The 56,906-nt window shown below is 63.4% G+C and carries 54 protein-coding genes, 1 tRNA gene and 1 pseudogene (1 of these 56 running past the window's edge); 43 read left to right on the forward strand and 13 right to left on the reverse strand.

Going from position 1 to position 56,906, the window contains the following annotated elements:
- Nucleotides 1-236: pseudogene (locus RMP09_RS04155) on the forward strand (3-hydroxybutyrate dehydrogenase); the annotation flags it as partial.
- 65 nt (nucleotides 237-301) lie between these two features.
- On the opposite strand, the gene RMP09_RS04160 reads toward RMP09_RS04155, so the two are convergent.
- Together RMP09_RS04160 and RMP09_RS04165 are read right to left on the reverse strand one after the other, a co-directional pair.
- Complete coding sequence (locus RMP09_RS04160; protein WP_409559685.1) at nucleotides 302-994, reverse strand: SIMPL domain-containing protein; 693 nt, start codon at nucleotides 992-994, stop codon at nucleotides 302-304.
- A 75-nt stretch (nucleotides 995-1,069) separates the two neighbouring features.
- On the reverse strand, nucleotides 1,070-1,354 hold the full coding sequence (locus RMP09_RS04165) for a hypothetical protein (protein WP_310564742.1): 285 nt from the start codon (nucleotides 1,352-1,354) through the stop codon (nucleotides 1,070-1,072).
- A 170-nt stretch (nucleotides 1,355-1,524) separates the two neighbouring features.
- Here RMP09_RS04165 and ompR point away from each other — a divergent pair, with 170 nt between their 5' ends.
- Together ompR and RMP09_RS04175 are read left to right on the forward strand one after the other, a co-directional pair.
- Nucleotides 1,525-2,256 carry a two-component system response regulator OmpR gene (ompR, locus tag RMP09_RS04170; protein ID WP_310564743.1) on the forward strand — a complete coding sequence of 244 codons (732 nt, stop codon included), beginning with the start codon at nucleotides 1,525-1,527 and terminating at the stop codon, nucleotides 2,254-2,256.
- Nucleotides 2,256-3,659 (forward strand): ATP-binding protein, encoded by a 1,404-nt coding sequence (locus RMP09_RS04175; protein ID WP_310564744.1) that lies wholly within the window; start codon nucleotides 2,256-2,258, stop codon nucleotides 3,657-3,659. Before ompR ends, RMP09_RS04175 begins: the two co-directional genes overlap by 1 nt.
- A gap of 174 nt (nucleotides 3,660-3,833) precedes the next feature.
- Here RMP09_RS04175 and ispF read toward each other — a convergent pair whose 3' ends face one another.
- Together ispF and ispD are read right to left on the reverse strand one after the other, a co-directional pair.
- Complete coding sequence (ispF, locus tag RMP09_RS04180; RefSeq protein ID WP_310564745.1) at nucleotides 3,834-4,331, reverse strand: 2-C-methyl-D-erythritol 2,4-cyclodiphosphate synthase; 498 nt, start codon at nucleotides 4,329-4,331, stop codon at nucleotides 3,834-3,836.
- Complete coding sequence (gene ispD, locus RMP09_RS04185; protein WP_310564746.1) at nucleotides 4,328-5,050, reverse strand: 2-C-methyl-D-erythritol 4-phosphate cytidylyltransferase; 723 nt, start codon at nucleotides 5,048-5,050, stop codon at nucleotides 4,328-4,330. Before ispD ends, ispF begins: the two co-directional genes overlap by 4 nt.
- 107 nt (nucleotides 5,051-5,157) lie before the next feature.
- Here ispD and mfd point away from each other — a divergent pair, with 107 nt between their 5' ends.
- From mfd to RMP09_RS04205, 4 genes are all read left to right on the forward strand, one after another.
- Nucleotides 5,158-8,649, forward strand: coding sequence for a transcription-repair coupling factor (mfd, locus tag RMP09_RS04190; RefSeq protein ID WP_310564841.1), 3,492 nt, complete (start codon nucleotides 5,158-5,160; stop codon nucleotides 8,647-8,649).
- Nucleotides 8,650-8,769: 120 nt separating this feature from the next.
- Complete coding sequence (locus RMP09_RS04195) at nucleotides 8,770-9,273, forward strand: DUF4405 domain-containing protein (RefSeq protein WP_310564747.1); 504 nt, start codon at nucleotides 8,770-8,772, stop codon at nucleotides 9,271-9,273.
- Nucleotides 9,274-9,309: 36 nt separating this feature from the next.
- A complete protein-coding gene (serB, locus tag RMP09_RS04200; RefSeq protein ID WP_310564748.1) occupies nucleotides 9,310-10,041 on the forward strand; it encodes a phosphoserine phosphatase SerB in 732 nt (243 codons plus the stop codon).
- Nucleotides 10,038-10,607, forward strand: coding sequence for a redoxin domain-containing protein (locus tag RMP09_RS04205; RefSeq protein ID WP_310564749.1), 570 nt, complete (start codon nucleotides 10,038-10,040; stop codon nucleotides 10,605-10,607). The genes serB and RMP09_RS04205 overlap by 4 nt, the downstream gene beginning before the upstream one ends.
- A gap of 17 nt (nucleotides 10,608-10,624) precedes the next feature.
- On the opposite strand, the gene RMP09_RS04210 is transcribed toward RMP09_RS04205, so the two are convergent.
- Complete coding sequence (locus RMP09_RS04210) at nucleotides 10,625-10,987, reverse strand: hypothetical protein (RefSeq protein WP_310564750.1); 363 nt, start codon at nucleotides 10,985-10,987, stop codon at nucleotides 10,625-10,627.
- A gap of 189 nt (nucleotides 10,988-11,176) precedes the next feature.
- On the opposite strand from RMP09_RS04210, the gene RMP09_RS04215 reads away from it, so the two are divergent.
- The 3 genes from RMP09_RS04215 to RMP09_RS04225 are packed head-to-tail and all read left to right on the forward strand — an operon-like array spanning nucleotide 11,177 to nucleotide 12,637.
- Nucleotides 11,177-11,641 (forward strand): DUF3106 domain-containing protein, encoded by a 465-nt coding sequence (locus RMP09_RS04215; RefSeq protein ID WP_310564751.1) that lies wholly within the window; start codon nucleotides 11,177-11,179, stop codon nucleotides 11,639-11,641.
- A gap of 10 nt (nucleotides 11,642-11,651) precedes the next feature.
- Complete coding sequence (locus RMP09_RS04220) at nucleotides 11,652-12,299, forward strand: RNA polymerase sigma factor (RefSeq protein ID WP_310564752.1); 648 nt, start codon at nucleotides 11,652-11,654, stop codon at nucleotides 12,297-12,299.
- A complete protein-coding gene (locus RMP09_RS04225; protein ID WP_310564753.1) occupies nucleotides 12,296-12,637 on the forward strand; it encodes a hypothetical protein in 342 nt (113 codons plus the stop codon). Before RMP09_RS04220 ends, RMP09_RS04225 begins: the two co-directional genes overlap by 4 nt.
- A gap of 23 nt (nucleotides 12,638-12,660) precedes the next feature.
- On the opposite strand, the gene RMP09_RS04230 is transcribed toward RMP09_RS04225, so the two are convergent.
- Nucleotides 12,661-13,020 (reverse strand): translation initiation factor Sui1, encoded by a 360-nt coding sequence (locus tag RMP09_RS04230; RefSeq protein ID WP_310564754.1) that lies wholly within the window; start codon nucleotides 13,018-13,020, stop codon nucleotides 12,661-12,663.
- Nucleotides 13,021-13,077: 57 nt separating this feature from the next.
- Here RMP09_RS04230 and RMP09_RS04235 point away from each other — a divergent pair, with 57 nt between their 5' ends.
- Nucleotides 13,078-14,343 (forward strand): DEAD/DEAH box helicase, encoded by a 1,266-nt coding sequence (locus tag RMP09_RS04235; protein WP_310564755.1) that lies wholly within the window; start codon nucleotides 13,078-13,080, stop codon nucleotides 14,341-14,343.
- 744 nt (nucleotides 14,344-15,087) lie between these two features.
- Nucleotides 15,088-15,702 (forward strand): PEP-CTERM sorting domain-containing protein, encoded by a 615-nt coding sequence (locus RMP09_RS04240; RefSeq protein ID WP_310564756.1) that lies wholly within the window; start codon nucleotides 15,088-15,090, stop codon nucleotides 15,700-15,702.
- Nucleotides 15,703-16,291: 589 nt separating this feature from the next.
- On the opposite strand, the gene RMP09_RS04245 is transcribed toward RMP09_RS04240, so the two are convergent.
- Nucleotides 16,292-16,460 (reverse strand) — tRNA-Val (locus tag RMP09_RS04245).
- Here RMP09_RS04245 and RMP09_RS04250 point away from each other — a divergent pair.
- Nucleotides 16,451-17,611, forward strand: a complete 1,161-nt coding sequence (locus RMP09_RS04250; protein WP_310564757.1) for a tyrosine-type recombinase/integrase — start codon at nucleotides 16,451-16,453, stop codon at nucleotides 17,609-17,611. The two genes, RMP09_RS04245 and RMP09_RS04250, sit on opposite strands and share 10 nt — an antisense overlap.
- A 222-nt stretch (nucleotides 17,612-17,833) precedes the next feature.
- Here RMP09_RS04250 and RMP09_RS04255 read toward each other — a convergent pair whose 3' ends face one another.
- Nucleotides 17,834-19,327, reverse strand: a complete 1,494-nt coding sequence (locus tag RMP09_RS04255) for an IS5 family transposase (protein WP_310564758.1) — start codon at nucleotides 19,325-19,327, stop codon at nucleotides 17,834-17,836.
- Nucleotides 19,328-19,602: 275 nt separating this feature from the next.
- On the opposite strand from RMP09_RS04255, the gene RMP09_RS04260 reads away from it, so the two are divergent.
- Complete coding sequence (locus RMP09_RS04260) at nucleotides 19,603-20,421, forward strand: hypothetical protein (protein WP_310564759.1); 819 nt, start codon at nucleotides 19,603-19,605, stop codon at nucleotides 20,419-20,421.
- A 38-nt stretch (nucleotides 20,422-20,459) separates the two neighbouring features.
- Here RMP09_RS04260 and RMP09_RS04265 read toward each other — a convergent pair whose 3' ends face one another.
- Nucleotides 20,460-20,741: a hypothetical protein gene (locus tag RMP09_RS04265; protein WP_310564760.1), complete on the reverse strand. Its 282-nt coding sequence runs from the start codon at nucleotides 20,739-20,741 to the stop codon at nucleotides 20,460-20,462.
- Nucleotides 20,742-21,704, reverse strand: a complete 963-nt coding sequence (locus RMP09_RS04270; RefSeq protein WP_310564761.1) for an IS5 family transposase — start codon at nucleotides 21,702-21,704, stop codon at nucleotides 20,742-20,744.
- 322 nt (nucleotides 21,705-22,026) lie between these two features.
- On the opposite strand from RMP09_RS04270, the gene RMP09_RS04275 reads away from it, so the two are divergent.
- Nucleotides 22,027-22,644 (forward strand): response regulator, encoded by a 618-nt coding sequence (locus RMP09_RS04275; protein WP_310564762.1) that lies wholly within the window; start codon nucleotides 22,027-22,029, stop codon nucleotides 22,642-22,644.
- 190 nt (nucleotides 22,645-22,834) lie between these two features.
- On the opposite strand, the gene minE is transcribed toward RMP09_RS04275, so the two are convergent.
- Genes minE through minC form a run of 3 tightly spaced genes read right to left on the reverse strand, consistent with a single transcriptional unit; the run spans nucleotide 22,835 to nucleotide 24,754 of the window.
- A complete protein-coding gene (gene minE, locus RMP09_RS04280) occupies nucleotides 22,835-23,104 on the reverse strand; it encodes a cell division topological specificity factor MinE (RefSeq protein WP_310564842.1) in 270 nt (89 codons plus the stop codon).
- A 2-nt stretch (nucleotides 23,105-23,106) separates the two neighbouring features.
- On the reverse strand, nucleotides 23,107-23,925 hold the full coding sequence (gene minD / locus RMP09_RS04285; protein WP_310564763.1) for a septum site-determining protein MinD: 819 nt from the start codon (nucleotides 23,923-23,925) through the stop codon (nucleotides 23,107-23,109).
- A gap of 55 nt (nucleotides 23,926-23,980) precedes the next feature.
- Nucleotides 23,981-24,754, reverse strand: coding sequence for a septum site-determining protein MinC (gene minC, locus RMP09_RS04290; RefSeq protein ID WP_310564764.1), 774 nt, complete (start codon nucleotides 24,752-24,754; stop codon nucleotides 23,981-23,983).
- Nucleotides 24,755-25,608: 854 nt separating this feature from the next.
- Between minC and RMP09_RS04295 the strand changes: the two genes are divergently transcribed.
- The 28 genes from RMP09_RS04295 to RMP09_RS04430 all read left to right on the forward strand — a co-directional run.
- Nucleotides 25,609-27,750 (forward strand): ATP-binding protein, encoded by a 2,142-nt coding sequence (locus RMP09_RS04295; protein WP_310564765.1) that lies wholly within the window; start codon nucleotides 25,609-25,611, stop codon nucleotides 27,748-27,750.
- A gap of 267 nt (nucleotides 27,751-28,017) precedes the next feature.
- Entirely contained in the window at nucleotides 28,018-28,899 is an 882-nt protein-coding gene (locus RMP09_RS04300) for a hypothetical protein (RefSeq protein ID WP_310564766.1), read from the forward strand.
- 201 nt (nucleotides 28,900-29,100) lie between these two features.
- The gene (locus tag RMP09_RS04305) at nucleotides 29,101-29,463 is read left to right on the forward strand and encodes a hypothetical protein (RefSeq protein ID WP_310564767.1); all 363 of its coding nucleotides are present in this window, start codon (nucleotides 29,101-29,103) and stop codon (nucleotides 29,461-29,463) included.
- A 31-nt stretch (nucleotides 29,464-29,494) separates the two neighbouring features.
- Nucleotides 29,495-31,177: a CsgG/HfaB family protein gene (locus RMP09_RS04310; RefSeq protein ID WP_310564768.1), complete on the forward strand. Its 1,683-nt coding sequence runs from the start codon at nucleotides 29,495-29,497 to the stop codon at nucleotides 31,175-31,177.
- Nucleotides 31,178-31,291: 114 nt separating this feature from the next.
- Nucleotides 31,292-32,362 (forward strand): hypothetical protein, encoded by a 1,071-nt coding sequence (locus tag RMP09_RS04315; RefSeq protein ID WP_310564769.1) that lies wholly within the window; start codon nucleotides 31,292-31,294, stop codon nucleotides 32,360-32,362.
- A gap of 166 nt (nucleotides 32,363-32,528) precedes the next feature.
- Nucleotides 32,529-34,364, forward strand: coding sequence for a M10 family metallopeptidase C-terminal domain-containing protein (locus tag RMP09_RS04320; protein ID WP_310564770.1), 1,836 nt, complete (start codon nucleotides 32,529-32,531; stop codon nucleotides 34,362-34,364).
- A gap of 43 nt (nucleotides 34,365-34,407) precedes the next feature.
- Nucleotides 34,408-34,728: a hypothetical protein gene (locus RMP09_RS04325; RefSeq protein WP_310564771.1), complete on the forward strand. Its 321-nt coding sequence runs from the start codon at nucleotides 34,408-34,410 to the stop codon at nucleotides 34,726-34,728.
- Between the two features lie 45 nt (nucleotides 34,729-34,773).
- Nucleotides 34,774-35,685 (forward strand): ExeA family protein, encoded by a 912-nt coding sequence (locus tag RMP09_RS04330; protein WP_310564772.1) that lies wholly within the window; start codon nucleotides 34,774-34,776, stop codon nucleotides 35,683-35,685.
- 542 nt (nucleotides 35,686-36,227) lie between these two features.
- Nucleotides 36,228-36,977 (forward strand): tetratricopeptide repeat protein, encoded by a 750-nt coding sequence (locus tag RMP09_RS04335; protein ID WP_310564773.1) that lies wholly within the window; start codon nucleotides 36,228-36,230, stop codon nucleotides 36,975-36,977.
- A 32-nt stretch (nucleotides 36,978-37,009) separates the two neighbouring features.
- Nucleotides 37,010-37,819: a glycosyltransferase gene (locus RMP09_RS04340; RefSeq protein ID WP_310564774.1), complete on the forward strand. Its 810-nt coding sequence runs from the start codon at nucleotides 37,010-37,012 to the stop codon at nucleotides 37,817-37,819.
- Nucleotides 37,820-38,494: a class I SAM-dependent methyltransferase gene (locus RMP09_RS04345; RefSeq protein WP_310564775.1), complete on the forward strand. Its 675-nt coding sequence runs from the start codon at nucleotides 37,820-37,822 to the stop codon at nucleotides 38,492-38,494.
- A gap of 40 nt (nucleotides 38,495-38,534) precedes the next feature.
- Complete coding sequence (locus RMP09_RS04350) at nucleotides 38,535-40,676, forward strand: tetratricopeptide repeat protein (protein WP_310564776.1); 2,142 nt, start codon at nucleotides 38,535-38,537, stop codon at nucleotides 40,674-40,676.
- 357 nt (nucleotides 40,677-41,033) lie between these two features.
- Entirely contained in the window at nucleotides 41,034-41,786 is a 753-nt protein-coding gene (locus RMP09_RS04355; RefSeq protein ID WP_310564777.1) for an undecaprenyl diphosphate synthase family protein, read from the forward strand.
- Between the two features lie 10 nt (nucleotides 41,787-41,796).
- Nucleotides 41,797-42,813 carry a glycosyltransferase gene (locus RMP09_RS04360; protein WP_310564778.1) on the forward strand — a complete coding sequence of 339 codons (1,017 nt, stop codon included), beginning with the start codon at nucleotides 41,797-41,799 and terminating at the stop codon, nucleotides 42,811-42,813.
- Nucleotides 42,810-43,733 (forward strand): hypothetical protein, encoded by a 924-nt coding sequence (locus RMP09_RS04365; RefSeq protein ID WP_310564779.1) that lies wholly within the window; start codon nucleotides 42,810-42,812, stop codon nucleotides 43,731-43,733. The genes RMP09_RS04360 and RMP09_RS04365 overlap by 4 nt, the downstream gene beginning before the upstream one ends.
- A gap of 12 nt (nucleotides 43,734-43,745) precedes the next feature.
- On the forward strand, nucleotides 43,746-44,249 hold the full coding sequence (locus tag RMP09_RS04370) for an integration host factor subunit alpha (RefSeq protein WP_310564780.1): 504 nt from the start codon (nucleotides 43,746-43,748) through the stop codon (nucleotides 44,247-44,249).
- A gap of 142 nt (nucleotides 44,250-44,391) precedes the next feature.
- Nucleotides 44,392-45,402 carry an NAD-dependent epimerase/dehydratase family protein gene (locus RMP09_RS04375; RefSeq protein WP_310564781.1) on the forward strand — a complete coding sequence of 337 codons (1,011 nt, stop codon included), beginning with the start codon at nucleotides 44,392-44,394 and terminating at the stop codon, nucleotides 45,400-45,402.
- 127 nt (nucleotides 45,403-45,529) lie between these two features.
- Nucleotides 45,530-46,552, forward strand: a complete 1,023-nt coding sequence (locus tag RMP09_RS04380) for an NAD-dependent epimerase/dehydratase family protein (RefSeq protein WP_310564782.1) — start codon at nucleotides 45,530-45,532, stop codon at nucleotides 46,550-46,552.
- Nucleotides 46,553-46,607: 55 nt separating this feature from the next.
- Complete coding sequence (locus RMP09_RS04385) at nucleotides 46,608-47,201, forward strand: TIGR00645 family protein (RefSeq protein WP_310564783.1); 594 nt, start codon at nucleotides 46,608-46,610, stop codon at nucleotides 47,199-47,201.
- A gap of 160 nt (nucleotides 47,202-47,361) precedes the next feature.
- Nucleotides 47,362-49,275 (forward strand): polysaccharide biosynthesis tyrosine autokinase, encoded by a 1,914-nt coding sequence (locus RMP09_RS04390; protein WP_310564784.1) that lies wholly within the window; start codon nucleotides 47,362-47,364, stop codon nucleotides 49,273-49,275.
- Between the two features lie 168 nt (nucleotides 49,276-49,443).
- Nucleotides 49,444-50,274, forward strand: a complete 831-nt coding sequence (locus RMP09_RS04395; protein WP_310564785.1) for a tetratricopeptide repeat protein — start codon at nucleotides 49,444-49,446, stop codon at nucleotides 50,272-50,274.
- A gap of 200 nt (nucleotides 50,275-50,474) precedes the next feature.
- Nucleotides 50,475-50,834, forward strand: a complete 360-nt coding sequence (locus RMP09_RS04400) for a hypothetical protein (RefSeq protein WP_310564786.1) — start codon at nucleotides 50,475-50,477, stop codon at nucleotides 50,832-50,834.
- A gap of 15 nt (nucleotides 50,835-50,849) precedes the next feature.
- Nucleotides 50,850-51,086: a hypothetical protein gene (locus tag RMP09_RS04405; protein WP_310564787.1), complete on the forward strand. Its 237-nt coding sequence runs from the start codon at nucleotides 50,850-50,852 to the stop codon at nucleotides 51,084-51,086.
- A gap of 497 nt (nucleotides 51,087-51,583) precedes the next feature.
- Entirely contained in the window at nucleotides 51,584-52,183 is a 600-nt protein-coding gene (locus RMP09_RS04410; RefSeq protein WP_310564788.1) for a transcriptional activator RfaH, read from the forward strand.
- A 161-nt stretch (nucleotides 52,184-52,344) separates the two neighbouring features.
- Nucleotides 52,345-53,415, forward strand: a complete 1,071-nt coding sequence (locus RMP09_RS04415; RefSeq protein ID WP_310564789.1) for a polysaccharide biosynthesis/export family protein — start codon at nucleotides 52,345-52,347, stop codon at nucleotides 53,413-53,415.
- The gene (locus RMP09_RS04420; protein ID WP_310564790.1) at nucleotides 53,412-53,849 is read left to right on the forward strand and encodes a low molecular weight protein-tyrosine-phosphatase; all 438 of its coding nucleotides are present in this window, start codon (nucleotides 53,412-53,414) and stop codon (nucleotides 53,847-53,849) included. The genes RMP09_RS04415 and RMP09_RS04420 overlap by 4 nt, the downstream gene beginning before the upstream one ends.
- Nucleotides 53,850-53,907: 58 nt before the next feature.
- Nucleotides 53,908-56,169 carry a polysaccharide biosynthesis tyrosine autokinase gene (locus tag RMP09_RS04425; RefSeq protein WP_310564791.1) on the forward strand — a complete coding sequence of 754 codons (2,262 nt, stop codon included), beginning with the start codon at nucleotides 53,908-53,910 and terminating at the stop codon, nucleotides 56,167-56,169.
- 35 nt (nucleotides 56,170-56,204) lie between these two features.
- Nucleotides 56,205-56,906: the 5' portion of a glycosyltransferase gene (locus tag RMP09_RS04430; protein ID WP_310564792.1), read on the forward strand. Its footprint extends 411 nt past the window's final position; only the first 702 of its 1,113 coding nucleotides appear in the window; it begins with the start codon at nucleotides 56,205-56,207; its stop codon lies beyond the right edge, outside the window.

Consider the following 56,906-nt stretch of genomic DNA (forward strand, 5'->3'; position numbering starts at 1 on the left):
TCTGCCCAGGCTGGGTGCTGACGCCGCTGGTGCAAAAACAGGTGGACGCCAAGGCGGCGGCCATGAGCCTGTCGAACGAAGACGCCAAGAAGCTGCTGCTGGGTGAAAAAGAGCCTTCGATGCAGTTCACCACCCCCGAAGAACTGGGCGAGCTGGCGGTCTTTTTCTGTTCACCTGCGGGCAACAACGTGCGCGGCGTGGCCTGGAACATGGACGGCGGCTGGACTGCCCAATAAACGGCCGTTCCTAGCAAACGAAAGGCCCGCATCGCGGGCCTTTCGTTTTGGAGCGTGCCCCCTGATCAGCGCAACTGGATCGCGCCCGACACGGTCACGTTGACCGTGCTCTTGCCCGGCTCCACCGCCACCGGCGCATCGGCCATGGCGGCTTTGGCCTGCATGGCCATGGCGCGCGGATACGGTTGTCCACCGCCCTGATCGGCCGAGCTGATGGAGAGCTCGCGCAGCGTGTAAGCGGTGAATCCGAAGCCCTTGGCCACATCGTTGGCGCGGGCCTTGAAACGCTCGATGGCCAGGGCCTGCACATCGGATTCCAGCTTCTGCTGCGCCTCGCGGGACAGCGAGAAGCCCACATGCCCCAGGGTCAGGGACTGGATCTTGCCGGCCGTGGTGCTGATGCGCGCGAAATCGCGTCCTTCGATCACCAGTTCGGTCGTACCCTGCCAGCCGGTGATCTTGCCGTTGCTGCCATAGCGCGGATACAGACTGAACTGGCCGGTGCGCACATCCATCTGCTGCGGCTGGGCGGCCGGTTTGGCCTGCGCCAGCGCGGCGTCCAGCGCCGTCTTGAGCTGGGCCTGCACAGCGGCGGCGTCGGCGCCTTCCTTGGTGGTGTTCAGGCTCATCCTGAGCCAGTCTTGCGGCACTTCCAGAAAACCGCTGGCGGAGATGTTGACGATGTTGGCGGGTTCTGGGGTCATGGGCGCGACCTGGGCCAGCGCAACGCCGCTGATGCCAGCGGTGCCCAGGGCCATGAGGAGAGAAAGACGGGAGAAGAAACGGCGCGATGCGATCGGGTGGGAAGCGGGAAGGATCTTGATCGACATGGGTTATTTTTTGGTCGTTTCGTAAACAGACGGGTTGCGCAGTTGCTCGCGCATACGTTGGCGCTCCTGCGAGCTCAGACGGAAGGGCTTGTTGTCCGCGTCGTCAAAAGGTTGACGCAAGCTGTCGCGCAAGGAGGCGGTGCTCCGCGCTTCGGCGTTTTCGGCCGCGATGGGCAGCACGCTCACCGGCGCGTCTTCTGGCAGCGGGTGTGCGCGCTTTCCCTGCGCCAAGCCCAACGTGGGCAGCGCAACGAGCAAGAGGCAACCGGCGGACAGGTACGGCTTCATGGTGATGAGAAGTATGACGCGGACCCGCATTGTGTGTGTTGCCCCGAGGTAACCGCCGCGCGAGCTGGGGCAACATTTGTAACACCGTGTCAGGACAACAAAAAACCAGTCGTGACAAGCACTTGGCGCTGCCACAATCGAGTTTGTTACATTTTCGGAGAGTTGCTGCCATGCCACAAATCAATGCCCGCCCCAACAAGATTCTGGTCGTGGACGACGACGTGCGGATCCGCGATCTGCTGCGCCGCTACCTGATGCAGGAAGGCTTCGAGGTGATGCTGGCCGAAGACGGCAAGGCGCTGAACCGGGTGCTGCAGCGCGAGTCGGTGGACCTGATCGTGCTGGACCTGATGATGCCGGGCGAGGATGGCCTGTCGATCTGCCGCCGCCTGCGCGCCAACGGCGACCGCACGCCCATCATCATGCTGACCGCCAAGAGCGAGGATGTGGACCGCATCGTCGGCCTGGAAGTCGGTGCCGACGACTACCTGGGCAAGCCCTTCAACCCGCGAGAGCTGCTGGCCCGCATCCACGCCGTGCTGCGCCGCCGCCCGCCCACCGAGGTGCCCGGTGCGCCATCGCAGGACGCGGAGACCGTCACCTTCGGCCCGTTCGAGTTCGACCTGAGCCTGCGCACCCTGCGCAAGGACGGCCAAGACCTGCCACTGACCACGGGCGAATTCGCCATGCTCAAGGCCCTGGTGCGCCACCCGCGCCAGCCGCTGTCGCGCGAGAAGCTGGCCCAGCTGGCCCGCGGGCGCGAATTCGAACCGTTTGACCGCAGCCTGGACGTGCAGGTCTCGCGCCTGCGCAAGCTGATCGAAGAGGACGCCGCGTCGCCGCGCTACCTGCAAACGGTGTGGGGCGTGGGCTATGTCTTCGTGCCGGACGGCAACAGCTGATGAACGAGGAGTCGCGCGTCCCGTTTGAGACCCAGCCCACCGGGCTGGAAACGGTGCCGGCCCCGCTCGACGCGCGCCCACCGCGGGAGGTGAGCCTGTTCTGGCGCACCTTCTTCCTGCTGGCCATGCTGCTGGTGGGTTGCATCGTGGCGTGGCTGCAGACCTTTCGGGCGCTGGAGTTCGAGCCGCGGGTGCTGCAAAGCGCGCAGCAGCTCGCCTCCCTGGTCAACCTCAGCCGCGCGGCCCTGGTGCACTCGGACTCCATCGCACGGGTCTCGCTGGTCAAGACCCTGGCCGACGAAGAGAGCGTGCGCATCGCGCCGCGCGAGCCCACCGACCAGTACCGCCTGTACGACACCGATTCGCTCAGCCGCAGCGTGAGCGAACGCCTGTACGCCCGCCTGGGCCCCGGCACCGTGGTCGCCCGTGAGGTCAACAACACCCCCGGTCTGTGGATCGGGTTTTCCATCGACGGCGACCCCTACTGGCTGTTGACCGATCCCTCGCGCCTGGGCCTGGTGGCGGGCACCACCTGGCTGATCTGGCTGGGCACGGCGCTGGTGCTGTCGCTGACCGGGGCGGCGCTGATCGCGCGCCTGATCAACCGGCCGCTGAAAAACCTGTCGTTCGCGGCCAGCCGCCTGCGCGAAGGCGACTTCAACGCCAGCCAGCTGAGCGAGGCGGTGGCCACCAGCGAGATCCGCGAGGTGAACATCGGCTTCAACCGCATGGCGCAGCGCCTGTCCAAGATCGAGCAGGACCGGGCCCTGATGCTGGCCGGCATTTCGCACGACCTGCGCACGCCGCTGGCGCGGCTGCGGCTGGAAACCGAGATGAGCGTGAGCGACCCGCAGGCGCGCGAACACATGGCGGCCGATATCGAGCAGGTCAACGCCATCATCGACAAATTCCTCGACTACGCACGCCCGGACCACCTGGAGCCTGAGCGGGTGAGCCTGAACCAGGTGATCGACGCGGCCACCTTCCCGGCCAGCCTCGACCCCAACACCAGCGTCACCACCAGCATCCCGCCCGAGACCATCCTCATGGGCGATGCGACCGAGCTGCAGCGCGTGTTCGCCAACCTGGTGGAGAACGCCCAGCGCTACGGGCGCGACCCGGTCACGGGCGTCGTGCGCATCGACATCGCGGCCAAAGCCAAGGACGAATGGGTGCTGATCAAGCTGCGCGACCACGGCACGGGCGTGAGCCCCGAGATGCTCAGCCAGCTCACACAACCCTTCTTCCGCGGTGACGCATCGCGCTCGTCGGCCACCGGCACAGGACTGGGGCTGGCCATTGTCGAGCGCGCGGTCTCGCGCATGGGTGGCCGCTTCGCGCTGGCCAACAGCAGCACCGGCGGCCTGTCCGCGCACATCAAGCTGCCGCGGGCCAAGGCCTGAGAGGCTGAGAGGAAATCGGTCATGCCCGCCTTGGCGCCCCAAAACCCCGCCTGCGGCGTTGCAAATGCGCGCCGTAGCCCGAGCTACGGCTGTGCTTTGCGCCTTGCCGGCCGTGCTTCGGGACGCCCTTTCGGGCACGCCCCATTCCCTCCCAGCCTCTGAGCCCGGGCAGGTTCAGGCGCGCCGCACCAGCAACGCGGCGGCGCGCGCCTCGATCGACAGGCCCTGCCCGACCGGACCCAGCTTCTCGGCCGTCTTGGCCTTCACGTTCACCTGGTCCGGCGCCAGGCCCAGGCTGCGGGCGATGGACGCCACCATGGCCGGGATGTGCGGCGCCAGCTTGGGCGCCTGGGCGATCACGGTGCTGTCCACGTTGCCGATCTCGTAACCGGCCTCGCGCACGCGGCGCGCGACTTCCGCCAGCAGCACGCTGGAGTCCGCCCCTTTGAAGCGGGCATCGGTGTCGGGGAAGTGCCGGCCGATGTCGCCCAGCGCCGCGGCGCCGAGCAGCGCGTCGGTGATGGCGTGCAGCAGCACGTCGGCGTCCGAATGGCCCAGCAGGCCCATGCTGTGCGGCACGGTGACCCCGCCAATGATCAGCGGGCGGCCAGGCACCAGGGCGTGCACGTCCCAGCCCTCACCGATGCGAAAGGGAATGGTCGGGTGCGTCATGAACGGGCTTTCAGAATGGCTTCGGCCAGCGCGAAGTCTTCGGGGTAGGTGACTTTGAAGTTCTGCGCGCTGCCCGGCACCAGGCGCGGCGCCTGCCCGGCCAGTTCCATGGCGCTGGCTTCGTCGGTGATGCCGTCAAATCCGGTGGCGGCGCGAGCGGCCAGCGCCGCCTGCAGCGCCCCGATGCGGAACATCTGCGGCGTCTGGGCCAGCCATTTGTCGCTTCGGTCCACCGTCGCCGACACACGGCCACCGGTCTCGGCCTTGAGCGTGTCGGGCAGCTTGAGCGCCAGCAGGCCGCCGACCGCATCGTCCAGACAGGCGTCGATCAGCGCATCGATCTGCGCAGGCGCGACCAGACAGCGCGCGGCATCGTGCACCAGCACCCAGTCTTGCGCGCTGGCACCGCGGTCCAGCAGGGCCTGCAGCCCGTTGAACACGCTCTGTGCCCGCGTGGCGCCGCCGCAATGCGCCAGCCGGGTTTGCGGGTCGTCCACACTCAGGAAGCGGTCGCCCGGCGACACCACCACCAGCACCTGTTCGACGCGCGCCACAGCATGGAAGGCCGCCAGCGTGTGCAGCACCAGCGGCACGCCCAGCAAGGGCTCGTACTGTTTGGGGCCGGCCGTGCCGGCGCGCGAGCCGGTGCCGGCGCAGGGCAGCAGCGCAAACAGGCGCGCCGGCGGGTTCTGGGGGGATGGGGTCTGGGCGTCGGGCATAAGCAAGCGCGCATTCTAGAATCCGACCGCATGCACCCCCCTGCCGAACCGGTTGGGGGGTGTTCGTCATGGCCCCCGCCATCCCCAACGCCGAACGCACCGCGCCCATGGACCTGCCCAAGCTCAAACCCGGCCACCGCTTCCACCTGCCCCGCCCCGCCGGTGCGGCCGATTCGCTGCTGCTCGCGCAGCTGGCGGCGCGGGAAAAGGCTGCTGGCCGGCCCACGGCCATCGTCACCGCCGACGCCACCGACGCGCAGCGCCTGATGGACGAGATGGCGTTCTTCGCGCCCGAACTGCGCTGCGCCCTGTTCCCCGACTGGGAAACCCTGCCCTACGACAGCTTCTCGCCGCACCAGGACCTGATCAGCGAACGGCTGGCCACGCTGTGGCGCATCCAGCAGCACGACAAGGACACCGGCGCCGACGTGGTGCTGGTGCCCGCCACGACCGCGCTGTACCGGCTGGCGCCGCCGTCCTTCCTGGCGGGCTACACCTTCCAGTTCAAGGTCAAGCAGAAGCTTGACGAGGCCAAACTCAAAGGACAGCTGACGCTGGCGGGCTACAACCACGTCACCCAGGTGGTGAGCCCGGGCGAATACGCGGTGCGCGGCGGCCTGATCGACCTCTTCCCCATGGGTTCGCAAGTGCCCTACCGCGTCGACCTGTTCGACGACGAGATCGACTCGATCCGCACCTTCGACCCCGACAGCCAGCGCAGCCTCTACCCGGTGCCCGAAATTCGCTTGCTGCCCGGCCGCGAGTTCCCGATGGACGAGGCAGCGCGCGCGCGCTTTCGCAGCCGCTGGCGCGAACTGCTCGAAGGCGACCCGACCAAGAGCCGTATCTACAAAGACATCGGCAACGGCGTCGCCACGGCAGGCATCGAGTACTACCTGCCGCTGTTCTTTGAAGAGACCGCCACCGTCTTCGACTACCTCGGCGAACAGGCCACCGTCGTGCTGCACGGCGACCTGGAACCGGCCTTCCAGCGTTTCTGGCAGGACACGCAGGACCGCTACCGCCTGGTCAAGGGCGATCCGGACCGCCCCGCCCTGCCGCCCGAGAGCCTGTTCCTGTCGATGGAGCAGTTCTACGCCCAGGCCAACAGCCACTCCCAGCTCGCCATCCGGCCCGCCGTGGAGGACATCGCCGATAACGCCTTCGCCCAGAAGCTGGGCGACCTGTCGGTGGTGCGCGGCGCCGAAGACCCGCTGGCGCGGCTGCAGGGCCACATCCGCAACACCGCGCACCGCGTGCTGCTGCTGGCCGAAAGCGATGGCCGGCGCGAGAGCCTGCTGGACTTCCTGCGCGCCAGCGGCCTGAACCCGCCAGCCTTTGATTCGCTGGCCGAGTTCCAGACCAGCGACGAGCCGGTCGGCATCGCCACTTCGGTGCTGACGGTCGGCTTCAGTTCGCTGGAACATGGCATCGACTTCGTCACCGAGACCGAACTCTTCGCCGCCGGCCCGACCACGCGGCGCAAGAAGAAGCAGGAACAGGTCAGCGACGTCGACGCGCTGATCAAGGACCTGAGCGAGCTCAACGTGGGCGACCCGGTGGTGCACAGCGCACACGGCATCGGCCGTTACCGCGGGCTCGTGAACCTGGACATGGGCGACAAGAACCCCGACGGCACGCCCGCGCTGCAGGAATTTCTGCACCTGGAATACGCCGACAAGGCCGTGTTGTATGTGCCTGTGAGCCAGCTCAGCCTGATCGGCCGCTACACCGGGGTCAGCGCCGACGAAGCGCCGATGCACAAGCTGGGCAGCGGCCAGTGGGAAAAGGCCAAGCGCCGCGCGGCCGAGCAGGTGCGCGACGCCGCCGCCGAGCTGCTGAACATCTACGCCCGCCGCGCCGCGCGCCAGGGCCACGCCTTCCGCTTCAGCGCGCAGGACTACGAAATCTTCGCCAACGACTTCGGCTTCGACGAAACCGCCGACCAGAAGGCCGCGATCCACGCCGTGATCCAGGACATGATCAGCCCGCAGCCGATGGACCGCCTGGTCTGTGGCGACGTCGGCTTCGGCAAGACCGAGGTCGCGCTGCGAGCCGCCTTCGTCGCCATCACCGGCGGCAAACAGGTCGCCTTTCTCGCGCCCACCACGCTGCTGGCCGAGCAGCACTACCAGACCCTGGTGGACCGCTTCGCCAAATGGCCGGTGAAGGTGGCGGAGATGAGCCGCTTCCGTTCGCAGAAAGAAATCACCGCCGCGATGAAAGGCATCAACGACGGCAGCGTCGACATCGTGGTTGGCACGCACAAGCTGCTGAGCGAGAAGACGAAGTTCAAGGACCTCGGCCTGCTCATCATCGACGAGGAACACCGCTTCGGCGTGCGCCACAAGGAGGCGATGAAGCAGCTGCGCGCCGAGGTGGACGTGCTGACGCTGACGGCCACGCCGATCCCGCGCACCCTGGGCATGGCGCTCGAAGGCCTGCGCGACCTGAGCGTGATCGCGACCGCGCCGCAGCGCCGCCTAGCGATCAAGACCTTTGTGCGCAACGAGGGCAACGGCGTGATCCGCGAAGCCGTGCTGCGCGAATTGAAGCGCGGCGGCCAGGTCTACTTCCTGCACAACGAGGTCGAGACGATCGAGAACCGACGCCAGAAGCTGGAAGAAATCCTGCCCGAGGCGCGCATCGCGATTGCCCACGGCCAGATGCCCGAGCGCGACCTCGAACGCGTGATGCGCGACTTCGTGGCCCAGCGCTACAACCTGCTGCTGTGCTCGACCATCATCGAGACCGGCATCGACGTGCCCACGGCCAACACCATCGTGATGAGCCGGGCCGACAAGTTCGGCCTGGCGCAGCTGCACCAGCTGCGCGGCCGTGTCGGCCGCAGCCACCACCAGGCCTACGCCTACCTGCTGGTGCCCGAAATCGAGGGCCTGACCAAGCAGGCCGCCCAGCGGCTGGACGCGATCCAGCAGATGGAGGAACTGGGATCGGGCTTCTACCTCGCGATGCACGACCTGGAAATCCGCGGTGCCGGCGAGGTGCTGGGCGAAAACCAGAGCGGCAACATGCTGGAAGTCGGCTTCCAGCTCTACAACGAGATGCTGAGCGAGGCCGTGAAGGCGCTCAAGGCCGGGCGCGAACCCGACCTTCTCTCGCCCCTGTCGGTCACCACCGACATCAACCTGCACGCCCCCGCCCTGCTGCCCAACGACTACTGCGGCGACGTGCACCTGCGGCTGTCGTTCTACAAGAAGCTGGCCACGGCCAAGACCACCGACCAGGTCGACGGACTGCTCGAAGAAATCGTGGACCGCTTCGGCAAGCTGCCCGCCCAGACCCAGACCCTGATCGACGTGCACCGCCTGCGTGTGCTCTCGGCGCCCTACGGCGTGGTCAAGGTCGATGCGGCACCCGGTGTCATCAACATCACCTTCCGGCCCAACCCGCCGATTGAGCCGATGCGCATCATCGAGCTGATCCAGAAGAACAAGCACATCAAGCTGGCCGGCAACGAGAAGCTGCGCATCGAACGCGCGCTGCCCGAGGTGAAAGACCGGGTGCAGCTGGTGCGCGACGTGTTGCGCGCGCTCGGCCAGCCGCTCAAGGCTGCGGAGCCGGCCGGCGCCGCCTGATCCCCATCCCATCCTGATCGGTACCGGCCGGGGTTTACCCGGCGTTCACACAGCGGTCGGGGTTTCTTCATGGCGCCGCGGGAAACTTGTTGCATCGCAACAAGAACCGGAGGACGCACTGTGAACCTCAACCCCCACCGCCCCTGGATCACCCCGCTGGTGATCGGCGCCTTTTTCCTGTCGGCCGTCACCGGCGTGCTGATGTTCTTCCACCTCGACAGCGGGCTGAACAAGACCGCACACGAGTGGCTGAGCTGGGCCATGGTGATCGGCGTCACGCTGCACGTGCTGCTGAACATGCCGGCCTTCAAACGCTACTTCACGCAAACCCCCGGCAAGCTGGTCATGGGCGTGTTTGCCGCGGTGCTGTTGCTGAGCTTCATTCCCGCGGGCGGCGCAGGTGGCGAACCCGGCTTTGCGCCCCCGGTCCGCGCCCTGGCCCGGGCGCCCATCGCCGTGCTGGCCCAGGTCGCCGGCACCAGCCCCGACGACCTCAAGGCCCAGTTGCAGGCCCAGGGCCTGACCGTCACCAGCGACCAGCAGTCGGTGGCCGACCTGGTGGGCGGCGACCTGCGCAAGCAGATCGGCACCCTCTCCAAAGTGCTGCCTGCGACCCAGCCCTGAGCGGGGACGCTGTCCGGCTCCCGCGATAATTCCGGGATGACCGCACCCACCGACTTCGCCCCCGGCCTGACCATCCAAGGCTTCACAGCTCCGCTCAACCTGAAGGACTTCAAGCTCATCGCGTTCGACATGGATTCCACGCTCATCAGCATCGAGTGTGTGGACGAAATCGCCGACGCGGTGGGCCGCAAGACCGAGGTGGCGGCCATCACCGAAGCCGCCATGCGCGGCGAGATCACCGACTACAAGGACAGCCTGCGCCAGCGCGTGACCCTGCTCAGGGGCGTGACCGTGGCCGACATGGAACGCGTCTACACCGAGCGCCTGCGCATCAACCCCGGCGCGGCAGAGCTGGTGCGCGCCTGCAAGGCCGCCGGCCTGAAGGTGCTGCTGGTCTCGGGCGGTTTCACCTTCTTCGCCCACCGCGTGCGCGACACGCTGGGCATCGACTTCGTGCGCGCCAACGTGCTGGAAGTGGAAAGCGGCCCCAACTGCGGCCAGTTGACCGGCCGCATGGTCGACCAGCCCTGGGGCGACATCTGCGACGGCGCGGAAAAGCGCCGCACCCTGCTGGAAGTGGCCTCGCTGCTGGACATCGAACCGGGCCAGTGCATCGCCATGGGCGACGGCGCCAACGACCTGCCCATGATGGGGGTGGCCGGCCTGTCGGTGGCCTACCACGCCAAGCCCGCCGTGCGCGCGCAGGCCATGGTGGCCATCAACGAAGGCGGGCTGGACCGCCTGCTCGACGTCTTCAAGGCCGCATGAACGAGCGCCTGCGCCGCTGGGCCGCCGGCCTGCGGCGCGACTGGCGACGCCACCTGGGCACGGTGGCGCTGTTCGCCGCCGTGCTGCTGGCCGTGCAAGGGTGGCAGACGCGGCACGTGGCCGGCGGCCCCTTGCCCGCAGCGGCGCTGGACGCGTCCCTGCCCGTGCGGGACGCCACCGGCACCCTGCGCCAGAGCAGCCTGCGCGCCGAACTGGCCCGGCTGCAGCAGGCCCACCCGGGTCAGAACGTGGGCCTGTACGTGTGGGCCGACTGGTGCCCGATCTGCCAGACGATCCAGGGCACGGTGGACGGTCTGAGCGCTGACCACCCCATCCTCACCGTGGCCATGCAGTCGGGCCCGCCCGACCAGGTGGCCCGCTACCTGCAGGCGCGCAGCCTGGCCTGGCACACGCTGGTGGACCCGCGTGCACAGCTGAGCCGGGCGCTGGGCTTTGGCGCGGTGCCGGCGTTCGCCGTCATCACGCCGCAGGGCGACCTGCGCTGGCCCACCGTGGGCCTGACCAGCGGCTGGGGCCTGCGCCTGCGGCTGTGGCTGGCGCGCTGATCAGCGCTCCGACCGCCTCAGCCGCCGCGCTGCTGGGCGTCGTGCTTCTGGCGGTAGATCTTGTGACTGGCGTGGTCCTGCGCCTTTTCCATGCGCAGCGCTTCCTTCGCGGTCACCTGGCCGTCGGCTTCGGTGTGGCGTTCCAGGCGGTTGATGTGGCGTTGCTGCTTCTCCAGCCTCGCCTGCTCGCGCACCGTGAGCTGGCCCGACGCCGCGCCCTGCGTGATGCGGTCGGACTGGCGGTCCTGCCGATGGTCCACGCGCTGTTGCTGGCGGTCGGCCAGGCGGGGGGTGCCTTGCGCCAGCGCGGTGCCGGCGAACAGGCCGAGGCCGGCGGCGGTGAAGGTGACAGCGGAGAGGGTCTTGATCCAGGAGGTCATGGTGGTTTCCTTGTGGGTGGGAACGGTTGCGGTGGCCGGTTGGTCCACGCCCCCGTTGAACCGGTCAACCACCCCGCGGTTTACGGGCTTGGGTGAAAATCCGACCGGATCGCACGGGTTTGGCGTAAGCGCCGGCCCGTTGCGGGGTTCAAACGGGCAAGACCCCAACCGTGCACGGCCCCACCCTCCATGACATCCCCCGCACCATCCCCCTTTCGCCACCGACTGGTCCCCTGGCTGGCCGGCTGGGTGCTGCTGGCCAGTGTTGGCGCCCAGGCCGCCCCCGTGGTGCCGCCCGACGCACAAGACTGGGCCCGCCTGACGCCCGCACAGCAGGCCCAGCGCAAAGCCGAACTGAAACAGCAGCTCAAGCAGGCGACACCGCAAGAGCGCAAGGCCTTCCGCCAACAGCTGCGCCAGCAGATCGAAAACCTGTCCCCGAGCGAGCGGCAGGCCCTCATCGACAGCACCCGTCAGCGCTGGCGCCAGCTCAGTCCCGAAGAAAAGCAGCGCCTGGCCGACGAGCGCCGCCAGCAGGTCAAAGCCATGACGCCGGAAGAGCGCCGCGAACTGCTGCGACAGCGCCGCGAGATGCTGGACAAGCTCAGCCCCGCCGAGCGCAAGGCCTTGCGTGAAAAGCTCCAGGCCGAATGAGCCCCCAGCCATGAGCCCGCCCACCGCCACCGGCGCCCTGGGCGCATCGCTGGGCCAGCTGGGCCGCTGGGTGGGCCGTGCGCTGTTGCCACCCGGGCGCGCCGCCATCCGCAGCGACGACTGGACGCTCTGGCACGCGGCCTGCACGGGCGACGAAGCCAGCGCCACCCGCCTGGTGCACCAGCTCACACCGCAGGCCCACGGCCTGGCCCTGCAGCTGCTGGCCAAGCGCGAAGACGCCGAAGACGCGGTGCAGGAAGCCTTTCTGCGCCTGTGGAGCAGCCGCCCCAGCGATGCGCACGGGGCGACGCTCGCCACCTTCTTCAACACCATCGTCATCAACCGCTGCAAAAGCTGGCTGGTGCGGCGCCGCGAACTCAGCACCGACCCCGAACAGCTGACCGAACTGTCCGACGCCCAGCAGACCACCCACGCCCCCGAGGCCGACGAGCTGCCCGCTTCCAGCACCGCGCAACTGCAAGCCGCCATGGCCCGCCTGCCGGCCCGCCAGCGCATGGCCCTGGCCATGTGGGCCTATGCCGACGCCGATGTGGCCGACATCGCCCGGTCCATGGAACTCGAACGCAACGCCGCGCACCAACTGCTGCACAGGGCCAAGGCCGCGCTGCGGCAACAGCTCCAGGAGCACACGCCATGAATGCCCCCACCCCCAACCGCCACAGCCCCGACGATCAGCGGCTGCGCGAACGCCTGCGCGAAGGCCTGGCCCAGACGCCGTCCGATGGCCTGGAGGCGCTGGAATCCCGCGCCATCGGGCATTGGCGCCAGCGCACCGCGGGCCAGCCGCAACACCGCGGGCCACTGGCCGTGCTGCAGGCCGGCTGGCGCCAGCACCCGGCGCTGCTCGGGGGCGCCCTGCTGGCGCTCGGGCTGGCCGCGCTGCTACTGGTCAAACCCTGGGCACAACCCGACCCGGCGCTGGACGAGCTGCTGCAGCCCGATGTGCTGTCGCTGATGGCGGCCGGCGAGCTGTGACCGGCGGCCCGGACCACCCGGCCTCAGCCGCCCGCGCGCTTGACCTTGTGGCCCTGGGCCTGCAGGGCGGCCATCACGCGCTCGACGTGATCGCCCTGGATCTCGATCACCCCATCCTTGACCGTGCCGCCCGTGCCGCAAGCGGCCTTGAGCTGCTTGCCCAACACGACGAGCGCGCTGGCGTCCAGCAGCACGCCTTTGACCACGGTCACCGCCTTGCCACCGCGACCCTGGGTTTCGCGCGACACGCGCACCGTGCCATCGCCTTGCGGCACGGACTTTTGACCGCAGGTGCACTGGGCCACCGGCTGCCGGCAGCCCGGGCACATGCGGCCCAACTCGGTGGAATACACCAGACCACCGCTGGAGAGCTTGTGTTTCATGGGCCGGCATCGTAGCGCGCCCCGCGCGCACGGCCCCAGCGGCGACAATCGGGGCACATGCACCTCTCCACGTTTTCCGCCCTCGGACTCCTCCCCACCCTGGCGCAAGCCGCCGCCGACCAGGGCTTCGCCTCGCCGACACCGATCCAGCAGCAGGCCATCCCGGTGGTGCTGCGCGGGGCCGACCTGCTGGCCACCGCACAGACCGGCTCCGGCAAGACCGCGGCCTTCGCCCTGCCCCTGTTGCAGCACCTGCAGACCGGTGCGGTACACACCCCCAGGCGCGTGCGCGCACTGGTGCTGGTGCCCACGCGCGAGCTGGCCGCCCAGGTGGGCGAGGTGCTGCGCAGCCTGGCGCAACAGCTGCCTTCGCGGCCGCGCGTGGCCGTGGCGTTCGGTGGCGTGTCCATCAACCCGCAACTGATGGCGCTGCGCGGCGGCGCCGATGTGGTGGTGGCCACGCCCGGGCGCCTGCTCGACCTGGTGGAACACAACGCGCTGCGCCTCTCGGCGGTGGAACTGCTGGTGCTGGACGAAGCCGACCGCCTGCTCGACCTGGGCTTTGCCGACGAACTGGACCGCGTGCTCGCCTTGCTGCCCGCGCAGCGGCAAAACCTGTTCTTCTCGGCCACCTTCCCGCCCGCGGTGGAAGCACTGGCCGGCGGTCTGCTGCGCGACCCGCAGCGCGTGGACGTGCCCGCCCCGGCGCAGGCCGAGGCCGTGGTGCTGCAACGTGCCATTGCGGTGGACGCGGGCCGCCGCACCCAGCTGCTGCGCCAGCTCATCCAGGACAACGGCTGGGAACGCGTGCTCGTGTTCGTGGCCACGCAGTACAGCGCCGAACGCGTGGCCAGCAAGCTGCACCACGGCGACCTGTACGCCACCTCGTTCCACGGCGGGCTGAGCCAGGGCGCGCGCAAGCAGGCACTGCAGGAATTCAAGGAAAAGCGCTGGGACGTGGTGGTCACCACCGACCTGGCGGCGCGCGGCATCGACATCGCGCAACTGCCGGTGGTGGTGAACTACGACCTGCCGCGCTCGGCGGTGGACTACGTGCACCGCATCGGCCGCACCGGCCGCGCGGGCGAGAGCGGCCTGGCGGTGAGCTTTGTGAGCGCCGACACCGAAGCCCATTGGCGGCTGATCGAGAAGCGCCAGGGCCTGAGCCTGCCGCTGGAGCAGCTGCCGGGGTTTGAGCCCATCGATGTGGCAGCACCCGCTGGCCCGGCGGGCGGTGGCATCAAGGGCAAGCGCCCGAGCAAGAAGGACAAGCTGCGCGCGGCCGCTGCCGCTGCTGCTGTAGCGCCCCCAAAACAGGACTGACCTGCGGCATCCCCGCCGACAACGCCGGGGTCCGGAAACAACAAAGCCCACCGATGGGTGGTCTTTGTTGTTTGCACGCTCAGGCTCATCACAGCCGAAGCGCTTCATCGCCGAGTTGTCCCAGTGGACTCCTTCTGGGTTCAGCTGGATGCGAACGTCATGGATGACGCCGCGATGTCGGCGGTGGATCCGTGCCGTCCCGATGGGCCGCGACCGGACGAAATGAGCGAACGGCCGGCACAGCTCACGGCCGCGGATGGGCTGCTGGGCATGGACGCCGCCATCCAAGACCCCAGCCTCGAACCGGAACGTCGGGCCACTCAGGTACGGGTGGACGCACTCGCAGAGGAACTCAGCGCGCCGGCCTTACCGTCCTGCGAGCACCAGTCCGTGGGTGATGGCATCGCCTCTTGGTTCCGATCTGCCCACCGGCATCGCGCTGACGCAAGAAGTCGTCAGGGCCGGCGCGCAACACCCTGAAGACCCCAGCGGGTCGTGCGGGACCCGCAAGAACCGTTGCAGTGGTTCCTCGGAAACTTCGCGGCAGACCGCGACGTAGGTTGCCGCGCATGACGACGCTTTTTACACATGGGCCCGGACTACTGCGCCCAGTCTCGCGGTGGAATGCGGTAAGTGCATGAACACCAACAGAAATATGAAGGGCAGTCCATTCTGGTTCGGAGATTGCTTGTCGCACCACGAGCCGTTCGGGCTTATCCGAACCCACAACTCAGGAGAATTCAGATGAAGCCACTGCTGATCGCTGCCGTCGCGAGCTGTTCCTTCTGGGCTGGCATGGCTGCTGCCACCACGTTGACCGGCCAGGTCGTCGATGCGACCGTGCGCCACGGCATCGGCAGCAGCGCCTACGAAAGCGAGTGTCAGACCTACCAGAATCTCGGTGTTGCAATCGGTGCCGGGGTTGAGGTCGGGGCCACCAACGACACGAATGTTGGTGCCTGCGGCGGAGGAATTGCGGCCGATATCGACGGCACCACGAATATCCTGACGCTGACGCCCGCCGACACCGGTTTTGGCGACTACGCGTGGGTAGAGGTCGTTTTTTCTGGTTTCACCATCCCCATCACGGGTGTTTCACTCATTACGAACGACCTGTTCACACTGGCGGATTTCGGCAACATCATTCCTGACCCACAGATCGTGTTCACGGCAAGCTCGATCTCGATCCTCTTCGACCCGGCCGGCAGTGAGATCTTCGATGTCACCCCTGTCACAGGAGGCGTCACCTCGTTCCAGATCGAGACTGCCCGGGCCGTTCCGGTGCCCGGAACCCTGCCGCTCATGTTTGGGGGCCTCGTCGCATTGGCACTCGCACGCCGACGCGAACTCCGCACCTGAGTTCGCGTGAACCTATCGACCTGCGAGACGAACAGCACCGACAAGTGCGACGACGTGCAGAGGAGGCTGGTCGAGCCACGCACAGGGGACCCTGCCCCCCGGTCGCGTGAGGTTCTCAACCCACGGGTTACGTGGTCTTTGGTGCGCGGCGCCTCTCACCCGTGTTGTGGCAGCGCCCCCCCAACCAGCGATCCGCCCAGTCGGTACAGCTGTTGCGACGACGCCGATCCCCTCAAAAGGAGTGGGCTTGAGGATCGCTGTGGATGGACCGTTCGTCCGCGCGGTCGCTGCGGTGTCGCAACAACTTTCCGATCACTTGCCGCAACGGCAATCCCTCGCGATCACAAATCCGCTCAAGACCGACATGCCAGCTCGACAGGGCCGACATCGGACACATCGGAGATCGAGGTCACTCACCTCCGTCAATGGCACCAACCGTTGGGATCGCCGAAAAATCATCCGAGCCAGCCGTTGCTCCGGAGAAAAGAACTCGACCTTCAATTCTTTGGCTCAGCTTGGGAGCGGCAGAAACAAAAAAGCCCACCGGTTGGTGGGCTTTTTGTATGCAAGTGTGGATGACTTGCCGTTTTGGTGGGCGGTGCAGGGTTCGAACCTGCGACCCCTGCCGTGTGAAGGCAGGGAATGTGGACTTTTTTGGACTTTTTTGGACTGAGTTTGTCTATGTACAGAGTGTGAAGACGTCCCATAAAATCCAAACAGGTTTTGGACACTTTTTGGACACCAACTCATGCCGGCCCTCTCCACAGTCAAAAATCGGGACGCCCTCAAGGCCAGACACGCCCCTTACTGGCAACAACTCCGCCGTGGCTGCTACCTGGGTTTCCGGAAAGTCTCCACCGCATCGGTGGGCGCATGGGTGGCCAGGTTTAGGGATGAGAACGGCAAGCAGCACCTTCACTCGCTTGGCAGCTTTGAGGATGTTTCTCCCAGCGAGCGCTTCGACATGGCGCGTACAGCCGCCGAAAAGTGGTTCGGCCATATGGGGGCCGGCGGTCGCAGCAAAGGCGAAACCGTGGCAGATGCTTGCCGCAGCTATCTTGCAAACGTGGGCGAAGCCACTCGCAAGGATGCCCAGGGCCGGTTCAACCGTTGGGTGTTCAGCGACGCCAAGTTCTCCAGCATCGAATTGCTCAAGCTCAAACACTCAGACGTGAAGGGGTGGCGCAAACGGCTGGAATCGACGCCAGCTATTCGTCAGGACAAGCAGGTCAGCATCAAGAAACGCAGTCCATCATCTGTAAATCGCGATATGGCCACCTTACGGGCGGCATTGAACTTGGCCGTCAAGGACAAGATGGCCACCAGTGACAGCGCCTGGAAAGATGCATTGGCGCCACTGCAAAACGCCGACAAACGTCGAAACGTGTACATCGACCGAGAAGCCCGGAAGCAGTTGATTGCACACGCACAGTCAGACTTGGCACCATTCCTTCGCGCCTTGTGCAACCTGCCGTTGAGACCCGGCGCCGTGGCCGCCTTGACCACAGGGGACTTCCAGCCAAAAACCGCCGAGTTGAGCATCGGGGTAGACAAGTCGGGCCAAGCCCGTCGGATCAAGCTGCCCCAATCAACGGCTACGCTCTTCGCGCATGCCTGCAAAGACAAGACACCAAAGGCCCCCATCTTCGGTCAAGCCAATGGGAAGGCATGGGACAAAGACGCTTGGAAGTATCCGCTCAAGGCGGCTGTAAAGGCTGCCAAGCTGCAGGACGGCGTGACGGCGTACACCCTGCGGCACAGCACCATCACCGATCTGTTGAGCCTGCACGGGCTAGACACCCTCACCGTTGCAGCCCTTGCCGGTACATCACTGGCGATGATCGAAAAACACTATGGCCACCTACTGAGAGAGCGAGCAGCGGACGCCCTGGGGCAACTGGCGATTTAGTGCAAAGTGGTGGAATTTTCTACTTTCGACTGGTTCGGGGAAACCGAAGGAAATTCATTTCCAGATGTCGACGTTCGCGTCGGCCCAGACAATCCCCACCATCAGTGGGTAAGTCTGTGGACATCTCGTGAACGAACAACATAAAGCCTAGTCGACAAACGCGCGCAGATTACCTGCCCAAAAAACAGGCACTCATACTGAGTCAGCCCTGATTTATTCATTTCAGGCGGAAGCGGCGGTTGACGCTGTGCGTGATGCCGACATCGGCCACGAGCGCAACGCCAAACCCCAGTTCGGCGACACGCTCGCCATCGTGCACAGGCGCAAATAAAGCCGCTGCAAGAAGGTGAGTCCCTTCTTGGCAATCATGCGCAGCAGCCAGCGGATGTTGTAGCCCGCAGCGCACAGCACCGCGTGCAGCCGGTCGCCGGTTTCGCCCTTGAGGTGGCAGCGGTCCATGCGGTGATCGGCCTTGAGGTGGCCGATGATCGGTTCGATCGCCTGGCGCCGCCTGAGCTGGCGTCGCTCCTGCGCGCTGATCCGTTTGGTCTTGCCCCGGTGCACGATGTGCACATCCGGGTTGTCCGCATCCACGCCCCGATAGCCCAGATCCACGAACGCCGTCGCGGGCTTGACCGCTCTGTCCTGCATCAGGATCGTGGCCTGCTCCAGTTGCTCGCCCAGCGTGTGCCCGTCGTACGGATTGCCGTGGAACGCCCGGGCGCCCACGATCAGGTTGCCGTTCAGTGTGCTGGCAATGCCCACCTTCACGCCGAACTCGTAGGGTGTTCGGGCCTTGCCCTTGCTGATGCAGTCCACCTCGGGCGTATGCCAGGCGTAGAGCTTGCGCTGTCCGTCCACTGCTTTGCGCTGGCCGCTCTGGTCCACGATGCGCCGGGCTTTGTTCAAGGTCTCACGCAGCGCCTGCCGCACGGCCGCCCCGATGGCGCTGGCCTTGCGCTCGACCTCGCGCTGCAGTCGCCCGACGATGGTGCGCTGACGCTTGATGGCCCGGCGCATGCGCTTGTACTGACGGGCGTGGGCATAGCGGCCGGCTTTGCGCCCGAGTTCTTTGCCCTCCTTGGCAAACGTCTGCTTCCGATCGATGCCCGCCTCCTTGGCCGCCTCCACCAGCTTGGCGCGTGCCTTCTCCAGCAAACGGCTGTCGGTGGGGTGGGCAATGGCCTTGTGCTGCACCGTGCTGTCAACGATCACGCGGCTGAGCTCCTGCGCCTTGATCAGCTTGAGCTCGACGGCCACGTTGATGGTCTGCGCCAGCAGCTCTTCCAAGCCTTCTTCGCCCAGCAACTGGCGGAACTTGACCAGGGTGGTGGCGTCGCACGGGCGGTGGTGCTCAAAGTACGCCTGGCCCGAGAAGAACTGCCAGGTCGGTGTCTCGCCCCAGCGCTCGACGACGTCCTCGTCGGACTCGTTGAACGCGTGCTTGAGGTACAGCAGCGCGATCATGATGCGCAGCGGCACGCGCGGCCGCCCGGCGTTGCTGGCCACCGCCACGCGCTGCACCTGTTCACCAAAGAGGTCCAGGTCCGGCATGGCCACACCGGCGCGCCCCTTGCGGGAGAAAACCTGGGCCACCCGCGCCTCAATCTCCTGCCAGGGCATGCGCGAGGCCAGCACCGCCAGCGGATGGCGCAGGTCGATCATGTGGTCGATGCGCGAGCGAAAGAAATCGTCGGTGGCGGGGCAGGCAAACATCACGGCAGAACTCCCAGAAAACAGCCCCTATTGAAAATCAAACTGGGAGTTCTGCGCTCCCGAGGTCACCCCAGCGGGCCAGTGTTCATGCGGGTTCTGAGGGTTCTTCAGGGGCGACTCACTACAACCGGGCCTTTTCCCCTGCTTTGACGACGCCGAGCAGCTCGGTTTCTAAAGCCTTGGTCCGTGCGACCTGAACGAGCACGCATCACATGTGATGAGCCCCAGTCTTCAGGAACAGGCGCCCATTCGTGGCTGGGAAGCGGCGCAACCGAGTGCAAGCCAACAGCGCGGGGGAACACTGCGACTCCACGCACTTTCTGCTTGATAAATTTGTTATTTATGATGATAATCAGTTTAAAAGATTTTCAATCAGTATCAAGCAACTTGCCCCAGCCTGCCAGCAACTGACCCGCACTCAGATAAGTCGAAGCGACACCCCCCGCACCATATTTCAATCGGCAACTCTGCGGCGACAGACTTCGGCACGCGCCCGTGGCGGACAGAATTCTTCCAACATTCCGGCAGTATCCATGTTCAGTCAAATTGGCAAATCAAACCAATCACGCACCAATTTTCAGCGATTTGAGCACGAGAAATCAAGGCACGGTTCAATTACAAAAACCCATGCCCCATCTTGGCAGCCAAAAACCATTGGCGCCAGACGGTACTACATACTCATGTCACACATCGTCGGAAACAACACATCGGACAACCACATCGTCAACCGCGTCCGAATTGAGCGAGCGATTGCAAATTCGTTGGGGTGTGGTCCATTTTTCCCCTATCACAAAATGACCCTCAAGTCCAAACTAAAGGTCGACTCATTGAGCATGCCAGCAGACCAACTCATCAAGCTCTTGGCCGATCATGCGGAGGACGTATTGACAGACTCAAAAGTCGCGATCGTGATTGATGATTTGCAAATGCTGAGGAGAATTGAACAAAATCAACTAAACCAAAGCACCCAAAAATTGCTGAACGCCGGCATCATGATAACTATCAGTCACCCGGTTAATTCCTCAATGCCATTGGTTACGCCAATCAAAAGCAGCGACTCACTTATCGAGTCACTGCAACAGATTGCAGCATGAATCAGGCGATCCAAAATCGCGCAAGTCACCCCATTAATTTATTGACTTTCCCCACCCAGAGGGAAAAACTGCTGGACTTGCCATCGATTCTTTTCTGATGTGTGAGCAGCAGCTGGTTGCAGGCGCTGCAATTGCTTAGCAAGCTCGCCAATCAGTCCTTTAGGGATGGTGTTCAAAACACGTTTGGGCTCAGCCGATAGCGGGCAGGTTGCCACGACATGAAACAGCGCGACCTGGAACAGGCGAATTCGACGCAATTTCTGCGTTTTCGCAGGCTTTTTTCTGGCCGGCGGCGGCCCCTGGGCTGCTTGCGGACGCACTCATGCCTGCAGCCCTTGCAACAGTCGGCATCGCGCCATCCAAAGATTGCTCAGTGCAAACAGCGTGTGTAACTGGTCCGTGTTTTTGGCCAGTCCTCGATAGCGCACTTTCATGTGGCCGAACTGGCGTTTGATGACCCGGAACGGGTGTTCCACCTTGGCGCGGATTCGGGCCTTGACGTGTTCAAGCTGTTCGAGAACCGCGCCCATGGGACTGCCCTTGTCCAACGCGCGGCGTTTGCCCGGTCGCATGGCCACATGCCAGTTGGCCTTGATGTCTTTGACCTCTTCTCGCTTGGCCACACCCTGATAGCCCGCATCGGCGAACACATCTGTTTCCTCACCGTGCACGAGCGCACTGGCCTGCGTCACATCGTTGACGTTCGCTGCTGTGCCCACCACCGTGTGCACCAGGCCAGAGTCAGCGTCCACGCCGATGCGGCATTTCATGCCGAAATGCCACTGCTTGCCCTTCTTGGTCTGGTGCATTTCGGGGTCGCGCTCACCATCCTTGTTCTTGGTCGAACTGGGCGCGGCAATCAAGGTGGCGTCCACCACTGTGCCTTGTCTGAGCATCAAGCCTTTGTCGGCCAGGGTGGCGTTGACCGCGGCCAGCATCTGCGGGGCCAACTGGTGTTCTTTGAGCAGGTGGCGAAAGCGCAGGATGCTGACCCGGTCGGGGATGCGCTGGACGCTGGACAGTCCCGCGAACTCGCGGTACAGCGTGGTCTCGAACATGGCTTCTTCCATGGCCAGGTCGCTCAGGCCGAACCACTGCAAGAAATGAATGCGCAGCATCGTCACCAGCTCAAACGGCGGGCGTCCGGTCTTGGCACGAGGTGCGTGCGGCGCAATCAACGACAGCAACTCCGTCCACGGCACCACGAGGTTCATCTCGTCGAGGAACAAGGCTTTGCGAGTGCGCCGCGTGCTCAGGCTCAGGCCGAGGTCTTGTTGGGTCATGACGCCATTGTTCGTGTCGTAACTCGCTCACGCCATCCGGGCTTGACCGGGGTTTTGAACACCATCCCAAGCAGGTTGTCAAAACCGTCCTATCTCTTGGCAAGGGGCTTGGTCTGTTCAGCCCACCAACAAGTCAGCAACGTCGGCACGGTCACGGAGGGCACGACAGCCTGGCCTGTACAGGTACGCGCCGTTGGTTCCGCCGAAAGCGCATCCCCTCTCATCAAAGTCCGAGCCACCACCACCACCAAAGAAGGGGGAGTTCAGAACATCAATCATCATTTTTATATGATTTTGTCAAAATTTTTGATAACATCAAAACATGAACGCACTGGCCCCTTCACGCGACATTCTTGAGGTTTGTGGAACCTTGCATGCATCCAAGTTGCTGGGGTTGTCTGTCGGCAGCGTACAGGACCTAGTAGAAAAGGGAGAGCTCAAAGCCTGGAAGACGCGCGGCGGCCATCGGCGGATCTTCATGCATTCAGTCAGAGACTTCCAACGCACCAATGGCTTGACGGTCTGCCCTGCCGAGCCTGCGCCGCCTTTTCGCATCCTGGTCGTGGACGATGATCAGTCCTTCCTGAGGGCCGTGAAAGCCGCCATCAAAAAGTGGAAGATGGACGTCGACTGCACGACGATGGCATCGCCAATCGAAGCCTTGATGAGCATCAACGCGATCCAACCTCGAATCATGCTGATGGCCTTGGCCATGCCGAAATTTGACGGCTCAGAGTTCATCAAACAACTGAGGTCTAACAAGCAATTTGACGCGATGCACCTAGTCGCCTTGGCCTCACCAGTAAAGAGCCCGTCGCGCGCGCACGTGAAGCTGCCACTTGGTGTGTTGCTCGCCAGCAAGCCCGTTGATCTGAATTGGCTGCAAGGGTACGTCGCCGCAGTCAAGTCTAAAGCCACCAAACTCCAAGATCCGCATTGAGCGCAACACGACTACTGGGTCTCCGCTCATACGGGCACCAAGATCATGGAGTTCACTGGTGGCCTGAGCCGGTCGGCGATCTGTCTCCTTTGGCCTGTCCTAGAGGTTGACGTGAGACGGGGGGCGATCTGGTGAACTGAACGGGGCCAGTTTTCTGGCCCAGACGGACATCGATGAGTCCGTGCTCCGATCAACGACGCTTCGATTGATCCGGAAGTTCGACTTTGACTTCCAACACTTCGAGTGTGTCTTGGCGCTGCAAATGCACCTTGATATCGCTAGCATTTACTTGCACATACTTGCTCACAACAGACACCAACTCGTGCTGAAGTTCAGCGAGATAGTCCGGACCAGTTTTACTGTGATCTGAACGCTCAAGTGCAAGAATGATCTGCAAGCGCTCCTTCGCCACGCCAGCGCTATGGCCTTTATCGCCACGAATCAGAGAAGGCAAAGTTATCATCAATGCCACCCACTCAACAGACGCTTAAAATACCCACCTCGGTGAGAACCCAGCGATCTCCATGGCGCATTGACACCCAGGAACCGGTCAACGATATCGCTGTACGCATCAGAAACATCCGTCCCTTTCTGGTAAATCGCCGGGGTCCCTTGATTTGAAGCTGCCAAGACATCCTCAGACTCGGGAACAATGCCAATCAGCGTCAATGGCAGTACGTTCTGGATGTCATCCAGCGACAGCATGTCACCACTGGTCACCCGGTTCGTCGAATAGCGCGTGATCAAGAGGTGTTCCTTGATCGGCTCCTCCTGCGCGATCGCCCGTCGCGTCACCGTTCTGAGCAGCGAAACAATTTTGTCCGAGTCACGCACGCTGGAGATTTCTGGATTGGTCACCACCAGGGCTTCATCGGCAAAGTGCATGGCCATCTGAGCACCGGTTTCAATGCCTGCGGGAGAATCACAGACCACATAGTCGAATCCCATCTGGGCAAGACCATCCATGACCCGCTGAACACCCTCCACGGTCAATGCAGTCTTGTCTCGTGTCTGGCTTGCCGCCAGGATATACAGATCCCCACAGTGCTTGTCCTTGATCAACGCTTGGCTGAGATTGGCCTCATTTTGAATGACACTGATCAGATCGAAAACGACACGCCGCTCGCACCCCATCAGAAGATCAAGATTTCGAAGGCCAATATCGAAATCAATGACTGCCGTCTTGTGGCCCCGCAAGGCCAATCCGGAGGCAAAATTTGCACTGGTGGTGGTTTTTCCAACGCCACCTTTTCCCGAGGTGACGACAACAATTTTTGTCATTGCTACAGAGGTTCTGATTAATACGCCATCGAATCCAATCCAAGTTCATGCACAGTTAGCCGAAAATCTCCTCCATCGACAAGCGCTCACCGGCTGCAGATATAGACAAGCTGATGCGCGCAGCCTTTCCCACCATGGACTGCGGGAGTGGTGCATCTCCCGTGCAATAAACACCCGCAATGGAAACAATCTCCGGCTCCATTGCCAGGGTAAAGATACGAGCTGCCTGATTGCCGCTTGCGCCCGCGATCGCGCGTCCCCGCAAGGGGGCGTAAATGTGGATATTGCCGTCAGCCACCACCTCAGCGCCGGGATTGACCATGCCCAGAATGACCAGGTCTCGCCCCTTGGCGTAGATTTGCTGTCCACAGCGGACCTGGCGCTCAACAACGACCGGGTCGGCCGGCACGCCCCCGACAACACGCTCGCGTGACTCCGCCGGCTCGGGCTTTTTTGTCGGGAGCGACCGCTCTGGCTCGCGTGCGGTGTGCACCAGGCCGTTGGCAAGTGCCGCCGCAATTTGCTGCTCATTGCCTCCTCGGATCGCCACGGGGCGCAACTGATGGGACCGCAACAAATCGATGAGAACCGAGAACTCCAGCGCGGTCTCCAGGTTGCCCGATCCGCAGCCCCCACGCGTCGAGCACGCCTGCGATAAGTCGATGACAACACCCTCTTGATCGAAGAAGTTGGGCATCGCGCCAAACCTGAGATCGAAATCCCGACTCAGAAGCGTGAGATCGGTGCTTCTGAGCACCAAGGCAACCAGCGACAGGTTGCTGCTCTTGATATCGAAGACATACCTGGGATGCACAGTTTGCTGGGTCACGACGTCTCTCCTCGTTGGTTTGCTGCCGTGCTCGGTGAGCACACCTTCTCAACATGAATGTCACAACATCAGATCATCAGTTTAACTCATTTATCAGTTTAAGTAACACAAAACTATATGAAGTCGTTCAAGCACTTTGTGATGCGTGACAACTCTCACAGACGCGCGCGCAGGCGTCTTGTTGCGTTCACCCATCACGGCGGCCCTAGCGGCCCCTCAGAGGAGCCCCCTCCTACGGGTCGCCGATCACAGCAGTGCGACATGACCAAGTCGTCCTGCACCACTCGTGGGCAACAAGTGTCACGTCAAGGTCACCCTGCGCAAGCGACCTGAAGCCCGGCACACCGAGCCGACACGCTCTAGAGATCGGTGATCCCACCATCCCTTTCTGCTCACTGGCTACTGCAGAGGCACGTGACAAACCCTGCTGCCCCCCGCCTCCGGCATCTCATCCGCCTTCGAAAGAGCTTACTGTCGACATCGTCACATTTTCAAGTGATTTTTCATATTTATCATCATTAAATCATTTATCATTTATCATTTCGCATACACATCGCCCCATGATGCGCGATGAAGGCGTCACCGGCGCCCGCCATAGCTGGACTCAGGGATCGACAACTGCAAGACAGTCACACCTGACCATGCATCTTTTGCCCTCTCCGCAGAGCTACCCCCCCCCCCCCCCCCATGCAGGGACAGCACAGCATCCAGATGACTGCGTCGGCCGCAGGCCCCCGCTTGCACACGAACTCCCGGGACCGTGATGCACACCGTCTTGGCTTTTCTTCATCGCATCCCATCCTCCACACACCTGACCTATGAGAGAACACAACACCGCCATGTCACCCCAGCGCATGGCCATCGATCTGCAACGTGCGCGAAACGAACTGCAGATCGAACACGAGAGGGTCGAAAGGCTCCTCAACAAGGTGGATGAACTGCAAGCCGAGCTGGACCGGGTGCAAAACTCGGCGACGCGAGAGCGCGACAGCCGGCTGCAGGCGGAAGAGGCCCTGGGTGAAACACGTGATCGGCTGCAACTGGCGCTGGAAGCCTCCAACCTTGCCATGTGGGACTGGACGCCCAACGCCCCTCAGGTCTTCCTCTCGGCACGCTGGGGTGAGATGCTGGAAACGGGTGTCGTGGATGGCTACTGGGACCTCGCCCAATTGCGTCAGCTCGTGCATCCGGAAGACCTGGCGCAAGTCAAACACGATTTCGAGGGTCTGCTCACCGGTCGACATCAACGGGCCACCACCCAGTTCCGCATCCAGAAAATGGGCCGTTGGCTCTGGATAGAGTCGCACGGCATGGTGGTTGACCGTGACGCCAGCGGCCGGCCGCTGCGCCTCATGGGCACACACGCAGACATCAGCGAACGCAAACGCATCGAGGAGGAGTCACTGCGCGCACGCCGCCTGGCGGAACAGGCCAGCCGGGCCAAGAGCGATTTCCTGGCCAACATCAGCCACGAGGTTCGAACCCCCTTGAATGCACTGATGGGCCTGATCGGCTTGCTGCTGGACACCCCGCTGCAACCCGAACAACGCAAGTGGCTCGAACTGATGGACGAGTCGGCGAACGCGTTGCTGAGCCTCCTCAACGACGTGCTGGACCTGTCGCGCATCGAAGCCGGCAAGCTCCAGATCGAACACGTCCCGTACAACTTGGCCGACCTGCTGCGCGAGGTCGCTCGCCTGTACACCCCGCAAGTTCAAGCCAAGAACATCACGCTCCACACCAAGCTCGACCGGGCGCTGCCCCACGAACTCATGGGCGACCCGGCACGACTAAGACAAATTCTGGTCAACCTCCTGTCCAACGCCGTGAAGTTCACCCCCGTCGGTGGGCAGATCGACCTGAGCGCTCAGGCCGCCCCCCATGCATCGCCGTCGGCGCAGGTCCTTCTCATCCAGGTCAAGGACACGGGCATAGGCATCACCAAAGAGCGACAGGCGGCGATCTTTGATGCCTTCACACAAGAAGACGGGTCAACGGCGCGTCATTACGGCGGCAGCGGTCTGGGGCTGAGCATCTGCTCGCGTCTGGTGCACCTGATGAGCGGGACCATCAGCGTCCTCAGCGAGCGTGGTCAAGGCAGCACCTTCAGTGTTCAGCTCCCTTTGAAACTGCAGCCAAAGGCCAGCGACAACGCCCGTGCTGCGGCTGCACCCCAACCGGCCGATTCAACGACGGACAAACGTTTTACCGGACTGCGCGTCCTGGTGGCGGAAGACCATCCCGTCAACGAACTGCTGCTGCGCAAATTGCTCGAACGCGTCGGCTGCGACGTGGTCTGGGCACACGACGGGGAAGAAGCGGTCGCCCGCTGGCAGGCGGGTTCGATCGACCTCGTGCTCATGGACGTGCAGATGCCGGGCACCGACGGACTGCAAGCCACGCGACGCATCCGCACCATGGAACGCCAACAACTCCAGCGCCCCCGAACGCCCATCATCGCCATCACCGCCAACGCCATGAACGGCGATGAACTCACCTGCCTCGAAGCGGGCATGGATGCCTACACCAGCAAACCCATTCGACTGCCACAACTGCTGCAAACCATGGAACAGGTGCTGCAAGGGCATTCGACACCCGTGCAGAATGCCGCCCCCCCTCCACCATCACCTCGCGAGCCCAGCCTCACACCCGTCGAGCAGTTGCTCAGGGACCTCGACATCGCCCCGGAAAACCAGCGCAATTTCTTGCAGTCGATCGAACGCGACCTCCCCGCTCGGCTGCAAAACCTAGCCACGGCGCTGGAGCATCAGGACAGTGCTCTGGCCATGGCCCAGGCCCACATGCTCAAAGGCAGCCTGGACCTTCTGCAGGCAGACCGCAGTGCCCGGTTTGCACGCGGCCTCGAAATGGCTGCGCGCACGGGCGAATGGAGCCTGTACGCCAAAGTCCTCCCACTCCTGCAAGCCGAAGTCGGGGAGTTGCAGAACGCTGTGACCGACTACGCGCACACCCTCGGCGAACACCCCCCCGAGTAAAAAAACGGACACGGACACCCCTCGCCAACCAGGAGGAAGTGACTTGCACACACGGGTGCCGGCGTGCCCGAAGAAAAATGATTCATCATTTTTATTGCGTACATCATTTTAATTTGGCATACTGATTTCACTGTCAGGGTTCGATGCTCTGGCAGTCCTCCCCCTGACTGTGCTGACACACGGTCTTCAAGCCCCCGGCCCGGGGGCTTTTTTTCGAACCCATGCCACCTGCAGGGTGCCAGCGGACACGAACAAGACCATCGCGCCATGAAAATAACGATCGTCGGAAGCGACCCCAGCAGCCTGGCACTGGCCGTGATGCTCGCGCGTACACACACCGTCACTGTGCTGGAGCGCGACCACCAGCGTGTCGAACAGATCAACAGCGGCCGCCCCCCCCTGCCAGACCCCTACGCCCAGGCCTACCTGTACGCACACCGGCAACTGCTACACATCAAGGCCACCCCCGACGCGCAGCAAGCCCTGCGCGACGCGGCACTCACCATCGTGGGTGAAGCCCAGACCGCACCGCAATCGATCCCCCGGACCGAGCGGCTCCAGGCCAATACCGCGCAAGCCCACCAGGTGCTGGGCGACGCCCTGCCCCTGAACCCCGGCGCCTGGTTTGTCCTGCAAGGGCTGGTGCCGCTGGGCCTGACCACCACGCTGCGCAAGGAACACCTCACCCCCAACGTCATTCGCGCGCCCTACATGGGCGGGCCTGCGGCCACGCTGGAAAGTGGCCTATACCCTCGCCGCATTGTTGTGGGCGCCTGCACGGGGCTGGCACACGTCTATGCCCAGCTGATGCGCAACCAGCTCAAGGACCCCGACGCCCCCATCCTCCTGACCGGCAGCCAGGAGGCAGAGGCCATCGGCCTCCTGCGCGAGCCGCCCTTGAACGAGCCCGCACCAGGCCTGCACCAACTGGTCCAGTACGCGGGCATCCACGGCCTCGCGACCCGTGACCTGATCGATGGGCTGGACCTGCTGGACACCCTGCCCGTGCTGGACACCCCACAGCCCCAGCCGGCCCCCCAGAACACACCCGCCGCCGTTACCGAGGGCGGGGCCAGCAAACCCCGTCGCCCCCTGGAGCCTGCCACCTTCGGCCGCCAGCGCACGCGCGCCAGACGCCTGCGCCGCTGAAACCCCCGGCCATCGGCCGCCGCCCTCCTTGATGACTGACGCAGAACGCGGCGCCAGGCAAGCCTTAGGCATGCCCCGTCGCCCTGAAATCGGTCATAAATCACACCCAAACATCATTTATCATCTTGAAATGATCTTAATGATTTAAATCTTATTTTTTGATTCAAATCAGTTTAAGATTGTCATCACACAGAGGCTCACATGTCATTCCTGCCCTACAGCATCGGACTCGTTCTCGTGTTCAGCACCGCCGCCCAGGCCGACTCCGGCGGCAGCGACTGGAACACCTCGTACGGTTTTGCGGGCGTGGCGCGGCACCAGACCAACCTGACGCAGGCCGACCTCATCGCCAAGCGCGAGGCGGGCTACTACAACAACATCGGCAACACCGAGGTCTACAACATCACGACCAACACGATCGGGACCATGAACACGATGACCTCGACGGTCGAAGGCAACAACAACAACATCACCGCCGACTCCCAGTCCTCGGGCAGCATGGACGCCTCGGTGCAGATCCAGTCCCTCACGGGCTCGAACATCTCCCAGGACAAAGCGTATTGAGCGCCCCATGTGCTCTTGTCCGTCCACCCCTATGAGCCGCAGGCAGCGCGCCTTGCTCCAGGCGGCCACCGTCGCCGGGCTGGCTTTGTTGTCCGCCTGTGCCAGCGTTCAGCAAAGTGCCCGTGGCTTCGAATCGCCTCCCCTGCCGCAAAACGAACCGCTGGTCAAAGGCCCCGCGGTCACCACCCTCGTCACGCCGTTTGACCGCGCCCTCAGCTGCCTGGACGGCCGCATCAACAAAGACAGCCTGCGCTTCGCCGTGGGCGCCATCACCGACTCCACCGGCAAAGAGCAGGTCACCGACGGCGGTGCCGGCAAATTCTTGACCCAGGGCGCAGGCGACATCGTGCAGTCGGCCCTGTTCATGGCCGGCGCCAGCGTGGTCAACCGGCGCGACCCCCGCATCATCGAGAACGAAGCCAAGTGGGGGCTGATCGACGTCAAGAAGCAGGCCAGCACCACCTTCTTCATCACCGGCAGTATCAACAGCCTGGACTTTCTGCCCGGTGGCGGCTACGACCTGCAGGTGGCTGGCCTGGGGCCGCGTTCCCGCCAGCAACGCATCCTGGTCGGCCTGGACCTGTCGCTCACCGACGTGCGCACCGGCCGCATCGTGGCCAACGTGCCGCTGCAAAAGCAAGTGGTCTCCACCGAAGACGGTTTTGGCATCGGCCGCTTTTTCGGCACCACCCTCGTCAGCGGCGACTTCGGCAGCAAACAGCGCGAGGCGCTCAACCTCGTGCTGCGCCAGATGCTCAACCTGGCCACCTTTGAACTGCTCACCCAGGTCATGAACCCCGCCATGTACGGCGACTGCATGGCCATGATCGAAGAAGTGGACGGCGTCACCGACAACTCGCGCAGCCGCCGCCGCCTGCAGGAATACCTGAGCGCCCAGAACAAAGCCGCTGGCCTGGCCGGCAACAAAGGCGGCACCACCGCCGCCCCGGCCGGCACTGCCACCGCCACTGCGCCCCGCCAGGGCAGCACCGTCACGCCCAACCGCGCCGCCGCCGGGGCCGGTGCCAACACCACCCCGCCCAGCGTGGCGCCCGCCCAGGCTGCCACCGCCCAGCCCACCGTGGTGGCGGCCCCTGCCACCGTTGCCACGGCTGCCACCACGGCCACCGCCCAGCCAGCGCCCCCCCAGGGCACCAGCCCAACAACACCGGCCGTGGCCACCGCCGACGACCCCAACGCCGGCCCGACCGAGCAGGCCCCGTTCTTCAGCGAAGAACAAACCCAAACCTCGCGCGCCGCGCTCCAGGCCCTGGCCTTGCCCACGCCCAGCCAGCCCCCACGCAATGGCAACGCCAACACCCCTTTTTCGGGCCCCGTGGTGGCCGTCGGCACAACGGCATCGGCTCCGGCCAGCGCCACGCGGTCGGCGGAGCAGGCGCCCTGCGCCTTCGGACCCGGCGCCTTTCCCCCCGTCACGCCGCTGCTGGCGCGCGGGCCCGGCACCAGCCTGCTGGTGCGCAGCAGCACCGACCAGACCCTCTGCCTGGCCGACCCGTCGGGCCGCTTCGTGCCCCACCCCCTGCGGGCCGGTGTGCAGCAACGGTTTGACGGCCGCGCACCTTGGCGCTTGCAGGCCGAGCGCCTGGCCGAACTCGACATCGTGTTCCAGGGCCTGCCGCTGCGCCTGCCCTCGTACGTGAAAGACCGGCTGGAGCTGCTCGAACGCCCCTGGGCGCCGCCACCCGCCGGCTGACACCACACACACAGCCCCGTACCCAGCCCCTGTTATTGAGAAAAGACCTGCCATCTTCAACACCCCATCAGCGCCAAGGGCAGGCTTGGCGTTACAACTTTTTGGAGTATTTCCATGATCAGCAAAAAACTCGCGATTGCTGCCGCAACGGCGCTGATGCTCGCAGGCATGGGCGCAGCCCAGGCACAGACGTCGACCCCGACCACAACCTCGGAGACGCAGCCGACGGGCCTGATGACCGAGCTGTCCAGTTCCCTTGCCAACATTTTCAACGCGGGAATGACCACAACGATCATCGATGCGGTCGCAGGTACGCCCGCGACTTACGGGGATATTTCCACCGACACCGACTATGCAGCCCTGTCAGCTGAAGAGAAGGCTCTTCAAAGCAAGTACGTCATCGTTGACGGCGCATATGTGACGGCGCCTAGCGACACGACGGGCCTCACGGTGTATTACATGAAGACACCGGCGGTTGAAGGTGTCCTCGCCAGCACCGTTTACACGGCCGTCAACCCGGTTGACATCACCGCCCTGGCAGGTGCGGTCAACATGTCCACCATCAACGGCTCGATCGACATCAGCGGCGCCAACGTGAGCATCAAGGGCGTGGAGGGCGAGGTGTCGGCCAAGGCTGAGGCCATTGCCACCACCACGTCGGACGCCAGCGCGTTCGCCATCAACGGCAGCAAGTTCGCCACCACCGTGATCGGTGCCATGAACAGCGCCACGCTGGACGTGATGAACAAGACGGTGGATATCGACAAGACCTTCAATGCTTCGCTGAACATCGTTTCGCTGGCTGGTGAAACCGGCACCGCTGGTTCGTCCCTTTCGCTGCCGTCCCTCGGAGCGACCGACCTCATGGGGACGATTAGCGGCGGCGATTTGGTTACCGCTACTGGCGCATTCGACTTGGGTGGTCTGACCAGCGATGTCTCGCAGACCGCCAGCAGCCTGACGGAAGAACTGCAGTCGATGAACGTCTTCAACATGGCGCTGAACATGGCACCGGTCGTGGCCGGCGTGAAGATCGCCGCCACGGTTGACACCGATGCCTGGTTCCTGAACCCGCAAACCGGCGTGGTCGATCTGAGCAACATCCAGATCTCCACCACCGCCATTGGCGCTATGAACTCCAGCCTGACCCACCTGGGTGCCAACCTGACGACCCTGGCCAAGTAATGGCCTGAGGCCCGGGGGTGCGCGTGGTGCGACCACCGCACAGCAGCCACCCCGGGCCATAGCCTCCTGCCGGTGGCCACGCGTGAGCGCGGCCCCGGCGGGAGGCTTGTTTCGATCGCTTCCAGCCGCCTCCGGGCGCCCCCCATTTGTAGAAAACGCCCCTGCCATGAGCCAGCCCGCCGCCTTGACTTCGAAGCCGAGCAGCAGCCCCGCGCTGCCCACGCCAGCGCCCGCCGCCCAACTTGCGGCCCCACTGCTGCACCACATGGTTGTCGTGCCCAGCGGGCCCCAGCCCGTGCACATGCCCACGCTGGCACCCGCGCGTGCAACCGGCAAACGCCCGCTGCAGGCTGCGGCCGATGCGCGCGAGCCCCTGCCCGAAGACGAAGCCCAGCTGCTGGCCCAGGCCGACACCGGCACCACCTCGGTGCAAGACACCCTGCTCTCGCAGCTGGCGACCGGCGGCAGCGCTGCCGCACCGGCCGCCCCCGAAGCATGCCCGGTGAACGAGCCCGGCACGGTCGACGCCTGCGGCGTGGCTGGTGCGGCCGACGCCCACCCTGTCGGCGGCGCCATCTGGCTGCTGGGCCTGCTGCCCCTGCTAGGGACCGGCGGTGGCGGCGACGATGCCCCCGCCCCGGGCCCGACCACCATTTATCCCACCCCGCTGACGCCACCGGCTCCGGGCACCGAAACGCCCACCATCAACGGATCATTTCCGGCGCCGCACCCCATTGACAGCAGAGACGACGACGGTCAACTGCTGGCCAACTTCGACTCCAACCAGCCCTCTGCGGTGTTCAGCGTGAAGAGGGTCGTCGACGCGGCGACCGGCGCCGAAGTGACCGGGCGCCATGCCTCTGGCAATGGCGCCTACGACCCCGACGAGTATGCGGCGTACGACGACCCCGCGAACCCGGAACACCCGTGGTTCTACCTGGACACGACCAGCGGCGAGCTCTACCTGACCGCCGCCGGCGCCAAGGCCCAGTGCATTGGCCAGAGCTTCACGGTGACGGTGCAGGCGGTGGCCAACGGCATCACCAGCGCAGAAGGCTCGGTGACCTTCACCCTGACGGCGCCCACCACCGGCACCACCTACGACCTGCTCACTGCGCTGCATTCGTCGCCCTTGGAGCCCTCGGCTCCCAGTTCAGACTACGACGTGGTGCGCGTGTACCAGGGCGACGCCGATCTCAGCAGCATGCAGATTTTTGCGGGCCAGATTTCATCGCTCTCAGACCCCACGCATTTGTTCATCGAGGTCAACGATGGCTACGCCGATGTGGCCCAACAATTGAGCTACGAGGGCTCGACCTCCGCACCGGTGGAGTACCTGACCTTCATGGAGCACGGTTCGTACTATGGCTACGATTTCGGCACCGCCAGCGAGCTGAACTACTACAAGATTGATTCCGATCTGGATGGACAGGGGAGCAGCTGCGGCGATCTGCTGTTCGACGTGTTCGACGCGGGGGGGGGCAGCCTGGCCGTGTTCAATGGCGGCGGCGGCAACGACCTGATCTTCACCGACCCGTTGTTCACGCTGGGCAATCCCTCGCTCAGCGGCAGCATTGCTCAACAGGGCCAGCCCGATCAGCTGAACGGCGGGACCGGCAACGACTTGCTGGTGGCCGGCGGCGGTGCCGATACGCTGAACGGTGGCACAGGCAACGATGTGCTGATCGGCGGTTACGGTCAGGACCAGCTGACCGGTGGTGCCGGCGCCGACATCTTTGTTTTCAACGCCACCCCGGGCGGCGCCCACGCCGACACGATCATGGATTTCGTGACGGGCACCGACAAGATCATGCTTGATGGTCGGATCTTTCAAGGCATCGATGGCGAACTGTCGAACCTGGCAAGTTCGGTGACCTACAACCCGACCAACGGCCAACTGTCGTACGGCGCACAGGTGTTTGCCATCCTGGACAGCGCGCCGGCGACGCTGGCGCTGGACGGCACGAACTTCGAGATCGTGCACCCGGTGCTGGTGGGCTGAGCACGGACCTCACAAGCGAAACACAACCTGGAATCGAACCGACATGAAAAGCATCTGGATCTGTGTGCTGGGAACGGCTGTTGTGCTGGCCCTGGGTGGCTGCGCCGCTTCGCGCGGCAGCAAGCAAGACGACACGCCTCCCCGCCTGGTGGAGCGCAGCAAGGTGATTGCCTGGGACCGCGGCGAGGCGTTTGGCCCCGTGCCGCTGCAACTGGCCTCGCTGGCCGCGGTGCACTGTGCGGCCATGGACACCCAGGAAACCAAGTGGGAGCCCGAGGGCTTCCATGCCAAGGCCCAGGACCTGGAGGGCAAGACCTTCCCGGGCGGCGGCTATTTCTGCAAGGGCCGGGCCCGCGCCAAGTGACCCCGCCGCGGGCGTGTACCGCCCGCGGCCCACCCCGTACCGCACATGTACCTTGAGCACTTTGGGTTGCAGGAGTTGCCGTTCTCCATCACACCCAACACCCCGTATTTTTTTGCCTCCAAATCGGCCCACGAGGCACTGAACACTTTGCTGGTGGCGGTGTCCATGGGCGAAGGGTTCATGAAGATCACCGGCGAGGTGGGCACCGGCAAAACCCTGCTGTGCCGCAAGCTGCTGGGCGCACTGGACGAGCGCTACGAGGTGGCCTACATCTTCAACCCCTACCTGGACCCGATGGCCCTGTTCGTGGAACTGGCGTCGGAGCTGGGCCTGCCCAGGCCCCCCTCCAAAATGATCGGGCAGCACGAGGTGCTCAATGCCCTGACCCGGCGGGTGCTGGAACTCAATGAGCAAGGCAAGCGCGTGGTGATCTGCCTCGATGAGGTCCAGGCCATGCCGGTCGAAACGCTGGAAGCGCTGCGCCTGCTGACCAACCTGGAAACCGAAAACCGCAAGCTGCTGCAGGTCATCATCTTCGGCCAGCCAGAGCTGGACGAACGGCTGAACCAGCCGTCCGTGCGCCAGCTGCGCCAGCGCATCACGTTTCAATACGTGCTCAAACCCTTGAGCAACACCGAGTTCGAGTACTACATCCTGCACCGGCTGGCCACGGCGGGCTGCCATCGCGGGCAACTGTTCACCCAGCCGGCCTTGTGGTGGCTGCGCCGCAAGTCGCGCCGCATACCGCGGTTGATCAACATCCTGGCCAACAAGTCGCTGATGGCCGCCTATGGCCGTGGCAAACGCCTGGTGGGGCTGAGCGAAGTGATGAGCGCGGTGCGCGACACGGACTCGGTGCGGCTAGAGGGACGCGAGCGCTTGTGGATCTGGGCCGCGGTGCTGGCGCTGGCGGCGGGTTTGGCGCTGGCGGTCGCCAGTGGGGAGGGCTTGCTTTGAGCCTGATCAACGACATGCTGCACGACCTGGCCAGCCGGGAACGGGGAATTCACTGGGCGGACGTCAAACCCGGTGCCTACAGCCCGCTGCCACGGGCAGGCGCCTTGCCCAGCGCGACGGGGCTGAACAGCCAGCACTGGTGGCGCCCGTTGCTGTGGCTGAACGTGCTGCTGATCATGAGCCTGGTGGCACTTGCCGCGACCTGGTGGTTGCATCGCCCGGCTGGCTGGCCGAATGGCCCGCTGACGGAGACAGCCTCCGTGCAGGCGCCGGAACCTGTTCTGGCCACGTCCGCCACGCCAGCCCCCAGTGCCGAACCGGCGCATCCATCGGTACCCGCACCAGGGCAGACGACAGACAGCCTGGCTGTCACGACCACGCTGCCTGCGTCGCCCACCAGTTCCGTCACCCTGAGCGCCATTGTCACGGCCCCGGAGTTGTCCCAGCCGCCCGTTGCCACACGCACGGTCAGTGTTGCGCCAAAGGCCACCCCGGTCGCTGAAAGGCCTCTGGCCAAACGGACTGACGCCCCCCCGCCGGCGGTGAAAGCACCACCGGTGCAGACCGCTGCGATGCCGGTGGTTGCGGCGCCGGCCACCGTTGGCAACCCGCCGCGTGCGGACAAGCCTCCTCAAACCACGCCCGAGCCCACCACCAGCGCCGCCCCATCGCGAGCGACACCAGGCACGCCCACGCTGGCCAGCGAAAGCAGCGCCCAGTGGGCTGAGAACCGGCTCCTGCAAGCGCGCACGGAGCGCAAGCAAGGCGCCCACGAGGCGGCGGTGCTGTCCTTCAAGGCGCTGCTGCAGCAACAGCCCCAGCACGTGGCCGCGCGACTGGAACTCGCGTCGCTGTTGCAGGAGCGCAAACAACCGTCAGCAGCGGCCGACCTGCTGAGCGAAGGCCTGATGCTGTTGCCCCGTCAGACCAGCTTCACCCTGGCCCTGGCCCCTCTGTGGATACAGGCCGGCCAGCAGGCCGACGCCATGGCCCTGCTGGAACAGGGTGCACGCCATGCTTCGCCCAAAGACGGGCCGTACCACGCGTACTACGCCTCACAACTGCTCAGGCTCAAACGCCCGGTACAGGCACAGCAGCACTTTGAGCTGGCGGTGGCCAGCGACCCCGGCAGGGGCGAATGGCTGCTGGGTCTGGGTTTGGCCTTGCAGGCCAACGGCAAGACACCGGAAGCGATTGCCGCGCTCCAGCGGGCCAGCGCCAGCGGCCAGCTCGCCCCCCAAAACAAGGCCATGGTGGAACAAGCCATTGCGCGGCTGCAGAAGGGTTCATGAGCGAGTGAAGCGGCTTGCGCTGTGCAGCGTTGATGCCGAACCAGAACCATTGCGCTCCCCACGGCACTCGCATAGCGGTTCAATCAACCGTGCGGCACCGGCAACGCAATGGTGATTTTGGCGCCTCCCAAAAGGGTGCTTCGAATCAATTAGCAGTCAGAATGGACATCAAAATAGTTATCGCCACTCGAAAGTCGGAGCGTGATTTCTACACCGAGACGGCCACCGGTCGCTCTCTATCCATCAATCGGCCACCGTTTCTCGACGTCAGACTTTTTCCTGAAAACACGCAAGGATTGCCCGCGGTCTACAACCAGGCCATTCGAGAAACCATAGAAAAGCCCTGCACGCTCATATTTGCTCACGACGACTTGCACATACTTGACTACTATTGGTGCAGTCGCCTGCATGAGGGATTGAAACACTTCGAGATACTGGGGCTGGCTGGCAATAAACGTCGTGTGCCAATGCAGCCCACTTGGCTCCACATAGACACCCATTTTACGATAGACATGCAACAAAACCTCAGTGGTGTTGTCGGGCATGGCAATGGATTCCCTCCTGATCGGCTCAACCTATTTGGAACACCCAGGCAACAAGTGAAACTGCTGGATGGACTGTTGCTGGCGACTGAGAGCCAGACACTCCTCTCGAATACACTGTTCTTTGACGAGACATTCAAATTTCACTTCTACGACCTCGATTTCTGTCGCCAAGCAGAAGAGAAGAATATTTCGTGTGGCACCTGGGATCTGGCTTTGATCCACGAAAGCAAAGGAAATTTCAGCACTCCCGCCTGGAATGAAGCCTATCAAGACTATATCAAAAAATGGCGAGAGTGAATGAAACAGACACCTGCCCATGATGGCCACAATCCCGACCTGCTTCGAATGATTCCCCAGAGCGCCTCTAGGCTGATTGAGATTGGCTGCAGTTCGGGAGCACTCGCACGGGCGTATAAAGAGCTGAATCCAACCTGTCATTACAGGGGCGTAGACGTCGATCCTGAATATGCCGAAATTGCCAGAAACTACACCGATGAATGCCTGACCCTGGACATTGAGCATGGCGACCATGAATTTTGGCAAAAAAATGCAGATCGCGATTGCTGGATATTCGGCGACACACTCGAACACCTCAGAGATCCCTGGCTGGTGCTCAGCCGAATCAAAAGCCATCTACCAGCCCACGGGTGTGTGGTCGCATGCATTCCAAATGCGCAACATTGGTCACTTCAGGTCAGATTGTGCCTCGGCGACTTCAGGTACCAAGACAGCGGACTGCTCGACAGAACACATTTGCGATGGTTCACGCGCCAGACCATCATAGAAATGTTCGATCAGGCTGGATTCAAAATTGAGGCCGGCATTGCCAGAACCTTCGACGAACCCAACCGCATGCCATTCATTCAATTGATTGAGCAAATGGCCCAAAGTGCCGGCACCGACTCCAGTCAAGCGGTTCAAGACGCCCTGCCCCTGCAGTATGTGTTTCGAGCCGTTGCCAAGAGCAATTGATATCACTGAAAAACAGAGCCCGACCAAACATATCCGTCGCATGGCAAATAGCATTCAAATCCAGGAACTGTTTACCAAGGGATTTCACCTGCACCAACGGGGCGATCTTGCAAATGCCTGGATACTCTACCAGCAGGTCAGCGCACTGGAACCGCAGCATTTTGATGCGCTGCACATGCGGGCCATTGTTCAGCTGCAGACGGGTCATATTGAAATCGCAAGAACACTGTTCATCCAAGCCATTGGGTTGAATCCACTGAGTGATTCGGCCCATCTCAACCTGGCACTGGTTGAGGAAAAAATGGGGCATTGGGCCGAGGCTCATGGCCTGCTCGAACAGGCGATACGGCTGAACGACCGCAACGCCACGGCTTGGAACAACAAAGGCAGCCTGCTGAACAAGACCGGGGCTTACTCCGAGGCGCTTCGATGTTTCGAAAATGCGATCGACTTGAACCCGGGGTATGCCGAAGCCCTCACCAATCGGGCCAATGCCTTGTTGAAACTGGGCCGCGTTGACGACGCGCTGACAGGGTTCGAGGCCGCATTGAACGCCTCCCCCCCGTCCAGCCCAAGCCAAATCCAGGCGAACTGCGGCATGGGACTGATCTACAAGCAGAAAAGTCAGCTGGATCTGGCCAAGTCTTGTTTTGACAAGGTGATTGCCGGCGAGCCAAGTCATGCCGATGCCCACTTCAACCTGGGCATGATTCACCACGAGCGCAAAGAATACGCCTTGGCTCTGGCGGCATACGAAACAGCCGCCAGACTCAAGCCCAACATCGATTATCTGGACGGCTATCACCTGTATGCAAAAAATGCCATTTGCGACTGGTCCGATTCCGATACCGAAACACATCACCTGGAACAGGGCATCCACGCCGGACACAAAGCCGCTCCGCCATTTGGCTTCCTTTCCATCTTTGAGAGCGCCAAAACGCAGTACATGGCGGCCGGCGTGATTGCCGCCGATTTGAAGCATCGCGAAGCGTTTGCCACACCACCACCCAAGCAACAGCCGCAAGCGTTGCCAACGATCGCGACTCAACCAAGCAAAAACCGCATCCGGATCGGCTATTTGTCCTGCGATTTTCGATTGCATGCTGTTGCCCGGCTCATTGTGGAACTGATCGAGTTGCACGATCGCAGCATTTTTGAGGTCTATGGGTTTTGCTGGTCGCCAGAAGATGGGTCGGCGCTACAAAGTCGAATCAGATCGGCGTTCGATCATTTCGTCAAGATTCATACTCTGACCGATGCACAAGCGGCCGAAATGATCGACAAACGGGAACTGGATGTGCTCGTGGATTTGCAGGGCATGACGAATGGTGCGCGCCCAGGCATTTTGATGCGGCGACCCGCCAATGCCATTCAGATCAGCTATCTTGGCATGCCCGGCACATCGGGCCTGCCTTCACTCGATTACATCGTCGGTGACGAATTTATATTCCCACGTGAACTGGAGTCTTTCATGTCGGAAAAGCCATTGCGCGTCCCCGTGTGTTTTCAGGTGAGTGACCGGCAACGTGCATCGGGTTTGCCCATGAAGAGAGCAGACTGTGGGTTGCCGGACGGCCTGTTCGTGTTTGCCGTGTTCAACAACAGCTACAAAATCAACCCGGCGCTGTTCCAATGCTGGATGCGGATATTGAAGGCCACGCCCCTATCGTGTCTCTGGCTTGTTCATGACAACGCGGCGGTTGTGGAGAACCTGCGGCGCGAGGCGGCCAGCGCAGGCATTGACCCTGATCGGCTGATTTTTTCGGCGAAGACTTCCACCGAAGAGTACATGTCGCGTCTGGCGTTGCCCGATCTGGCGCTCGATACCTTCCCGTACAACGCCGGCACCATTGCCAACGATCTGCTGTGGATGGGGACCCCGATTCTGACCCTGAGCGGAGCTTGCTATGCCTCGCGCATGTGCGGCAGCTTGCTGGCCGCTGTGGGTGCTCCTGAATTGATTGCCTACAGCCTGAGCGAATATGAAAAGAAGGCCATTTCCCTGGCGCAAGATCGCGCATTCTTGATGGCCTTCAGAAACCGGATGGCAGCACGGGATCAACCCCTGTTTGACACACCAAGCCGGGTCAAAGACTACGAGAACGCGATTGCCCGCTTGTTCATGGATGAACCGGCCATGGTGGAACGGTTGAAGGCGGGACAGGCGCAAGACCCGGCATAGAGGCATCAGGGCCGCTGCGCGACTTGCAGCCCATCGGCTGCAGCCGCCTCCCCTCCCCATCGCGCCCGGAAGCGGCCCCCACCAGACGACGGGCACGGTCAGAACGGTACACACCACAAGAGCGCGGTGGTCCCCACCGGCGGAACGGCCGCGCCCTCCTCTTTCCCACTTGCCCGCGCAACCCGTCTTGGACTGCCGCGAACGGTGGGTGGTGCCTTCTCCTGGCAGGGTTTTCCAGAACACTGCTTTTCTGACACAATATTTTCTCGTATGATTTCATCATAAATTATGATGTTTTCATTTTTATGATCCTTAAAACGCTTGCTGCCCATCGGTGATGTCCCATCGCCCGCTGCCATGACCTTTGACCTTTACCCAGCCACGGTACCGATGCGTCCCTGCACCTTGAAACCGCAGCCCCGCACCTTGGTCATGCCTGAGCATGTGGCGTTTGTGGTGTCCGGCGTGAAGGCGTGGCAACACCGTCACCACGTCGATGAGAGCGTTGCGCTGGCGTCTGCGATGCGTGTCCTGATGGACCTGGTCGAACAGTGCATCGACCAGAAGGTGCCGATGGCGACGCTGTACCTTTTCAGCGAGGACCTGCACGACACCCGGCCATCGGCTTCGGGCTGTCTGTTGTCGATCTTCTTGCGCTTCCTGAGCAAAGCCTCCGGTCTTTTGCAGATCCGGAACGTGCGTCTGCGGTTCTTCGGGGAGCGAGCCGCGCTCGCCACCCCACTGAGCGAGTGGATCGCTTCGGCCGAGAGCCGCAGTTCGCGCAACGACGGCATGCAGCTGAATCTCGTGCTGGACGGGCAGTCGGTCATGCGCGAACGACCGTCCCGGGCCGAGCATCTGCTGCTCGGCTCCGACCACAAAAGAGCCACCGCAGCCTCAAGGCCGCGCGTGGATCAACCCAATCTCGTGGTGCGAACCGGCGGGCGCCTGCCGTTTCACTGCGCGATGGTCTGGGACACGTCGGAGTCCGCCTTGTTTTTCACCGACACCCTTTGGCCGGACTTCGGTGTGCCCGAGTTCGACGCCGCACTGCGATGGTTCAGGTCGGAGGGGCGTGAGTCGGGCATTCTGGCGAAAGCCATTCACTGACGGGGCGGAGATGAAGGGACTACAACGCGACCTGTTCCTCAGCCCGAGATTCATGCTGCTGAACGGTCAGACGCTCCCTTCATGGCCTGCGCGCGCCCCTGAAGAAGTCCCTGCACTGGGGGCATTCACCGGCGAAGCCATCTGCCCCATTGCCCCCCAACCCAGCACCCCATCGGGGGAGGTTCCTTCTGCGCTTACCCGCTCAGGCGCCGCGCAGCAAGATCTGACGCGCCTCACCCCGGGCGTGCGTGAGTTGAAGTTCAGTATCGTCACAGCTTGTCAGAACAATGTTCGGTCCATCGGCGCGTGCCTGGCCTCCGTCGATGCCCAATGCCAGCAGTCGCTTGAGCATGTGGTGGTCGATCTCGACAGCAGCGACGGGAGTCTGCAGCGCATCTTGCGCAATCGCCACCGTCTCACCATCGTGTTTGGCCGCCACAGCGACAGCCTTTTCGATGCCTGGAACCGCGGCATATGCCACACCACAGGCGATGTGGTGGGCTTTCTGAACGCCACGGACGTTTACCCCCATCCACAGCTGCTGTCTGGCGTGGCGCGCGCCTTCTCGGATCCGGGAGTGTCCGCCGTGTTTGGCAACGTTCATGTGATTCAGAAGACGCCCCAGAGTGGCGTACTGAACACCCGCCAAACGGGTGACCTCAGTGCGCAGCAGCTGCGCATGGGCTGGGCCCCCCCACTGGAGACCATGTTCGTGCGGCGTGCGTGGCTGGATCAGATCCAGCGGCTCTCACCTCAGCTGTCGCTGGCCGCCGACTTCGATGCGGTCCGGCGCTTGTTTGCGTTGCCAGGTTTTCGCGCGGTCTATCTGGACACTCCTGTGGTCAGCAAGCGCCCCGCACCGTCGCCGTGGCGCGAACCCAGGCGCCACTTGCTGCACGCCATGGAACGGCTCGCTTGCCTGCGCCGTCTGGACCTCGCGACCGGCGACGCGGCGGCGCCGCGATCAATAGGAAGACTGTTCTACATGTTGCGCCACATGCCCCCAGTGGCCAGGCTGGACCCATGATGGTGGCGGACAAGCGGAGCGTCGAGGTGTTGCTTTCCGCCGGCTGGCAGCCCGGCGGTGTGCAGGCACCGTTGCGGGTGGCCGTGGTCGGGGCAAGCCCTGCGGGCCTGTCGAGTGCGGTGATGCTGGCGCAGAAACACCACGTGGTGTTGCAGGATGCGAGCAGCCTGCTGGTGCACATGATCAACGCAGGGCTTTCGCCATACAAAGATCCGGAGCTGCAGCACTGGCTGGAATACCAGCCGCTGAACCTGCGGGCGACGCTGTATCCCTGGGATGCGATACAAGGCGCGCAGATCGTTCTGGTGGGTCTGCCGACCGACTACATCGACTGGGCCCACACCGTCGACACCGCCACCCTGGACCACACCCTGGAACAGGTGTTGACAATCAGTCCGCAGGCCTTGGTGGTGATCGAGTCCACGGTTCCCGTCGGATACACGCGCACACGGATGGCCGCGCTGCAATCCTCGAACCTGATGGTGTGCCCTGCCGCCCTGCGGCCCGGCAAGATCATGCGGGATCGACTGCGCCCGAAACTGATGGTGGTGGGAGAGCGCTCATCCCGAGCGCGGTGGTTGGCACAGCTGCTTTCAGACCCCGCACAACACGCCCCCCATCGCGTTCTGTACTGCGGCAGTGCAGAAGCCGAAGCCCTGGAACTGCTTCGTCAACGGTTCCTGATCACTCGCTCGGTTCCCACCCACGAAGAACTGGCGCGTTACGCGAAGAAGCAGCTGCTCGATCTCGATGAACTGAGCCAGGGGTTGCAGCAGTTCAGGGACCTGGAACCTGTGCAACCGGCGCCCAGGCCAGCCGCAGTGCCTTCTCCTTCTGTCAGCAACGCCGCGCACCAGGTGCGTACGGTCGCATCGGGGCCCCAATCCATGATCTTCCCGGCCCATGTGGCCATGGCCTGAACAGGAGTACAGGTGAGCACGACGAACGATCAGTTGCTGGAGAGCGTCACCACCTGCCTGGAGAACATCAAGGTTCGCACAGTGACCAAAGCGGAGTTGCGAAAGCTGTTGTGCAGGGGACTGGGAATCGGCCCGGAAGTGGCCAGCGACGTGGTCAACACCTTCTTCGAACTGATCACCCAGTCGCTCAACGCCGGCGACGACGTCAAGCTGGCTGGGTTTGGCAAGTTCATGGTCAGGACCAAAGCCGCCCGCCCTGGGCGCAACGTTCGAACCGGGGAGTCCGTACAGATCGACAGTCGGCGCAGCGTGACGTTCATGGCGGGGCCCAAACAAAAGATGGCGATGGCCCCCCAGCCGAAAGTCCGCATCAAACGCAAAAAACGGCTTCCACGTTACGCACAGCCAGTGCACTACTGCGACGAAGTCGCCCTGGTGAACGTGCCCCCTCCCAATCCGGGACCGTTAAGGGCAAACATGCAGCAGCACATGGCGCTCATAGAATCATTTTTATGATTGTGTGTCACAATAATCATTGTTTATGATTTTTGTTGGTATACAACCATAAAATGGTTGCCGCAACTCTCCTGGAGAGGATGTGTGTTCAGCGCGAACGCTGAGCGCCCGCCCCAGGGCCTTGACCACGAGGCATGCCGCCATGATGATTAAGTACGCCGATCAAATCTACATCGCCCACCATCAAAGCACCCTTGGCGCTGCCATCGTGCGGCAACTGCTCAGCCAGGGCTACTCTCAGCGTCAGCTCGTGACCCGGGACGATCTGGATCTGTGTGACCAGGCACAAGTGCTCGCGTTTTTCGCGCAAGAACGCCCCGATCAGGTTTATTTCCCGAGCGGGGCACTGCACCGAGAGGCCCTGTCGCCCGAAGCCATCGCCACTGACATGGCCAGTGCGGTCAACGTCATGCAAGCCGCATACGAGACCAACGTGGACCGGTTGCTGTTCATCACTGGCGCGTTCGTCTATCCGCAACGGGCGCTTCTGCCCATCGCCGAGGAAGAACTGTTCAATGGCCTGCCCAGCGCCGAATGGCGGGGACAGGCGGTTGCGCAATGGGCCGCCATGGAACTGTGCGAGAGCTACAGCCATCCCTCTCGCCGCAGACCCGCCGACTTCCGTTGCGCCGTGGCCTGTCAGCACTACGGTCCCGTCAACCTCCTCACACACGACACCACGCTCGTCACGGACTTGATCCACAGGATCCAGCAGGCCCGACAGTCCGACCAGCTGTTTGTCACGATCTCAGGCGACCCAAACGAGCGGCACGAGTTGCTGCATGTGGACGACATGGCGGATGCCTGCCTGCATGTTTTGCAGTTGCCCAGGAACGATTTCATGGGGTCAACGGCGCCGATGGGCCGGCACATCAACATCGGCAGCGGAGAGGAGATCAGCCTCTCGGACCTGACCTACGAGCTCGCCGGGGACATGGGTTACACAGGATGCATCAACTTTGAACCCTCGCCAGCCGCGCAACCGCAACGGCGCCTGCTGGACAGTTGGCGGCTCCATTCGCTGGGCTGGTCGGCGTTGCGGGAACTCCAGGATGGCTTGAAACAGCTGAACAACAGCCCCCTCGCCATCCAGACCTGCCAGCCGGAGCAATGGCGGTCCTTGCTGACCAGCAGCACTGCACACATCGATTGAGCGTTGCACCGGCAGGGGACTGCGCGGCTGTTGGGCCCTGCGCAGCAGGTTCGGCACGGCTTCTCAAGCGCCCTCGCCGACGTCCACGCCATCTGCGCCATAGGTTCCGCATCACGCAGCAATGCACATGAACATCCTGATTGCTGGCGGCTGCGACTACCTGGGCAGCCACATCTACGTGGCCTTGCGCAATGCTGGCTATCACCCGGTGCTGCTGGGTGAGTTCACCGCCACCTGTTTCGAATCGCTCAAAGGGTTGAAAAAATTGTTGGGGTGCGAGCCTCGATTTGAGGCTGGCCACCTGCAAAACCGCACATGGCTGAGACAGCAGATCAAACGGTTTCAACCGTTCTGCACCATTTACATCGAGGCAAACAGGTCCTCACCGAGCCGCCCGCTCTCTTTCGGGTCCACAACGGACGAAGGCATTGAAAACCTGCTGTCTCTGATGCAGGCCCTGGATGAAAACAGTTGTCGAAAAATTCAATTTGCGAGCTCCAGCACAGCCTATCCCAAAGGCGGCAAGAATGCGCATCGGGAAAATGTGCTGTTATCGCCCATGCTGGCGATCGACCATTTGCCCGTGCTGCAAGAGGAACTTATTCGGAGCGTTTGCTCATTGCGACGCGATTGGTCTGCCGCCATTTTGCGGCACTTTCACGTCATGGGGGCACACCCCAGTGGCTGCATTGGCGAGCCTCGGGGCGCAGGCCCGCACAGCCTGATGTCGAGGCTGATTCACGCTGCGAGCACGGAAGGCGCCATATTTGAAATGGATTGTCATCGCAACTGCACACCCGACGGCTCGGCGGTGAGGGACTTCGTGCATGTGCAAGACGTCGCAGAGGCACATGTCAAAGCTCTGGACACCCTGCTGGAATATCAGGACAACTTCACGGTGAATATCGGCACGGGCCGCGCGTGCAGCGTGCACGAATTGTTGTGCGCACTGGAAAACACCAGTGGGCGTCGCATTCCCTGGAAGTATTCACCCGCGCCCCAGATTGAACCGGCCTATTGCGTGGCCGACACCCGGCTGAGCACCGAACTCCTGTCATGGCGGGCACAGCTGTCGACAGAGATCATTTGTGCCGACGCCTGGCATTGGCATTCACGCCACCCCCCTGACTCGCTCAGAACCCACGCCTGAAACACCCTGCCCCAGCCCGTCCAAGACAACCCATCCCATTTCTCCGACACCTTTTATGCAGACTTCAAATACCCACACCAAGGTGCCGACGACATTGTCCCAACTGATATTTGCCAGCCGCTGGCTTCAGCTGCCCCTGTATCTGGGTCTGATTGCCGCGCAGACCATTTACGTGTTTCATTTCTGGGTGGAACTGGTGCATCTGATCGAAGCGGCTTTTGGGAATCAGAAGGCACTGGCCGCACTCGTCACAAGTATTGGCTACAAAGGGTCTCTGGATATCGGAGCACTCAATGAAACCATCATCATGCTGGTGGTGCTGGCCCTGATCGATGTGGTGATGATTTCCAACCTGCTCATCATGGTCATTGTGGGGGGATACGAGACCTTTGTCAGTCGGATGCGGCTGGAAGACCATCCTGACCAGCCCGAATGGCTCAGCCATGTCAACGCGTCCGTGCTCAAGGTCAAACTGGGCACCGCCATCATTGGCATCAGCTCGATTCATTTGCTCAAGACGTTCATCAACGCCGCGAATTACACCGAGCAAGTCCTCATGTGGCAGACCATCATCCATGTCGTCTTCCTGCTCAGCGCCATGGCCATTGCATTGACGGATCGCCTCATGTCCGCCCCCGCAGACCACTGAATTCAATCGCTGTTTCTGACATCGGCGCCCCGCATCGCGAGGCGCATTCAAGTGGTGCACGGACCGCAGCGGTCGCCAACGGCGGCTGGTGTGCTGCACGGATCTGCCCCCTTCTGTCCCCATCAAAACCGCTCCCAGCGTCTCTCCCTCTTCTCGCTCAATGGAAAAAAATCCGGAAGAACGCCAGTTCTCGCCCCCCCCCGTTGCGTTCAGGTCGCACGCCGTGTGGCGAACGCTGCTGGAGCGCAAGGTCACCGTTCTGGGTGTCACGGGGTTTTTCGCCGCCGTGACGGGCCTGTACGTCGTGCAAGCCACGCCTCAATACCAGTCGGTTGCGGTGTTGCAACTCGAAAGCCCGGGGCATCTTCCCGGCCAGCAAGAGGCGGTTCGCCCGGCGACACCGACCAACACCGCGGCCAAACGACACCGTGATGCGCAGCTGACACTGCTCAAGAGCCGCCATCTGGCCGAACTCGTGGTCGACGAACTGGGGCTGGAGCGAAGCCCCCTTGCCCATACCGCCGAAGCCACGACCGAAACCCCGCCAGTCGCGCTCGCCCCCCAGGCTTCTGATCCCGATGACCCACCCCTGCGTCTGCAACTGACACGAGAATGGCCCCAGCAAGCGGCACAACGCGGTCACAGCAGCGACGGTGTGCTGCACCTCCCGGATGACGATGTCCTCATCGCCCGCGAGACGGCCATTCGTTCGCTGAGAACGGCACTCAGCATCGTCCCGGCCCCCGAGTCCCGCCTGGTAGAGGTTCGTGTGCTCAACCCCGACCCAGCACAGGCCGCGCGCATTGCCAACGCCATTGCCAAAAACTTCATCAAAGTGAAGCGCATGCAAGAGGACCGGGCAAAAAGGCGCCTGCCACCCGAAGTCCACCCGGTCCGTCCACCCGGCGAGCCCTCCCGCGAGGACAGCCTGAACACAGATGTGCCGGACCGGTCTGTCGAAAACCGCTCAGATTTCCCACAGGATTGGGTTCATTCCCGTCTGGAGGCCGAGATGCAAGCCCTCGTGGCCGAATCGCTCCAGTGGTATTCCCCCGAGCTGCAAGATGCAGCACAAGCAGCAGACTCGCACCCGCACGAGGCCATTGAACCCGAGGAGGCACTGAACGGCGAACACCACAAGGAACTGCTGCGCGCATTTGCCAGCGCCCAGACGGAGAACGCCCAGGCGCCAGACACCCGGGCCAGTCACGCCACCATCGTGGTGGACGCCACGCCCGCACGGACACCCGACACACCGAGGCCGCTCACCCTCTTGGGGCTGGCGCTCGTGCTGGGGCTGATCACGGGCGCCCTCACGGCGCTACGTCAGACAACCAACGCTGGCTCCGCTCAATGCGGCGATGGGTCCCAGGTGACACAGGACTTCACGATGCTGGGCTCGATTCCCGCAACCCCGATGCCGGCGTGGGCCAGCGGAATGGCCGTGGGACAGTTGGCGCACACCGAGCCACACGGCGCACTGGCTGAAGCCTACAGACGCATCGCACTCGCCTTGCAGTCCCGCCAGCCGGCAGACAGCCCCCACCCGTGGCTGGTCACCAGCCAGGGCAATGGCGAAGGCAAAACCACCACCGCCGTCGCTCTGGCGATCACGTGGGCACAGTTGGGTCAGAAGGTGCTGCTGATCGACGCCGACCTGCGCCACCCGGGTGTGCACCAGGCGCTGCGGCTGCCCAATGCCGAAGGCTTGTCGCTCCAGCTGACGAATCCGGTCAACGCACCACTGCCTCTGCAAGCCACCGATGTCGAGAACCTGAGCGTGCTCACTGCGGGCCCACTCCCTTCCAATCCCCTGAGCCTTCTCACGGGCACTGGCCTGAGCAGCCTGCTGGACACCGCGAGACGGCTCGGTTTCGAGCAGGTGGTGATCGATGGGCCCTCTCTGCAAGGCTTGGCCGACGCCCTGGTGATGGCGAACCTGGTCCAGCAGGTGGTACTGGTTGTCAAAGAGACAGCGGACCAGAGAGCACTGCTTCAGGCGCCGGTGGAGCACTTGCGTCACGCAGGGGCCACCTTGGTGCAGGTGGTCCAGACACAGGTTCGGCAAGCCTGACGCTGGAGGCCGAACGCACGCGTCTTGGGTCAGACGCGTCTGCAGGACAACGGTGGGGTAACACACCACCAAAAACACAAAAAAATCACGCCTATTTCATTGTGTTGATGATATTTTTAATGTGTTATGACATATTGAAATAGTATATCATTTTTAAAGTAACAAACCATGAATCATAAAGTACTGCTTGTTCTGTTGCTGATGTTCACCCAGGTCACCCAGAGCACGTGGGCCGCGACTTCTGAAGCCACATCGGCTGCGGCGGCCCACGCGCGCGGCGACTACCGAGCGGAGTTGAAGATAACGCGGCCTCTGGCGGCAAAAGGGATCGCCTGGGCTCAAGCGGCGCTTGGCAGCAGTTTTTCCAACGGCCATGGCGTCAAGCGGAACGACGCCGAAGCGGCGAAGTGGTATCGCCGGGCGGCCGAAAAAGGGGACGCGACCGCCCAATACCAGCTGGGCACCATGCTTGTGAACGGCAAGGGCGTGGACCGCGACTACGTGGAGGCTGTGCACTGGTATGAACAGGCTGCGCAGCAAGGCCATCAAGACGCCCAGCACGACCTGGGTCTCATGTACCGCACGGGATGGGGTGTTGATCAGGACTATGTGCAGGCAGTGAAGTGGTATCGCCTGGCTGCCACTCAAGGCAGCCCCAGTGCGCAGTTCGATCTCGGGATGATGTACAGCTCGGGCAAGGGCGTGCTGAAAGACCATGTGCAGGCGGCACAGTGGTACCAGCTTGCCGCAGCACAAGGGCATCTGAACGCACAGCAGGAACTGGGCACGATGTACGACCTTGGCAAGGGCGTGATGCAAGACTATGAGGTCGCACACATGTGGCTCAACCTCAGTGCCATCGACGGTGATCTACGCGCCACGAAACTGCGAGAGGACCTCGCGGCCCGCATGACCACCGTGCAGGTCGCGAACGCCCAAAAAATGGCGCGCGAATGCTTGGCACGCAAGTTCAAAAAATGCGGGGGGGCCGTGTGGTGAAAACGCAGGGGCGATCCCACCCCGTTCATGTCCGACGCTGCAATGCCAAGGTGATGAAGGGCGACATGCGGGTTTGAATGCACGCGCGGGGCGCCCACGACCAACGAAGCATGCTCCCCGCCTGAAGGTCCATGCAATAGGTGGAATGCCTGGCCATGCAAAACACCCGCCTGAAGCCGCCCGCAACACGATCACGGGTTGTGTTGGCGATTGCCCTGGGGGGCACCACCACGGCGCGGGCCGACTTGCTTTCAGACCCCGGCGGCGAATCGCCTGGTGGGTTGCGCGAGTTGACCGCGCTGCTCAGCGCCATCGCGGCCACCGTGGACACCCCGGACATTTCAGTCATTGCCGGCGCTGTCAACCTCTCGACCCTCAACGACTCCATCGACATCAGCGGCAGCAGCGTGCTCATCGCGGGTGCGGCCAACGAGGTCGCCTCCAGGGCCGATGCCATCGGCGACACGGCTTCGGACGCAACCGCCTTCGCGATCAACGGCAACAACTTCTCCACCACCGCCGTTGGTGTCATGAACAGCACCACTCTGGGCTCCCGCTGAAACACCCTGGACTCCATGGGCAAGACGGTTGAAGCCGTGTCTACGGTGACCGCCTCGCTGAATGTGGCCAGGTATTCGGGCGACGGTTCCGTCACCTTCACGCTGCCCGCCATCACGGCACAGACCGCGGCGAGCGACGTCCCTGTTCCCTTGGCGAGCTTGGACGCCTTCACCGTCCTGGCCACCGGCGACGCAACCGCCATCGACCTGGCGGGCCTGAGCGCGCAACTCAACGCCACCGGCAGGGCCTAGTTGCATGAGCTGAAAGGCATGAGCACTTTCAACATGGCACTGAACGCAGCCCCCATCGTGGGCGGCGTGGGGATTGCAGCCCCCTGGCCGACTAGGCCTGGTTCCTGAACCCGCAGACCGGCGTGATCGAGCTGTCCAGGCTCCAGATCGCCACCACGGCCCTGGGCGCCATGAATTCCAGCCTGTCGCACCTGGGCACGAACCTCACGGCTTTCGCCAAGTGATGCTCCGGCTCCGCCCGGCACTGGTGCCACGCTGGGTGGCTGATGAAGACCCATCGGCTCCGACGCGGGCCACCGGTCGCCGGCAAGTCCGCTTCGTCTGATCCTTCACCTGATGAACATCACAATAACGTCTATATTTTTAAATCATTTATGTGATGATTGATATCATAATGATTGTTATCATTTTGAAGGCAAGTCCGCAGTACAAATGCTGCTTACGGACTGCGGTAGCCATGGTGCTTCGCGTTTTCAGCCGCCTGCCCCTCCAGCACGATGAGCGCCGGCGTGACGCGGCCGTCGAACGAGCGCCATATTCGCCCCCCGGACGTCCTCTTGAATACCCAGAACTCCCCCGACAGCGCCCAGTCCACTTGGTACCTGGTTTACAGCAAACCCCGGCAAGAGTTCATCGCCGCCGAACAGCTGAACAGACAGGGTTATGTCACCTACCTGCCGGTGTGCGAGCACCGCACCAGAACAGGGCGAAAAGCCTCGCCCGAGCTACAGGGAGCTGCCGAACCCATGTTCCCTCGGTACGTGTTCGTGCAAACCGGACGGGCCCAGCAAAGCCTGAGCCCTGTCAGAAGCACCCGAGGCGTGTGCACGCTGGTGTCCTTCGGGTTCGGGCCTGTGACGGTGTCGCCCGACGTGATCGAGCACGTCCGCCATGTCGAAGCGCTGCGCGCCAGCGTTGACCAACTGAATCTCCCCCCCATGACGGTCGGCCAACAGGTGCGTCTGCGCCATGAGTCCTTGCAGGCCCTGCAAGGACTGGTCACGGCCGTGGCTGGCGAGCGCGTCACCTTGTTGCTGAACATCCTGGGCCGCGACAAGTGCCTGAAGGTGCACCACAGCGAACTCGAGCTTTGCTGACGACCGCCCGCCGCTTTTTGTTTCTGGTCGACAGGCACCGCCCCTGTCCATGCACGGCCTGCACCTGCACGGGCCTCACACCGATGAACCAATCCCCCCCCTTTTCCTTGGGCAAGCTCCCCCTTATCCGAGCTGGGTCCTGGGCCGCACTGGGCACCTTGATGCTGCTCACCGGATGCGCCCTGGCCCCAGGCGTTCCCGAACGGCTGGGCCTTGCAGGCACGCCCAACGCCGCCAGCGAAATTCCCGCCTCGTCCAGCGTGCGCCTGACGCCCATCACGCCCGCGCTGGTGCAGCAACTGCGCCAGCCCCAACGCGGGCTCAGCGCCGAGGTGCGTTCGCTGATCACCCCTGGGCCAGCTCCCACCTACCGCATCGGTGTCGGCGACGTGCTGGCCATTTCGATCTGGAACGAGGGCCTTTCCACGACAGACGCTGATACCGTCCCCGCGGCAGGCACCAGCAGCAGCACAGGCTACCCGGTTGGTCCGGACGGACGCATCCAGTTCCCCTACATCGGTTCATTGCCGGTGCAAGGCCTGACCGAAACGGAGATGCGCGAGCACCTGCTCGCGGCCCTGTCTCGCTACCTGCGCAAGCCAAACATCAGCGCGCGCATCCAGACCTTTCGCAGCGCGCGCATCTACCTCGACGGTGAAGTCCGCTCACCCGGTTTGCAGGTGCTGGACGACATCGCCATGACCCTGCCAGAAGCCATTGGCCGCGCCGGCGGCTTCACGGCCACCGCAGACCGCACGTCGATCGCACTCACCCGCGCGAGCACCACCACCCACCTGAACCTGGCCGACCTCGTCGACCAGGGCATCAACCCACTGCAGATCCGGCTGCAGGCGGGGGATCTCCTGCGCGTCATGCCACGCGAAGAATCCAAGGTCTATGTCCTGGGTGAAGTGCTCAAACCCAGCACGCTGCTGCTGCGCGAAGGCCGGCTGCGCCTGGGCGAAGCGCTGGGTGAGGCCGGGGGCATCAGCCCCATCTCGGCCAACCCCTCCCAAGTCTATGTGGTCCGCAGCAGCGAAGGCAGCATGCCCGAGGTTTTCCACCTCGATGCCAGTCAACCCATCTCGTTTGCCCTGGCCGACGGCTTCCCGCTCAGGGCCCGCGACATCGTCTACGTCGACCCCGCCCCCATCGTGCGATGGAACCGCGTCATCAGCCTGCTGCTGCCCAGCGCCGGTGGCATCAACACGGTCAGAGACCTGAGCCAGTGATCCAGCAGGTACTGGTCATCTGCACCGGCAACATTTGCCGCAGCCCGCTGGCTGCGGCCTTGCTGGCCCGTGAGATGCCCCACCTGCGCGTGCTTTCCGCCGGACTGGACGCCTTGGTCGGTCAGCCGGCCGATCCTCTGGCCATCCAAGTGGGTGCCGCGCATGGGCTGGACCTGTCAGGTCACCGTGCCCGCAACACCGGCGCTGTGAACTGCCACCAATCCCAACTGTTACTGGTGATGACCCGCGGCCAGAAAACCGAAACCGAACAGCGTTACCCCCTCACACGCGGCAAGGTTTACCTGCTGAGGCACCAAAGCCGCGCAGAAGTGGCCGACCCCTACCGCAAACCCCTTCACGTCTTCGAAGCCGCCTACGCCGACATCGAGCGCGGCGTCCAAGCCTGGTGTCACACCCTTCGCCAGCTCCGCTGACCCCGCCCCGTGCGCCTGCCGCCCGGTGCAGCCCAAGCCAGCCCCACCCATGAACACCATGTCTCCCCTTGCGGCATCGCCCGCACTCAACGCCGCGGCCCATGTGGACGACGACAGGCGGATGAACCTGCAAAGCCTGGTCGAGACCGTGGTCGACCAACGTTGGCCGATCATTGCCACCACGGCAGCTGGTCTGGCAATCGCAATGGCCTACGCGCACCTGAGCACGCCGATCTACGCAACCAACAGCCTCGTACAGGTTGAACTCGCCGCGGGCAATCCGCTCGAAGGCGCCCTGGGATCGGCTGGCGGCCTGCTGGGCAACACAGCATCCATTGCCGCCGAAATTGAAATCCTGCGCTCACGCATGATCGTCGGCCGTGTTGCGGAGCAAATGCGACTCGACCTGAGCGTCCACCCGCGCTACGCCCCTGTCATTGGCCCTTGGCTGGCACGGCGCGCCAGCGGCCTGTCCGAGCCTGGCTTTCTGGGCATGTCGGGATACGTCACCGGCACCGAGTCGGCCGAAATCGCACGCTTTGAAGTCTCCCCGCCTCTGCTGGGCCAGACCTTCGTACTGGCAGCCACCAAAGAAGGCTTTGCCCTGCGCAGCACAGAAGGCCAGCACATCGTCGCCGGCCCGCTGGGGCGCTCGCTGGATTTTGAACACCACGGGGCACAAGGCACGATATGGGTCGCGGCCCTGAATGCCCGCCCCGGTGCCGAATTCCTGCTCAGCCGCAGCTCAGCCCTGTCCGTCACACAAAACCTGCAGGGCACGCTGAACATCACCGAACAAGGCCGCGGTTCCGGCATCCTCTCCATCGGCCTTGAAGGTGCAGACCCCCAACACATCGCACACATCCTCAACGAGGTCGCAGCGCAGTACGTGCACCAGAACGTTGAACGCACGGTCGCAGAGGCCGACAAAACGCTCGCCTTTCTCGACAAACAGCTGCCCGCCTTGCGCCGCCAGCTGGAAGCCTCTGAAGACCGCCTCAACCGGTTTCGCAACGAGCACGGTTCCTTCGACTTGGCCGCCGAAGCCAGCACGCAACTCACCCGCATGGTGGAACTGCGCACCCGGGTCTGGGAACTGGAGCAACGCCGCAAGGAGCTGAGCGAACGCTACACCGCAGAGCACCCGGCCATGACCGCCTTGACACGCCAACTGCGCGCAACCAACGTCGAAATCGACCGACTCGACCGCCAGGCCAAAGCCCTGCCATCCACCGAACTGGCATTGCTGCGCCACACGCGCGACGTCAAAGTCAACAGCACCCTCTACACCAGCCTGCTCGACAGTGTTCAGCAGCTGCGTCTGGTCAGGGAAGGCAAAGTTGGTCATGTGCGGGTGATCGACCCGGCCTTCGTTCCGGAACACGCCAGCAAACCCCAACGCTCGCGCATCATGGGCCTGGGTCTGCTGCTGGGCCTGCTTGCTGGCCTGGGCCTGGCCCTGCTGCGCAACGCCATGCGCAACGACATCCAGTCGCCCGAAGAAATCGAACAGGGCACCGGCATGAACGTGCTGGCCACCGTCCCGCTGTCGGCCCGGCAGGTCGCACTGTCGCAAGACATTGATCAGCACAAGAGCGGCCGGCATCTGCTGGCGCTGCACGACAGCACCGATGTGGCCATTGAAGGCCTGCGCAGCCTGCGCACCGCGCTGCAGTTCGCCATGCTCGAAGCCGACAACAACCTCGTGCTGTTCACCGGCCCGTCGCCAGCCCTTGGCAAGAGCTTTGCCTGCGCCAACTTTGCTGCGGTGCTGGCCGCTGGCGGCCAGCGGGTGCTATTGATCGACGGCGACCTGCGCAAAGGCCATCTGCACCGCTACTTTGACCTTGAGCGTGGCCCCGGCCTGAGCGAGCTGGTCGCCGAGCAACAGCCCCTGCAGCAACTGCTGCACACCGAAGTGGCCCCTGGGCTGGATTTCATCGCCACCGGCCAGCTTCCGCCCAACCCGGCCGAATTGCTGGCCTCGGGGCGCACCCGCCAGCTGCTGGCCGATCTGTGCGCCCAGTACGACACTGTCCTCATTGACTCGGCCCCCGTCCTGCCTGTGTCCGACTCGCATGCCCTCGCCGTCCAGGCCGGCACCGTGCTGTTGCTGGCCCGCGCCGGGCAAAGCGCAGTGGGTGACCTGGTCGAGTCCGCCAAACGCCTGCAGCAAGCCGGCGCCCGGGTGCGTGGCGTGATCCTCAACGGGCTCGACCTCAGCCGCCGCCGCTACGGCTACGGCTACAGCAATGGCTACCGCTACGGCCGCTACCGCTACCGGCAAGACGACTACGGCAGCTACCAGCAAAAGGCCTGAAACCAGCCGCCCGCCGAACCGACGCCAGTTCGCGCATGAACATGAGCCTGTTCACCAGCACCCTGTTCACATCGCTGAGCATCTGCGTGCTCATCGTGTTCACCCAACCGCTGCACGGCCGCCTGACGCTGGACCACCTGCCGGGCGTGCAAATGCTCCATGGCAAGCCCGTGCCCCGCATCGGCGGCGTGGGCCTCTTCCTCGGGCTGTTGGCCGCCTGGGGGCTGGCCCCCGACAGCCTGGGCAGTCTCCTAGCGCCCCTGCTCGTGGCGGGCCTGCCGGCACTGGGCGCAGGCCTGCTCGAAGACATCACCAAGCTCATCGGTGTCCGTGTCCGGCTGTTGGCCACGATGGTCAGTGGTGTGCTCATCTGTCTGCTCACCGGCGCCTCGCTCGACCATCTGGACATCCCCCTGATCGACCCGCTGTTCGCACTGTCCCCCGTGGCGGTGCTCTTCACCGCCTTCGCCCTTGCCGGCATAGCCAACGCCATCAACATCATCGACGGCGTCAACGGCCTGGCCAGCGGTGTTCTGGTCTGCTGCAGCGCCGCCATCGGCCTGGTGGCCGCGGGTGTGGGCGACACCGAACTGGCCTGGACCGCCGCCTTGCTGGCGGCCGCCAGCGCCGGCTTCTGGCTGGTGAACTTTCCGTTTGGCAAGCTCTTCCTGGGCGACGGTGGAGCCTATTTCGGCGGCTTCGCGCTGGCCTGGCTGGCGGTGCTGCTGCCCATGCGA

The organism is Hydrogenophaga sp. (assembly GCF_031426985.1).
Classification (GTDB): domain Bacteria; phylum Pseudomonadota; class Gammaproteobacteria; order Burkholderiales; family Burkholderiaceae_C; genus Hydrogenophaga.

Excerpts from the sequence above, each read along its gene's own strand:
- RMP09_RS04315 (WP_310564769.1), top strand. The coding sequence starts at position 31,292 with ATGATCAGCAAAAAACTCGCGATTGCTGCCGCAACGGCGCTGATGCTC.
- RMP09_RS04300 (WP_310564766.1), top strand. The coding sequence starts at position 28,018 with ATGAAAATAACGATCGTCGGAAGCGACCCCAGCAGCCTGGCACTGGCC.
- RMP09_RS04375 (WP_310564781.1), top strand. The coding sequence starts at position 44,392 with ATGATGATTAAGTACGCCGATCAAATCTACATCGCCCACCATCAAAGC.
- serB (WP_310564748.1), top strand. The coding sequence starts at position 9,310 with ATGACCGCACCCACCGACTTCGCCCCCGGCCTGACCATCCAAGGCTTC.
- RMP09_RS04305 (WP_310564767.1), top strand. The coding sequence starts at position 29,101 with ATGTCATTCCTGCCCTACAGCATCGGACTCGTTCTCGTGTTCAGCACC.
- minD (WP_310564763.1), bottom strand. The coding sequence starts at position 23,925 with ATGACAAAAATTGTTGTCGTCACCTCGGGAAAAGGTGGCGTTGGAAAA.
- RMP09_RS04220 (WP_310564752.1), top strand. The coding sequence starts at position 11,652 with ATGAGCCCGCCCACCGCCACCGGCGCCCTGGGCGCATCGCTGGGCCAG.
- RMP09_RS04360 (WP_310564778.1), top strand. The coding sequence starts at position 41,797 with ATGAAGGGACTACAACGCGACCTGTTCCTCAGCCCGAGATTCATGCTG.
- RMP09_RS04240 (WP_310564756.1), top strand. The coding sequence starts at position 15,088 with ATGAAGCCACTGCTGATCGCTGCCGTCGCGAGCTGTTCCTTCTGGGCT.
- RMP09_RS04160 (WP_409559685.1), bottom strand. The coding sequence starts at position 994 with ATGGCCCTGGGCACCGCTGGCATCAGCGGCGTTGCGCTGGCCCAGGTC.
- RMP09_RS04250 (WP_310564757.1), top strand. The coding sequence starts at position 16,451 with ATGCCGGCCCTCTCCACAGTCAAAAATCGGGACGCCCTCAAGGCCAGA.
- RMP09_RS04385 (WP_310564783.1), top strand. The coding sequence starts at position 46,608 with ATGCAGACTTCAAATACCCACACCAAGGTGCCGACGACATTGTCCCAA.
- RMP09_RS04270 (WP_310564761.1), bottom strand. The coding sequence starts at position 21,704 with ATGACCCAACAAGACCTCGGCCTGAGCCTGAGCACGCGGCGCACTCGC.
- RMP09_RS04210 (WP_310564750.1), bottom strand. The coding sequence starts at position 10,987 with ATGACCTCCTGGATCAAGACCCTCTCCGCTGTCACCTTCACCGCCGCC.
- RMP09_RS04425 (WP_310564791.1), top strand. The coding sequence starts at position 53,908 with ATGTCTCCCCTTGCGGCATCGCCCGCACTCAACGCCGCGGCCCATGTG.
- RMP09_RS04275 (WP_310564762.1), top strand. The coding sequence starts at position 22,027 with ATGAACGCACTGGCCCCTTCACGCGACATTCTTGAGGTTTGTGGAACC.
- RMP09_RS04340 (WP_310564774.1), top strand. The coding sequence starts at position 37,010 with ATGCCGAACCAGAACCATTGCGCTCCCCACGGCACTCGCATAGCGGTT.
- RMP09_RS04175 (WP_310564744.1), top strand. The coding sequence starts at position 2,256 with ATGAACGAGGAGTCGCGCGTCCCGTTTGAGACCCAGCCCACCGGGCTG.
- mfd (WP_310564841.1), top strand. The coding sequence starts at position 5,158 with ATGGACCTGCCCAAGCTCAAACCCGGCCACCGCTTCCACCTGCCCCGC.
- RMP09_RS04235 (WP_310564755.1), top strand. The coding sequence starts at position 13,078 with ATGCACCTCTCCACGTTTTCCGCCCTCGGACTCCTCCCCACCCTGGCG.
- RMP09_RS04205 (WP_310564749.1), top strand. The coding sequence starts at position 10,038 with ATGAACGAGCGCCTGCGCCGCTGGGCCGCCGGCCTGCGGCGCGACTGG.
- RMP09_RS04165 (WP_310564742.1), bottom strand. The coding sequence starts at position 1,354 with ATGAAGCCGTACCTGTCCGCCGGTTGCCTCTTGCTCGTTGCGCTGCCC.
- RMP09_RS04390 (WP_310564784.1), top strand. The coding sequence starts at position 47,362 with ATGGAAAAAAATCCGGAAGAACGCCAGTTCTCGCCCCCCCCCGTTGCG.
- RMP09_RS04230 (WP_310564754.1), bottom strand. The coding sequence starts at position 13,020 with ATGAAACACAAGCTCTCCAGCGGTGGTCTGGTGTATTCCACCGAGTTG.
- RMP09_RS04330 (WP_310564772.1), top strand. The coding sequence starts at position 34,774 with ATGTACCTTGAGCACTTTGGGTTGCAGGAGTTGCCGTTCTCCATCACA.
- RMP09_RS04355 (WP_310564777.1), top strand. The coding sequence starts at position 41,034 with ATGACCTTTGACCTTTACCCAGCCACGGTACCGATGCGTCCCTGCACC.
- RMP09_RS04255 (WP_310564758.1), bottom strand. The coding sequence starts at position 19,327 with ATGTTTGCCTGCCCCGCCACCGACGATTTCTTTCGCTCGCGCATCGAC.
- RMP09_RS04345 (WP_310564775.1), top strand. The coding sequence starts at position 37,820 with ATGAAACAGACACCTGCCCATGATGGCCACAATCCCGACCTGCTTCGA.
- RMP09_RS04415 (WP_310564789.1), top strand. The coding sequence starts at position 52,345 with ATGCTGCTCACCGGATGCGCCCTGGCCCCAGGCGTTCCCGAACGGCTG.
- RMP09_RS04295 (WP_310564765.1), top strand. The coding sequence starts at position 25,609 with ATGGCCATCGATCTGCAACGTGCGCGAAACGAACTGCAGATCGAACAC.
- ispD (WP_310564746.1), bottom strand. The coding sequence starts at position 5,050 with ATGCCCGACGCCCAGACCCCATCCCCCCAGAACCCGCCGGCGCGCCTG.
- RMP09_RS04320 (WP_310564770.1), top strand. The coding sequence starts at position 32,529 with ATGAGCCAGCCCGCCGCCTTGACTTCGAAGCCGAGCAGCAGCCCCGCG.
- RMP09_RS04395 (WP_310564785.1), top strand. The coding sequence starts at position 49,444 with ATGAATCATAAAGTACTGCTTGTTCTGTTGCTGATGTTCACCCAGGTC.
- RMP09_RS04350 (WP_310564776.1), top strand. The coding sequence starts at position 38,535 with ATGGCAAATAGCATTCAAATCCAGGAACTGTTTACCAAGGGATTTCAC.
- RMP09_RS04215 (WP_310564751.1), top strand. The coding sequence starts at position 11,177 with ATGACATCCCCCGCACCATCCCCCTTTCGCCACCGACTGGTCCCCTGG.
- RMP09_RS04325 (WP_310564771.1), top strand. The coding sequence starts at position 34,408 with ATGAAAAGCATCTGGATCTGTGTGCTGGGAACGGCTGTTGTGCTGGCC.
- ompR (WP_310564743.1), top strand. The coding sequence starts at position 1,525 with ATGCCACAAATCAATGCCCGCCCCAACAAGATTCTGGTCGTGGACGAC.
- RMP09_RS04310 (WP_310564768.1), top strand. The coding sequence starts at position 29,495 with ATGAGCCGCAGGCAGCGCGCCTTGCTCCAGGCGGCCACCGTCGCCGGG.
- ispF (WP_310564745.1), bottom strand. The coding sequence starts at position 4,331 with ATGACGCACCCGACCATTCCCTTTCGCATCGGTGAGGGCTGGGACGTG.
- RMP09_RS04380 (WP_310564782.1), top strand. The coding sequence starts at position 45,530 with ATGAACATCCTGATTGCTGGCGGCTGCGACTACCTGGGCAGCCACATC.
- RMP09_RS04410 (WP_310564788.1), top strand. The coding sequence starts at position 51,584 with ATGAGCGCCGGCGTGACGCGGCCGTCGAACGAGCGCCATATTCGCCCC.
- RMP09_RS04365 (WP_310564779.1), top strand. The coding sequence starts at position 42,810 with ATGATGGTGGCGGACAAGCGGAGCGTCGAGGTGTTGCTTTCCGCCGGC.
- RMP09_RS04405 (WP_310564787.1), top strand. The coding sequence starts at position 50,850 with ATGGGCAAGACGGTTGAAGCCGTGTCTACGGTGACCGCCTCGCTGAAT.
- RMP09_RS04225 (WP_310564753.1), top strand. The coding sequence starts at position 12,296 with ATGAATGCCCCCACCCCCAACCGCCACAGCCCCGACGATCAGCGGCTG.